The 47,858-nt window shown below is 73.4% G+C and carries 45 protein-coding genes and 1 rRNA gene; 24 read left to right on the forward strand and 22 right to left on the reverse strand.

Going from position 1 to position 47,858, the window contains the following annotated elements:
* Positions 1 to 476 (reverse strand): oxygenase MpaB family protein (locus LWC35_RS30530; RefSeq protein WP_232873749.1); only part of this gene is annotated, 476 nt, incomplete at its 3' end.
* A gap of 336 nt (positions 477 to 812) precedes the next feature.
* On the reverse strand, positions 813 to 1,424 hold the full coding sequence (locus tag LWC35_RS30535) for a TetR/AcrR family transcriptional regulator (protein WP_232873750.1): 612 nt from the start codon (positions 1,422 to 1,424) through the stop codon (positions 813 to 815).
* A gap of 60 nt (positions 1,425 to 1,484) precedes the next feature.
* On the opposite strand from LWC35_RS30535, the gene LWC35_RS30540 reads away from it, so the two are divergent.
* The 7 genes from LWC35_RS30540 to LWC35_RS30570 all read left to right on the forward strand — a co-directional run bounded on the left by LWC35_RS30540 (position 1,485) and on the right by LWC35_RS30570 (position 8,516).
* Positions 1,485 to 3,071, forward strand: coding sequence for an anthranilate synthase component I (locus LWC35_RS30540; RefSeq protein WP_232873751.1), 1,587 nt, complete (start codon positions 1,485 to 1,487; stop codon positions 3,069 to 3,071).
* Positions 3,064 to 3,741, forward strand: coding sequence for a Trp biosynthesis-associated membrane protein (locus LWC35_RS30545; protein ID WP_232873752.1), 678 nt, complete (start codon positions 3,064 to 3,066; stop codon positions 3,739 to 3,741). Before LWC35_RS30540 ends, LWC35_RS30545 begins: the two co-directional genes overlap by 8 nt.
* Before the next feature lie 67 nt (positions 3,742 to 3,808).
* Positions 3,809 to 4,636, forward strand: coding sequence for an indole-3-glycerol phosphate synthase TrpC (gene trpC / locus LWC35_RS30550; protein WP_232873753.1), 828 nt, complete (start codon positions 3,809 to 3,811; stop codon positions 4,634 to 4,636).
* Between the two features lie 50 nt (positions 4,637 to 4,686).
* Positions 4,687 to 6,003: a tryptophan synthase subunit beta gene (gene trpB, locus LWC35_RS30555; RefSeq protein ID WP_232873791.1), complete on the forward strand. Its 1,317-nt coding sequence runs from the start codon at positions 4,687 to 4,689 to the stop codon at positions 6,001 to 6,003.
* The gene (gene trpA / locus LWC35_RS30560; protein WP_232873754.1) at positions 6,000 to 6,827 is read left to right on the forward strand and encodes a tryptophan synthase subunit alpha; all 828 of its coding nucleotides are present in this window, start codon (positions 6,000 to 6,002) and stop codon (positions 6,825 to 6,827) included. Before trpB ends, trpA begins: the two co-directional genes overlap by 4 nt.
* Before the next feature lie 67 nt (positions 6,828 to 6,894).
* Positions 6,895 to 7,869, forward strand: a complete 975-nt coding sequence (gene lgt, locus LWC35_RS30565; protein WP_232873755.1) for a prolipoprotein diacylglyceryl transferase — start codon at positions 6,895 to 6,897, stop codon at positions 7,867 to 7,869.
* Entirely contained in the window at positions 7,866 to 8,516 is a 651-nt protein-coding gene (locus LWC35_RS30570; protein WP_232873756.1) for a DUF2461 domain-containing protein, read from the forward strand. The genes lgt and LWC35_RS30570 overlap by 4 nt, the downstream gene beginning before the upstream one ends.
* A 154-nt stretch (positions 8,517 to 8,670) precedes the next feature.
* On the opposite strand, the gene LWC35_RS30575 is transcribed toward LWC35_RS30570, so the two are convergent.
* Entirely contained in the window at positions 8,671 to 9,000 is a 330-nt protein-coding gene (locus tag LWC35_RS30575) for a VanZ family protein (protein ID WP_232873757.1), read from the reverse strand.
* 53 nt (positions 9,001 to 9,053) lie between these two features.
* On the opposite strand from LWC35_RS30575, the gene pyk reads away from it, so the two are divergent.
* From pyk to LWC35_RS30595, 4 genes are read left to right on the forward strand one after another with little or no spacing between them, the layout of a single operon-like run.
* A complete protein-coding gene (gene pyk / locus LWC35_RS30580; protein WP_232873758.1) occupies positions 9,054 to 10,475 on the forward strand; it encodes a pyruvate kinase in 1,422 nt (473 codons plus the stop codon).
* 25 nt (positions 10,476 to 10,500) lie between these two features.
* Positions 10,501 to 11,403, forward strand: coding sequence for an acyl-CoA thioesterase (locus LWC35_RS30585; RefSeq protein ID WP_232873759.1), 903 nt, complete (start codon positions 10,501 to 10,503; stop codon positions 11,401 to 11,403).
* 54 nt (positions 11,404 to 11,457) lie between these two features.
* Positions 11,458 to 12,792, forward strand: coding sequence for an O-acetylhomoserine aminocarboxypropyltransferase/cysteine synthase family protein (locus LWC35_RS30590; RefSeq protein WP_232873760.1), 1,335 nt, complete (start codon positions 11,458 to 11,460; stop codon positions 12,790 to 12,792).
* Positions 12,789 to 13,277, forward strand: coding sequence for a CoA-binding protein (locus tag LWC35_RS30595; RefSeq protein ID WP_232873761.1), 489 nt, complete (start codon positions 12,789 to 12,791; stop codon positions 13,275 to 13,277). Before LWC35_RS30590 ends, LWC35_RS30595 begins: the two co-directional genes overlap by 4 nt.
* A 76-nt stretch (positions 13,278 to 13,353) precedes the next feature.
* Here the strand turns inward: LWC35_RS30595 and LWC35_RS30600 are convergent, their stop codons facing one another.
* From LWC35_RS30600 to LWC35_RS40565, 6 genes are all read right to left on the reverse strand, one after another.
* Entirely contained in the window at positions 13,354 to 14,400 is a 1,047-nt protein-coding gene (locus LWC35_RS30600) for an ABC transporter substrate-binding protein (protein ID WP_232873762.1), read from the reverse strand.
* Positions 14,401 to 14,424: 24 nt separating this feature from the next.
* On the reverse strand, positions 14,425 to 15,084 hold the full coding sequence (locus tag LWC35_RS30605; RefSeq protein ID WP_232873763.1) for an ABC transporter permease: 660 nt from the start codon (positions 15,082 to 15,084) through the stop codon (positions 14,425 to 14,427).
* Positions 15,085 to 15,801 carry an ABC transporter permease gene (locus LWC35_RS30610; protein WP_232873764.1) on the reverse strand — a complete coding sequence of 239 codons (717 nt, stop codon included), beginning with the start codon at positions 15,799 to 15,801 and terminating at the stop codon, positions 15,085 to 15,087.
* Entirely contained in the window at positions 15,798 to 16,799 is a 1,002-nt protein-coding gene (locus LWC35_RS30615; RefSeq protein ID WP_232873765.1) for an ABC transporter ATP-binding protein, read from the reverse strand. Before LWC35_RS30615 ends, LWC35_RS30610 begins: the two co-directional genes overlap by 4 nt.
* Positions 16,800 to 17,021: 222 nt before the next feature.
* Positions 17,022 to 17,351 carry a hypothetical protein gene (locus tag LWC35_RS30620; RefSeq protein ID WP_232873766.1) on the reverse strand — a complete coding sequence of 110 codons (330 nt, stop codon included), beginning with the start codon at positions 17,349 to 17,351 and terminating at the stop codon, positions 17,022 to 17,024.
* Positions 17,352 to 17,417: 66 nt separating this feature from the next.
* Entirely contained in the window at positions 17,418 to 18,551 is a 1,134-nt protein-coding gene (locus LWC35_RS40565; RefSeq protein ID WP_232873767.1) for a DUF418 domain-containing protein, read from the reverse strand.
* 149 nt (positions 18,552 to 18,700) lie between these two features.
* Between LWC35_RS40565 and LWC35_RS30630 the strand changes: the two genes are divergently transcribed.
* Positions 18,701 to 19,684, forward strand: coding sequence for a malate dehydrogenase (locus LWC35_RS30630; protein WP_232873768.1), 984 nt, complete (start codon positions 18,701 to 18,703; stop codon positions 19,682 to 19,684).
* A 79-nt stretch (positions 19,685 to 19,763) separates the two neighbouring features.
* Here LWC35_RS30630 and treZ read toward each other — a convergent pair whose 3' ends face one another.
* The 5 genes from treZ to LWC35_RS30655 form a co-directional block, all read right to left on the reverse strand.
* Entirely contained in the window at positions 19,764 to 21,506 is a 1,743-nt protein-coding gene (treZ, locus tag LWC35_RS30635) for a malto-oligosyltrehalose trehalohydrolase (protein ID WP_232873769.1), read from the reverse strand.
* A gap of 326 nt (positions 21,507 to 21,832) precedes the next feature.
* Positions 21,833 to 22,300, reverse strand: a complete 468-nt coding sequence (locus LWC35_RS30640) for a MarR family winged helix-turn-helix transcriptional regulator (protein WP_232873770.1) — start codon at positions 22,298 to 22,300, stop codon at positions 21,833 to 21,835.
* Positions 22,301 to 22,480: 180 nt separating this feature from the next.
* Positions 22,481 to 24,835 carry a malto-oligosyltrehalose synthase gene (gene treY, locus LWC35_RS30645; protein WP_232873771.1) on the reverse strand — a complete coding sequence of 785 codons (2,355 nt, stop codon included), beginning with the start codon at positions 24,833 to 24,835 and terminating at the stop codon, positions 22,481 to 22,483.
* Entirely contained in the window at positions 24,835 to 26,985 is a 2,151-nt protein-coding gene (gene glgX / locus LWC35_RS30650; RefSeq protein WP_232873772.1) for a glycogen debranching protein GlgX, read from the reverse strand. The genes treY and glgX overlap by 1 nt, the downstream gene beginning before the upstream one ends.
* An 80-nt stretch (positions 26,986 to 27,065) precedes the next feature.
* Positions 27,066 to 27,533 (reverse strand): PPOX class F420-dependent oxidoreductase, encoded by a 468-nt coding sequence (locus LWC35_RS30655; RefSeq protein ID WP_232873773.1) that lies wholly within the window; start codon positions 27,531 to 27,533, stop codon positions 27,066 to 27,068.
* 69 nt (positions 27,534 to 27,602) lie between these two features.
* On the opposite strand from LWC35_RS30655, the gene LWC35_RS30660 reads away from it, so the two are divergent.
* The 5 genes from LWC35_RS30660 (at position 27,603) to LWC35_RS30680 (ending at position 32,535) form a co-directional block, all read left to right on the forward strand.
* Positions 27,603 to 28,040: an HIT family protein gene (locus LWC35_RS30660; protein ID WP_232873774.1), complete on the forward strand. Its 438-nt coding sequence runs from the start codon at positions 27,603 to 27,605 to the stop codon at positions 28,038 to 28,040.
* Positions 28,041 to 28,043: 3 nt separating this feature from the next.
* Entirely contained in the window at positions 28,044 to 28,664 is a 621-nt protein-coding gene (locus LWC35_RS30665) for a histidine phosphatase family protein (protein WP_232873775.1), read from the forward strand.
* A 69-nt stretch (positions 28,665 to 28,733) separates the two neighbouring features.
* Positions 28,734 to 30,710, forward strand: coding sequence for a 1-deoxy-D-xylulose-5-phosphate synthase (dxs, locus tag LWC35_RS30670; protein ID WP_232873792.1), 1,977 nt, complete (start codon positions 28,734 to 28,736; stop codon positions 30,708 to 30,710).
* On the forward strand, positions 30,710 to 31,375 hold the full coding sequence (locus LWC35_RS30675) for a response regulator transcription factor (protein ID WP_232873776.1): 666 nt from the start codon (positions 30,710 to 30,712) through the stop codon (positions 31,373 to 31,375). The genes dxs and LWC35_RS30675 overlap by 1 nt, the downstream gene beginning before the upstream one ends.
* 23 nt (positions 31,376 to 31,398) lie before the next feature.
* On the forward strand, positions 31,399 to 32,535 hold the full coding sequence (locus LWC35_RS30680; RefSeq protein WP_232873777.1) for a sensor histidine kinase: 1,137 nt from the start codon (positions 31,399 to 31,401) through the stop codon (positions 32,533 to 32,535).
* 14 nt (positions 32,536 to 32,549) lie between these two features.
* Here LWC35_RS30680 and LWC35_RS30685 read toward each other — a convergent pair whose 3' ends face one another.
* Complete coding sequence (locus tag LWC35_RS30685) at positions 32,550 to 33,530, reverse strand: glycosyltransferase family 2 protein (protein ID WP_232873778.1); 981 nt, start codon at positions 33,528 to 33,530, stop codon at positions 32,550 to 32,552.
* 157 nt (positions 33,531 to 33,687) lie between these two features.
* Here LWC35_RS30685 and LWC35_RS30690 point away from each other — a divergent pair, with 157 nt between their 5' ends.
* Positions 33,688 to 34,581: an ATP-grasp fold amidoligase family protein gene (locus LWC35_RS30690; RefSeq protein ID WP_232873779.1), complete on the forward strand. Its 894-nt coding sequence runs from the start codon at positions 33,688 to 33,690 to the stop codon at positions 34,579 to 34,581.
* A 9-nt stretch (positions 34,582 to 34,590) separates the two neighbouring features.
* Here the strand turns inward: LWC35_RS30690 and LWC35_RS30695 are convergent, their stop codons facing one another.
* Together LWC35_RS30695 and LWC35_RS30700 are read right to left on the reverse strand one after the other, a co-directional pair.
* Positions 34,591 to 35,949 carry a lipopolysaccharide biosynthesis protein gene (locus LWC35_RS30695; RefSeq protein WP_232873780.1) on the reverse strand — a complete coding sequence of 453 codons (1,359 nt, stop codon included), beginning with the start codon at positions 35,947 to 35,949 and terminating at the stop codon, positions 34,591 to 34,593.
* A complete protein-coding gene (locus tag LWC35_RS30700) occupies positions 35,946 to 37,319 on the reverse strand; it encodes a UDP-glucose dehydrogenase family protein (protein WP_232873781.1) in 1,374 nt (457 codons plus the stop codon). The genes LWC35_RS30695 and LWC35_RS30700 overlap by 4 nt, the downstream gene beginning before the upstream one ends.
* 242 nt (positions 37,320 to 37,561) lie before the next feature.
* Here LWC35_RS30700 and LWC35_RS30705 point away from each other — a divergent pair, with 242 nt between their 5' ends.
* Positions 37,562 to 38,788, forward strand: coding sequence for an FAD-dependent monooxygenase (locus LWC35_RS30705; protein WP_232873782.1), 1,227 nt, complete (start codon positions 37,562 to 37,564; stop codon positions 38,786 to 38,788).
* Positions 38,789 to 38,838: 50 nt separating this feature from the next.
* Here LWC35_RS30705 and LWC35_RS30710 read toward each other — a convergent pair whose 3' ends face one another.
* The 3 genes from LWC35_RS30710 to LWC35_RS30720 all read right to left on the reverse strand — a co-directional run bounded on the left by LWC35_RS30710 (position 38,839) and on the right by LWC35_RS30720 (position 41,737).
* Positions 38,839 to 40,086, reverse strand: a complete 1,248-nt coding sequence (locus tag LWC35_RS30710) for a ribonuclease D (RefSeq protein ID WP_232873783.1) — start codon at positions 40,084 to 40,086, stop codon at positions 38,839 to 38,841.
* Positions 40,087 to 40,180: 94 nt separating this feature from the next.
* On the reverse strand, positions 40,181 to 40,834 hold the full coding sequence (locus tag LWC35_RS30715) for a response regulator (protein WP_156067259.1): 654 nt from the start codon (positions 40,832 to 40,834) through the stop codon (positions 40,181 to 40,183).
* Between the two features lie 306 nt (positions 40,835 to 41,140).
* Positions 41,141 to 41,737, reverse strand: coding sequence for a DUF3000 domain-containing protein (locus tag LWC35_RS30720; protein ID WP_232873784.1), 597 nt, complete (start codon positions 41,735 to 41,737; stop codon positions 41,141 to 41,143).
* Between the two features lie 105 nt (positions 41,738 to 41,842).
* On the opposite strand from LWC35_RS30720, the gene hemE reads away from it, so the two are divergent.
* Genes hemE through hemQ form a run of 3 tightly spaced genes read left to right on the forward strand, consistent with a single transcriptional unit; the run spans position 41,843 to position 45,068 of the window.
* Positions 41,843 to 42,895, forward strand: a complete 1,053-nt coding sequence (hemE, locus tag LWC35_RS30725; RefSeq protein WP_232873785.1) for a uroporphyrinogen decarboxylase — start codon at positions 41,843 to 41,845, stop codon at positions 42,893 to 42,895.
* Positions 42,895 to 44,400 carry a protoporphyrinogen oxidase gene (gene hemG, locus LWC35_RS30730; protein WP_232873786.1) on the forward strand — a complete coding sequence of 502 codons (1,506 nt, stop codon included), beginning with the start codon at positions 42,895 to 42,897 and terminating at the stop codon, positions 44,398 to 44,400. The genes hemE and hemG overlap by 1 nt, the downstream gene beginning before the upstream one ends.
* Positions 44,373 to 45,068: a hydrogen peroxide-dependent heme synthase gene (hemQ, locus tag LWC35_RS30735; protein WP_232873787.1), complete on the forward strand. Its 696-nt coding sequence runs from the start codon at positions 44,373 to 44,375 to the stop codon at positions 45,066 to 45,068. The genes hemG and hemQ overlap by 28 nt, the downstream gene beginning before the upstream one ends.
* A gap of 87 nt (positions 45,069 to 45,155) precedes the next feature.
* Here hemQ and msrB read toward each other — a convergent pair whose 3' ends face one another.
* Positions 45,156 to 45,617 carry a peptide-methionine (R)-S-oxide reductase MsrB gene (gene msrB / locus LWC35_RS30740; protein ID WP_232873788.1) on the reverse strand — a complete coding sequence of 154 codons (462 nt, stop codon included), beginning with the start codon at positions 45,615 to 45,617 and terminating at the stop codon, positions 45,156 to 45,158.
* A 73-nt stretch (positions 45,618 to 45,690) separates the two neighbouring features.
* Positions 45,691 to 46,029 carry a hypothetical protein gene (locus LWC35_RS30745; protein ID WP_232873789.1) on the reverse strand — a complete coding sequence of 113 codons (339 nt, stop codon included), beginning with the start codon at positions 46,027 to 46,029 and terminating at the stop codon, positions 45,691 to 45,693.
* Between the two features lie 180 nt (positions 46,030 to 46,209).
* Between LWC35_RS30745 and ligD the strand changes: the two genes are divergently transcribed.
* A complete protein-coding gene (gene ligD, locus LWC35_RS30750; RefSeq protein WP_232873790.1) occupies positions 46,210 to 47,226 on the forward strand; it encodes a non-homologous end-joining DNA ligase in 1,017 nt (338 codons plus the stop codon).
* A 515-nt stretch (positions 47,227 to 47,741) separates the two neighbouring features.
* Positions 47,742 to 47,858 (forward strand): 16S ribosomal RNA (locus LWC35_RS30755); the annotation flags it as partial.

The following is a 47,858-nucleotide window of genomic DNA, read 5'->3' on the forward strand; positions in this document are numbered from 1 at the left end:
ACCCACTCCAGCAGGTGCGGGTCGCCGGCGGAGTAGGGCCGGCCGACGGGTGCGACCCCGCGGACCCGGGCGTGCACCGCCTTGATCCGTTCGATCGTGGCGCGGGCCTCGGCGTCGGGCCCGAAGGTCGTGGCGGCGAGGAAGTAGCTGGTGCGGGCGAGGCGGCCCCACGGGTCGCCGCGGTAGCCCGAGTGCCCCGCGACCCCGGCCATCGCCAAGGGGTGCAACGACTGCAGCAGCAGCGCCCGCAGCCCGCCGACGAACATCGAGGCGTCGCCGTGCACCCGCCGGATCGGCCGGTCGGCCGCGAACCAGCGGGGGCCCGGCGCGGCGTGGATCCGCGCCCGCCGGTCGGGCCCTTCGGTGCCGGCGACCTTCTGGAAGACGTCTGCGCCGAGCCGCGCCCGCAGGCCCGCGACCCGGTCCGCGAGGGCGCCGGACACGTCCCTGAACCCCGGAACCTGCAGATCCACCACGCGATCCATCATGCGGCCCCGGTGCGGACCCGGCCACCCGATCGCGGCGTGAGCGGCGTGAGCGACACGCCGGAGCGCCGGGTCACGCCGGCGTGGGGCCCGAGCACCGTCCCGAGCCGCACCGCTGCGCCGCTCGCCGATCCGAATGCGGGCGGGGCCTTCCGCCGTGCTCTTCATGATCGCCGTCCGTGGCTCTCGGCGGCCGGAAATCGACCTTCCCGCTCCGCGATCGATGATCATCGTTTCCGCCTGCCGGCGGCGTGGCCTCACGCTCGTGGGTCGGCGAGCCGCCCACCACCGGCTCCCCGACCGACGAGCCGCCCACCCCCGACCCGCTCACCCCGCACCGTCGGGCAGCGGTCCGGTGAGGTAGCGCTGCACCGTCGGCCCGATCGCGGCGACCACCGCGGCGTGGTCGGCCGAGGCCAACGGCTCGAGCTGCACGACGTAGCGGATCATCCCGAGCCCGATGATCTGCGTGGCGACCAGCGCCGCCCGTTCCTCGACCCGGTCCGGCGCCACCCGCCCGACGAGCGGTCCGATGACGACCCGGACGATGAACTCGCGCATCATCCGCGCCGCCGCCGGGTGCCCGGCCACGCTGCGGACCAGGGTCACCAGCGTGCCGCCCGACGCCGAGTCCCACACCTGCAGGAACGTCGCGACGATCCGCTCGCCGACCCGCTCGGGGTCCCCGGGCACGACCGTCTCGACGAGCGCGGTCGGGTCCACCGGCACGTCGAGCGACGCCGTGAAGAGCTGGGCCTTGCCGCCGAACCAGTGGTTGACCATGGCCGCGTCGACACCGGCCCGTTCCGCGATGCGCCGGACGGTGGCGCCGTCGTAGCCGCGTTCGGCGAACTCGACGCGCGCGGCCGTCAGCAGGGCGGCGCGGGTGTCCTCGCCGGACGTGCGGCGGCCGCGGCGGCGCGGTTCGCGGGTGGTCACGGGCCCATCTTCACCCGCCCCGTCTTCATCCCTCCCACCCGGCGCGGGAGAATGAGCCCCGTGACCGCAGCCACCACGCGCCCCACCGCACCTCCCGCCGCGCTGGGAGCGGTCAGCCCCACGCGTGAGGAGTTCCGCGCGCTGGCCGAGAACCACCGGGTGATCCCGGTGACCCGCCGGCTGCTGGCCGACGACGAGTCGCCGGTCGGGGTCTACCGCAAGCTCGCCGCGCCGGAGGGCCGGGTCCGCCCCGGCACCTTCCTCTTCGAGTCCGCGGAGAACGGGCGGTCCTGGTCGCGCTGGTCCTTCGTCGGCGCCCGCTCCGCCGCCTCGCTGACCACGGTCGACGGGCGGATCCGCTGGACCGGCGAGGTCCCCGACCACCTGCCGACCGAGGGCGACGTGCTGGCGGCGGTGCGCGGCGTCGTCGAGGAGCTGCACAGCGAGCCCCTGCCGGGCATGCCGCCGCTCACCGGCGGGCTCGTCGGGTACATGGGCTACGACATCGTCCGCCGGATCGAGCGGATCGGCAGCGAGGAGAACCCGCCGGTCGACGACCTGCGGCTGCCCGAGCTGGTCCTGCTGCTGGCCACCGACCTCGCCGCCGTGGACCACCACGAGGGCACCATCACGCTGATCGCCAACGCGATCAACTGGGACGACTCGGACGAGCGCGTCGACGAGGCCTACGACGACGCGGTGGCCCGGCTCGACCGGATGACCGGCGAGCTCACGGCGCCCGCACCGTCGACCGTCGCGGTGTTCGAGGCGGTGCCCCCGCAGTTCGAGCGCAAGCGCACCCAGGCCGAGCACTTCGCCGCCGTCGAGGTGGCGAAGGAGCAGATCCGCGCGGGGGAGTGCTTCCAGATCGTGGTCTCCCAGCGCTTCGAGATGGACTGCGCGGCCGACCCGCTCGACGTCTACCGGGTGCTGCGCACCACCAACCCCAGCCCGTACATGTACCTGCTGAACCTCGAGGACGCGTCGGGCGGCAGCCCGTTCACGATCGTCGGCTCGAGCCCGGAGGCGCTGGTCACGGTGGCCGACCGGCAGGCCACCACGCACCCGATCGCCGGGACGCGCTGGCGCGGCGCCACCGAGGAGGAGGACGAGCTGCTGGAGAAGGACCTCCGGCACGACGAGAAGGAGCGCTCCGAGCACGTCATGCTCGTCGACCTGGGCCGCAACGACCTCGGTCGGGTCTGCGAGCCGGGCACGGTGAAGGTGCGCAACTTCTTCTCCGTGGAGCGCTACAGCCACGTCATGCACCTGGTCTCGACGGTCACCGGCACGCTGCGGGAGGACCGCAACGCCGTCGACGCGGTGCTGTCCTGCTTCCCGGCCGGCACCCTGTCCGGTGCGCCGAAGGTCCGGGCCATGCAGGTGATCGACGAGCTGGAGCCCACCCGCCGCGGGCTGTACGGCGGGATCGTCGGCTACCTCGACTTCGCCGGCAACGCCGACACCGCGATCGCGATCCGGACCGCGCTGATCCGCGACGGCCGGGCGTACGTGCAGGCGGGCGGCGGGATCGTCGCCGACTCGGACCCGCAGGCCGAGGACACCGAGAGCCTCAACAAGGCCCGGGCGGTGCTCTCCGCGGTCGCGACCGCGGCGACCCTCGGCCGTCCGGCAGGGCATGCCTGACCCGGCCCCGCCCGCCCGTAGCGCCCGGCTGTTCCTCCTGACGGCCACGCTGCTGCTGCTCGGCGCGCTCGGCCTGTGGGGGACCACCCGGCTCGCCTGGGCGTCCACGCAGGTCGAGGTGGCCGGGCACGGCGCGACGGGGGCCGTTCCGATCGCCGCGACCGGTGCGCAGATCGCGCCGGCGCTGATCGGGCTGGCCGCCCTCGCGGTCGCGGCGGTGGCCGCGGCGATCGCGGTGTCGGGCGTCGTGCGGCGGATCCTGGGGGGCATCGTGGTGCTGGCCGGCGGGTACGGCGCCGCTGCGGCCGCGTCCGGCTGGCTGCGCCCGCCGACCGCGGCGGAGCTGCCCGCACTGGTGGGCAGCGCGGCGGCGGGGACCACGACGGCACCCGGCGCCGCCGTGGCGACCACGGCCGCGCCGGTGCTCGGGGTGCTCGGTGGGCTGCTGGTCGTCGCCGGGGGAGTGGTGCTGGTGGCGGCCGACCGGCGGCTCCCGCGCATGGGGGCGCGGTACGACGCCCCGGGTGCGCCGCGCCGCCCGGCCGACCCCGAGCGGGCGGCCTGGGACGAGCTCGACTCGGGTGTCGACCCGACCACCGAGGGGGCGTTCGCGCGGGAGCGTGGGCCGGACGGCGGCCCCCGCCCCGGTCGTCCGGACGGTACGGAATAGCATGGTCGGAACGCCTGGTAGGCCCGAACCCGGAAGGGGAGTGCGCCCCGTGGGCGAGCACGGTGAGGTGAGTGCCGGAGTCCGGCCCAGCGTCCTGGACTCCATCGTGGAGGGTGTCCGGGAGGACCTCGCGGCCCGGGAGGCCGCGGTGGACTTCGCGGAGATCAAACGGCGGGCCGCCGCGGCGGCGCCGCCGAAGGACGTCATGGCCGCGCTGAACGAGCCCGGTGTCGGCGTCATCGCCGAGGTGAAGCGGCGCAGCCCGTCGAAGGGCGCGCTGGCGACGATCCCGGACCCGGCCGTCCTGGCCGAGTCCTACGCCGAGAACGGCGCGCGGGTGATCAGCGTGCTCACCGAGCAGCGCCGGTTCGGTGGCAGCCTCGACGACCTGGCCGCCGTGCGTGCCGCCGTCGACGTGTGCGTGCTGCGCAAGGACTTCGTCGTCACCCCGTACCAGGTGCACGAGGCGCGGGCCTACGGCGCGGACCTGGTGCTGCTGATCGTGGCGGCGCTGGAGCAGCCGGTCCTGGAGTCGCTGCTCGACCGGGTGGAGTCCCTCGGGATGACCGCGCTGGTCGAGGTGCACACCGAGGAGGAGGCCGACCGCGCGCTCGAGGCCGGCGCGAAGGTCATCGGTGTCAACGCGCGGGACCTCAAGACCCTCGAGGTCGACCTGAGCATCTTCGGGCGGCTGGCTCCCGGGCTGCCCAACGACGTGCTGCGCGTGGCCGAGTCCGGCGTGCGCGGCCCCGGGGACCTGCTCACCTACGCGGGCTGGGGCGCCGACGCCGTGCTCGTCGGCGAGGGCCTCGTGACCAGCGGGGATCCGGGCGCGGCCGTGCGGGCCCTGGTGGCTGCGGGCTTCCACCCGTCGTGCAGCAGAATGGTGCGGTGAGTTCCTCCACCAGCGTCCGGGCGAGCAGCCAGGTCACGGCCAGTCAGGGCATCGAGACCCCGTCGGGCCACGAGCCCGACGAGCGCGGCCACTTCGGCCGCTTCGGCGGCCGATGGGTGCCGGAGGCGCTGGTCGCCGCGCTCGACGAGCTGGAGACGGCCTACGAGAAGGCCCGGCACGACCCGGAGTTCCTCGCCGAGCTGGACCGGCTGCACCGTGACTACACCGGGCGGCCGTCCCCGCTGACGGACGTGCCGAAGCTGTCGCAGCACGCCGGCGGCGCCCGGATCCTGCTCAAGCGCGAGGACCTGAACCACACCGGGTCCCACAAGATCAACAACGTGCTGGGTCAGGCGCTGCTCACCAAGCGGATGGGCAAGAAGCGGGTCATCGCGGAGACCGGGGCGGGCCAGCACGGCGTCGCCACGGCCACCGCGTGCGCCCTGCTCGACCTCGAGTGCGTCGTCTACATGGGCGAGGTCGACACCCGGCGGCAGGCGCTCAACGTCGCCCGGATGCGGTTGCTCGGCGCCACCGTGATCCCGGTGAAGACCGGCTCGCGCACCCTGAAGGACGCGATCAACGAGGCGCTGCGGGACTGGGTCACCAACGTCGACAGCACCCACTACCTGCTCGGCACGGTCGCCGGCCCGCACCCGTTCCCGCAGATGGTGCGGGACTTCCACCGGGTGATCGGGCTCGAGGCGCGGGCCCAGGTGCTCGAGCGCACCGGCCGGCTGCCCACGGCGATCGCCGCCTGCGTCGGCGGCGGGTCGAACGCGATCGGCATCTTCCACGCCTTCCTCGACGACCCGGGCGTCCGGCTCGTCGGGTTCGAACCCGGTGGCGACGGCGTCGAGACCGGCCGGCACGGGGCCACCCTGTCCGAGGGCTCGCCGGGCGCGCTGCACGGCGCCTTCTCGTACCTGCTGCAGGACGAGGACGGGCAGACCGCCGAGTCGTACTCGATCTCCGCGGGGCTGGACTACCCGGGCGTCGGGCCGGAGCACGCGCTGCTCAAGGACCTCGGCCGCGCCGAGTACCAGCCGGTCACCGACGCCGAGGCCATGGACGCGTTCGCGCTGCTCTGTCGCACCGAGGGGATCATCCCGGCCATCGAGTCGGCGCACGCCGTGGCGGGTGCGCTGCGGCTGGGCAAGGAGCTGGGACCCGACGCGGTGATCCTGGTGAACCTCTCGGGCCGGGGCGACAAGGACGTCGACACCGCCGCCAAGTGGTTCGGGATGATCGGGCAGGACGAGAGCGCCGAGGCGGCCGACGGCACGGCCATCGCCGAGGGCGCCACGCAGCAGCGGTCGGGGTCGTTCGCCGACCCGGGCAGCGAGACCGAGGGGATCCAGGCGTGAGCGAGCGTGCGAGCGGACCGTCCACGCGGAGCGTCGCGGACGTGTTCGCACGGTGCCGGGCCGAGGGCCGCGGCGCCCTGGTCGGCTACCTGCCCGCCGGCTACCCGACCGTCGACGGGGCCGTCGAGCTGCTGACCGCGATGAGCGAGGGCGGGTGCGACCTGCTCGAAGTCGGCGTGCCGTACTCGGACCCGGTCATGGACGGGCCCACCATCCAGGCCGCCGCGGACACGGCGCTGCGCAACGGGTTCCGGCTGCGGGACGTGTTCGGCACGATCGAGCGCGTCTCCGCCGCGGGCGGCAACTGCTTGGTGATGACCTACTTCAACCCGGTGCTGCGCTACGGGGTGGACCGCTTCGCCGCGGACCTCGCGGCCGCGGGCGGCCTCGGGCTGATCACGCCGGACCTGATCCCGGACGAGGCCGACGACTGGTTCGCCGCCTCGGACAAGTACGGGCTGTCGCGGACCTTCCTGGTGTCGCCCTCGTCCACGGACGAACGGATCGCCTCGACGACCGCCGCCTCCAGCGGCTTCGTGTACGCCACCTCGATCATGGGCGTGACGGGTGCGCGGGACTCGGTGAACGCCGCCGCCGGCGAGATCGTCGGCCGGACCCGGCCGCACACCTCGCTGCCGATCGGCGTCGGGCTCGGGGTGCGCAGCGGCGACCAGGCCGCGGAGATCGCCGGGTTCGCCGACGGGGTCATCGTCGGTTCGGCGTTCGTGAGCGCCGCGGAGCAGGGCGGGCCCGACGCGGTCCGCGCCCTGGCCAGGGAGCTCGCCGCCGGGGTGGCCCGGGCGGGCCTGCCGCAGCCGGCCTGACCCGGACGGGTCACGACCGGGGAGGTGGGGCGGCCGGGGCCGAGCCCGCCCGCGCTACGGTGGCGGCGTGAGCGCCTTCGCGAGCAGCACCGTGCTGGCCTACCTCCCCAGCCCGGACCGCGGCGTCTGGCATCTCGGGCCGATCCCCATCCGGGCGTACGCGCTCTGCATCATCGCCGGGATCGTCGTCGCGATCTGGTGGGGCGAGAAGCGGTTCGTCGCCCGCGGCGGCCCGGCCGGCACGGTCGTCGACGTCGCCGTGTGGGCGGTGCCGTTCGGGCTGGTCGGGGGCCGGCTCTACCACGTCGCGACCGACTGGCGGACCTACTTCGGCCCCGGTGGCGTGCCGCTCAACGCGCTCAAGATCTGGGAGGGCGGCCTCGGCATCTGGGGCGCGATCGCGCTCGGCGCGGTCGGCGCGTGGATCGGCTGCCGGCGGCGCGGCATCCCGCTGCCCTTCTTCGCCGACGCCGTGGCGCCGGGCATCGTCGTCGCGCAGGCGATCGGCCGGCTCGGCAACTACTTCAACCAGGAGCTCTACGGCGCTCCGACGACGCTGCCCTGGGGCCTGGAGATCTACGAGCGCGTCGACCCGGCCACCGGCGCGTCGGACCCGCTGGGCGGCGTGGCCGTCGACACCGCGAACCCGATCGCGATCGTCCAGCCCACGTTCCTCTACGAGCTGATCTGGAACCTGGTCGTCGCGGCGGTGATCGTCGGGGCGGACCGGCGCTTCCGGCTCGGCCACGGCCGCGTCTTCGCGCTCTACGTCGCCGGCTACACGCTCGGCCGGTTCTTCATCGAGCTCATGCGCACGGACCCGGCCACCCGCGTCTTCGGCGACATCCGGATCAACGTCGTCGTCTCCGCCCTGGTGTTCGTGCTCGCGGTGCTCTACGTCGCGCTGGTCCGCAAGCCGCGCGAGGTGCTGCCCCCCGAGGTCGTGCACCCCGACGGCGTGCCGGAGGACCCTGCCGGGGACCGAGACGGTGCGCGCGACCCGGAGGTGGGTTCCGGCCGGGCGGGCGACCGCACGCCATGACCACGTCGGTGACGCGGTTCGAGGGGTTCGGCGACGGCGCCGTCGAGTTCTACGACGGCCTGCTGGCCGACAACAGCAAGGCGTACTGGACCGACCAGCGCGAGGTGTACGAGACGCACGTCCGCGCGCCGATGACGGCCCTGCTCGGCGAGCTGGAGGGGGAGTTCGGGCCGGGCAAGATCTTCCGCCCGTACCGCGACGTCCGGTTCGCGAAGGACAAGTCGCCCTACAAGACCCACTGCGGCGGGTTCGCCCCGCCCTTCTACGTCCAGGTCGGGCCGGACGGGCTGCTCGCGGCCGCGGGCTACTACGGCATGGCGCCCGACCAGGTCGCCCGGTACCGCACCGCGGTCGACGACGAGCGTCGCGGCGAGGAGCTGCGCCGCATCCTGGCGGCCGCGGAGAAGGCCGGGCTGACGGTGGGCGGGGAGCAGCTGCGCACGCGGCCGAAGGGCACCGACCCGGACCACCCGCGGCTGGACCTGCTGCGGCACAAGGGCCTGATGGTCGCCCGCCGGTGGTCGCCGGACGACGCCCTGCACGAGCGGACCTGCCTCGACCGCGTCCGCCGCACGTGGCGGGCCGGGCGGCCGCTCGCGGAGTGGCTGGCCGACCACGTGGGCCCGAGCGAGCAACCCCGCCGCTAGCGAAGGGGCTCCCCGACGCGCTCGGGGCGGCTCCAGCGCCGCGTTGTGGATCCATGACGCTGGTGAGCGGCCTGAGAAACCGCGTCATGGTTCCACACCGCGCTTCGGGTGGCGTCAGGATCGCGTTGTGGCTCCATGACGCGGTTGCGCCGCGCTAGCGCTTCCCCCGGCGCGCCAGCACCGCGTGCAGGGCGACGCCGAGCGACACGCCCACGCAGTCCACCACCGCGTCGAGCAGCTCGGCGTCCCGCCCGATCGGCAGGACGCCCTGCAGGACCTCCGACAGCCCGGCGTACCCCGCGAGCCCCAGGACCAGCGGCAGCGGCGGGACGCCCGCCCACCGCCCGGTGAGGCCCAGCAGGGCGAACACACCCAGATGGACGAGTTTGTCCACCCCCGGCGGGGCACTCGGGACACCGGACGCCGGCATGAACAGCACCACCAGGCTGACCAGCGCCGCGAGGCCGAAACTCAGCCGTCGCACTGTTCGACTTCCTCCTACCTGATCGTTACAGAGAGCGCGCTAGGCTTGACATCGTGACCCGTCGCACCAAGATCGTCTGCACCATCGGGCCGGCCACCGCCACGCCCGACCGTATCCGTGAGCTGGTCGCGGCCGGCATGGACGTCGCGCGGCTCAACTTCAGCCACGGCACCCGTGACGACCACAAGCGCGTGTACCAGATGGTGCGCGACGCCGCCGACGCCGAGGGCCGCGCCGTCGGCATCCTCGCGGACCTGCAGGGGCCGAAGATCCGGCTCGGCACGTTCGCCGACGGTCCCACCGAGTGGCAGACCGGCGAGGAGGTGCGGATCACGGTCCAGGACTGTGCCGGCACCCACGACCGGGTCTCCACCACCTACAAGGGCCTGGCCCGGGACGCCCGTGCCGGGGACCGGCTGCTGGTCGACGACGGCAAGGTCGGCCTGCGCGTGGTCGAGGTCGAGGGCGACGACGTGGTGTGCCGGGTCACCGAGGGCGGCCCCGTGTCCAACAACAAGGGCATCTCGCTGCCGGGCATGAACGTCTCGGTGCCGGCACTGAGCGAGAAGGACCTCGCGGACCTGGAGTTCGCGCTCAAGCTGTCCGTCGACGTGATCGCGCTGAGCTTCGTGCGCAGCCCCGCGGACATCGACGGCGTGCACCGGGTGATGGAGAAGGTCGGCGTCAAGCTGCCGGTCGTCGCCAAGCTGGAGAAGCCCGAGGCGGTCGACAACCTCGAGGCCATCGTGCTGGCGTTCGACGGCGTGATGGTCGCCCGCGGCGACCTGGGCGTGGAGCTGCCGCTGGAGAACGTGCCGCTGGTGCAGAAGCGCGCGATCCAGATCGCGCGGGAGAACGCCAAGCCGGTCATCGTGGCCACCCAGATGCTGGACTCGATGATCACGAACTCGCGGCCGACCCGCGCGGAGGCCTCCGACGTGGCCAACGCGGTGCTCGACGGCGCGGACGCGCTGATGCTCTCCGGCGAGACCGGCGTCGGCCGCTACCCGATCAAGACGGTCCGCACGATGAGCACGATCATCGAGGCCGTCGAGGCGGGGCCGGCCAACGTGCCGCCGCTGAACCACGTGCCGCGCACCAAGCGCGGCGTGCTCTCCTACGCCGCGCGCGACATCGGCGAGCGCCTCTCGGCCCGCGCGCTGGTCGCCTTCTCGCAGTCCGGCGACACGGTCCGGCGCCTCGCCCGGCTGCACACCCGGCTGCCGCTGCTGGCCTTCACCCCGGCCCCCGAGGTGCGCAGCCAGCTGGCGATGACCTGGGGCGTCGAGACCTTCCTGGTCGAGGCCGTCGACTCGACGGACGCCATGGTCCGCCAGGTCGACCACGCGATGCTCTCGATCGGCCGGTTCCAGCCGGGCGACCTCGTGGTGATCGTGGCGGGTTCCCCGCCCTCGACCGTCGGCTCCACCAACCTCATCCGGGTCCACCGGCTGGGCGAGGAGGACCACGCCTGAGTCCGGGGTCTGGAAGGATCCGGGCGTGACCGAACGGCCCGATCCCGGGATCCTGCTCGACGTCGACGGCGTCCCGCGCGGGCAGGGTGTGCTCGACGGGCTGATGCACCTGCTCGAGCTCGAGCAGCTCGAGGTGGACCTGTTCCGCGGCACCAGCCCGGCGACCTCGCCCGTGCGCGTGTTCGGCGGCCAGGTCGCGGCGCAGGCGCTGGTCGCGGCGGGCCGCACCGTCGAGGCGGACCGGGGCGTGCACTCGTTGCACGCCTACTTCATCCGGGGCGGCGACCCGAGCCGGCCGATCGTGTTCCGCACCGAGCGGATCCGCGACGGCCGCTCCTTCAGCACCCGCCGGGTGCTCGCGATCCAGGGTGGTGAGGCGATCTTCGCGCTCTCGGCCTCCTTCCAGCTCGCGCAGGAGGGGCTCGAGCACTCCGTGCCGATGGGCACCGGGGTGCCGGCGCCCGAGGACCTGCCCAGCATCGGCGACCGGGTGGTGTCCGGGGCAGGGGCCGCCTGGATCGAGCGGGTGCCCCGCTCGCTGGACATCCGCTTCGTCGACGAGCCGGTGTGGACCGAGGACCGGGTCGCGACCGACGAGCCGCTGCGGGCCTGGATGAAGGCCGACGGGCGGCTGCCCGACGACCCGCTGCGGCACGTCTGCCTGCTCACCTACATCTCCGACCTCACCCTGCTCGGCTCGGTGGTGGGGCGCCACGATCTCAGCAGCACCGCCGTGCAGATGGCGAGCCTCGACCACGCCATGTGGTTCCACCAGGCGTTCCGCGCCGACGAGTGGCTGCTCTACGAGTGCTGGAGCCCCGCGGCGTCGGGCGGGCGCGGGCTGGCGCAGGGCCGCTTCTTCACCCGTGACGGCCTGCTGGTCGCCAGCACCATGCAGGAGGGTCTGGTCCGCCTCCCGCGCCGCTGACCGACCGCGTTCCCGGGCGACCGGTGGCGACGGCCGCCGATCCGGCGAGGCAGGATGGGGCGCATGAGCGACGAGAGCGGGGACGGCAGGGAGCGCCGGGACCGCGCCTGGGGCTTCAACACCCGGGCCGTGCACGCCGGGGCGGTGCCGGACTCGGCGGTGGGCGCGCGGGCGGTCCCGATCTACCAGTCGACGAGCTTCGTCTTCGAGGACACCCAGGACGCGGCGAGCCTGTTCGCGCTGCAGAAGTACGGCCTGATCTACAGCCGCATCGGCAACCCGACGGTCGCGGTGCTGGAGGAGCGGCTCGCCAGCCTCGACGGCGGCATCGGCGCGGTGGCCACCGCCAGCGGCCAGGCCGCCGAGTTCCTCACCTTCGCCTGCCTGGCCGGCGCCGGCGACCACGCGGTGGCCGCGTCGGGCCTGTACGGCGGCACGATCACCCAGCTCGACGTCACGCTGCGCCGCTTCGGCGTCGACACGACCTTCGTCCCCGGCGGCGACCCGGCCGACTACGCCGCGGCGATCACCGAGAAGACGAAGTTCCTGTTCACCGAGGTCGTCTCCAACCCCGGCGGCGAGGTGGCGGACCTGGCCGGGCTGGCCGACGTCGCGCACGCGGCCGGCGTGCCGCTGATCGTCGACGCCACCGTGGCCACGCCGTACCTGTGCCGGCCGATCGAGCACGGCGCCGACGTCGTGATCCACTCCGCGACCAAGTTCCTCGGCGGGCACGGCACCACGCTCGGCGGCATCGTCGTCGAGTCCGGGCGGTTCGACTGGGGCAACGGCCGGTTCCCGTCGATGACCGAGCCCGTGCCCAGCTACGGCGGGCTCACCTGGTGGGGCAACTTCCAGGAGCTCGGCTTCCTCACCAAGCTGCGCGCCGAGCAGCTGCGCGACGTCGGGCCGACCCTGGCCCCGCACTCGGCGTTCCTGCTGCTCCAGGGCGTGGAGACGCTGCCGTTCCGGATGCAGGCGCACGTCGCCAACGCCCGGCGGGTCGCGGAGTGGCTGCACGCCGATCCCCGCGTGGAGTACGTGCGGTACGCGGGCCTGCCCGACCACCCGCACCACGAGCGGGCGCGCCGGTACCTCCCGGAGGGACCGGGCGCGGTGTTCAGCTTCGGCGTGAAGGGCGGCCGGGCGGCGGGGGCACGGTTCATCGAGTCCGTGCGGCTGTGCAGCCACCTGGCCAACATCGGCGACGCCCGCACCCTCGTCCTGCATCCGGGCTCCACCACCCACCAGCAGCTCACCGCCGAGCAGCTCGCGGCGGCCGGGGTGCCCGAGGACCTCATCCGGATCAGCGTGGGGCTCGAGGACGTCGACGACATCATCTGGGACCTCGACCAGGCACTGGCCGAGGCCGCGAAGGAGAGCGCATGAGCTGGCAGAACCCGTCGGCGCTGGAGCGGCAGCGGATCCTGCGCGACACCCGCACGGTCGCGATGGTGGGCGCCTCGCCCAATCCCGCGCGGGCGTCGAACTTCGTGGCGACCTACCTGCTGTCGAGCACGGACTACGAGGTGTGGTTCGTGAACCCCAACGCGACCGAGGTCCTGGGCCGGCCCGTGTACCCGTCGCTGGCGGACTGCCCGGGCGTGCCCGATCTCGTCGACACCTTCCGTCGCCCGCAGGACCTGCCCGCCGTGCTCGACGAGGTGCTCGCGCTCGGGTCGGACGCGCAGGGCGTGCGCACCTGGTGGCTGCAGTTCGGCCTCTGGGACGAGGACCTGGCGGCGAAGGCCGAGGCCGCGGGCCTGGCGGTCGTGATGGACCGGTGCCTGAAGGTGGAGCACGCGCGCTTCGCCGGCGGCCTGCACCTGGCCGGTTTCGACACCGGCGTGATCAGCTCCCGGCGCCGCGACTAGGCGGTCCCGGCAGGGTCACGGGGCACGGGGCCACGGGGCACGGGCGCCCCGGACCGGTCCGGGGCGCCCGCGACGGTCAGCTCGTGACCTTGTTCTGGGTCAGGAAGGCCTTGGCGACGTCGGCGGGGTCGCCGCCGTTGATCTGGACCTCCTGGTTGAGGGCCTGCATGACCTTGGTGGTGAGCAGGCTCGACACGCAGTCGAGGGTCTGCTCGAACTCCGGGCCCTGCGCGTCGGCCACGGACTGTTTCACCACCGGCGCCACGTACTGGAAGCCGAAGATGTGCTTCGGGTCCTCGAGCGCGGTGTAGTTGCCGGTGGCCAGCTGGCCGTCGGTGGAGAAGGCGTCGGCCGCGTTCGCCTGGCCCTGGTCGAGGACCTGGTAGACGAGGCCGGGGTCGACCCCGGTGAACTTGATGCCGGTCAGCCCGTAGTCGTTCTTCATGCCGACCAGACCGTTCTGTCGGGTCTCGAACGGCGGCTGGGCGGCGAGGGTGATGCCGTCGCCCGCGTTGCCCACCTTGGCGAGGTCCGGCACGGCGACGAGGCCGTTCTGCTTGGCGAAGTCCGACTTCACGATGATGACGTCGGTGTCCTCGAACGGCGTCTGCTTGAAGATCGTGGCCTGGCGGTTCTGTGCCTCGAAGTCCTTGACCGTGTTGTAGGTGTCCTCGGGGGTGGCGCCCACCGGCTTGCCGGCGATGCTGCTCTCGATCTCCCCGAGGTACTCGGCGTAGGCGTCGATCTGGCCGGCCTGGAACGCGCGGTCGATGACCTCGGAGCCGCCGATGTTCGACTGGTAGGCCACGTCGTAGCCCCGTGACTTCAGCGCCTGGGTGTAGAGCTCGCCGAGGACGAACTGCTCGGAGAAGTTCTTGCTGCCGAACTTGACCGGGGGCTTGCCCTGGCCGGGGGTGCCCGAGGGACAGCTGACGTTCTGGGCCGTCACCGGGGTGATGACGTCCGCGCCCGCGGGCTGTGCGCCGGCGCTCGGCGCCGCCGACCCGGAGGACCCGGAGGAGCTGCTGCCGCCGCCGCACGCCGCGACGACGAGGGCCAGCGCCGCGACGCCCGCGGCGAGCGCGGCAACCCTGCCGCGCCGGCCGATGATGCTCTCGGACATGGGGATCCTTCCTGTGGTGGGAACTCAGGCCGCCGTACTGGGGACGATCTTCATCCCGGCCGGGGTGACGGCGCGTTGCACGATGAGCAGCAGGCCGTCGACCGCGAAGGCGAGCACGACCGCCAGCACCGTGTAGGCCAGAAGCTGCGAGACCGGCAGCGTCGGGTTGGTGATGACCGAGCCGAGCGTGTGCGGGTAGCCCGCGGTGCCGGCCAGGTAGGCCGTCGCGATCACGAAGACCGTGCCGGTCCGGATGCCCGCCATGATCAGCGGGATCGCGTGCGGCAGCTCGACCTGGGTGAGGATCTGCCAGCCGGTCATGCCCATGCCGCGCGCGGCCTCGACCGTGCCCGGCTCGACCTCGGCGACCCCGACGTAGGTGTTCGTGAGGATCAGGGGCAGCGCGAGGATCACCAGCGCGACCATGATGTTGACGAAGCCCACGCCGTAGAGGCCGATGCCGATGGCGATGATCGCCAAGGTCGGCAGGGCGCGGAGCACGTTGGCCCCGTTCACGGCGAGCAACGCGAACCGCCGGGTGTGGCCGATCGCGGCACCGAGCGGCACGGCGATCGCGATCGCGATCGCCACCGACACCACGGACAGCAACAGCTGACCGGCGACGTCGCCCAGCACACGGCCAGGGTTGTCGGCGAGGAAGCGCCACGCGTCGACGACGATCATCTACGCACCTCCCCGCCGGGCGCGCGCCCACGGTGTGACGAGCTTCGTGAGGCCGACGATGAGCGCGTCGGCCACGAGGGCGAGCAGGATCGCCAGCACGCCCGCCGAGATCAGTCCGGAGATGAACGTGTTCCCGATGTAGAAGAGGATCGACTGGCCCAGCCCGTAGGGCGCGATGTACGCCGCGAGCGTGGCCAGCGAGATCGTGGTGACCGTGACGACGCGCAGGCCCGCCATCACCGCCGGCAGGGCCAGCGGGAAGGTGATCCGCACGAGGATCTGCCCCGGCGTGAGGCCCATCCCGAGCGCCGCGGCCCGGACCTCCGGCGGTACCGAGCGCAGGCCCGTGACGGTGTTCCGGAACAGCAACAGCAACGTGTAGCCGACGAGCGCGATCTCGATGGTGAGCAGGCCGATGCCGGTCACCGGGATCATCAGCAGGAAGAACCCGAGCACCGGGACCGTGTAGAGGATCGTCGAGAAGACCACGGCGGGCGTCTCGAAGCGCGGCAGGCGGTAGGCCAGCAACGCTGCCGGCAGTGCGATGGCCAGCCCGATCACGATCGCGATGGCGCTGACCCACACGTGCTGCACCAGCTCGGCCGCGAACCTGTCCCAGTGGTCGGCGAACCAGTCCCAGCAGAAGGTCTCGTTGGCCTTGCACCCGGAGGTGTTGCCGAAGTCCGGGATGACGGGGCCCTGCGCGGGGAGGTTCACGATCCCGCCGCCTCACGGATCTCCGCCAGGGTGACGGCGCCGGCGGGCCGGCCCTCCTTCGTCACCCCCAGGACCTCGGCGCCCTGGGCCAGCAGCACCGAGAGCCCGACGCGCAGGGAGGTTCCCGCCACCACCGACGGCGCGCCCGGCGGCGCCTCGCGCCCGGGATCGGCGAGCTCACCGACACTGCGCAGGGAGAGTCGCTTGAGTCCGCGGTCGGCACCCACGAAGTCCGCGACGAAGTCGTCGACCGGGTCGCCGAGCAGCTCGTCCGCGCTGCCGTACTGGGCGAGCTTCCCGCCGGGCCGCAGCACGGCGATCTTGTCGCCCATCTTGATGGCCTCGTCGATGTCGTGCGTCACGAAGATGACCGTCTTGCGGATCTCGTTCTCCAGCGACAGGAACTCGTCCTGGATCTCCGCGCGGGTGATCGGGTCGAGGGCGCCGAAGGGCTCGTCCATCAACATCACCGGGGGGTCCGCGGCCAGCGCGCGGGCGAGGCCGATGCGCTGCTGTTGGCCGCCCGAGAGCTGAGCGGGGTAGCGCTTCGCGTAGCTGCGATCGAGGCGGACCAGATCGAGCAGGCGCCCGGTGCGCTCGGCGATGCGCTCCTTGTCCCAGCCGAGCAGCCGGGGGATCGTGCCGATGTTCGCGCCGATCGTCATGTGCGGGAACAGCCCGACCTGCTGGATGACGTAGCCGATGTCGCGGCGCAGGGTGGTCACGTCGTAGGTCAGGACGCTGTGCCCGCCGATGAGGATGTCGCCGGAGGTCGGCTCGATGAGCCGGTTCACCAGCTTCATCGCCGTGGTCTTGCCGCCTCCCGACGGTCCGACCAGGCAGCAGGTCTCGCCGGGCGGCACGGTCAGGGACAGGTCGTCGATCGCGGGGGCGTCCTGTCCCGGGTATCGCTTGGTGACGTGGCGGAACTCGATCGCGAGCGCCTCGCCCCGGTACGTGGCGCCGGCGGGGCCCTCCCGAGTGGCCGAATCCGTCATCCGTCGAACCTCCCGTGCCCGTCGCGGCGGCGACGCGAGTCCGCTGGGCGGAGGCGGCCGCAGTGACGGCGCTCATCGATACACGCGTCGTGATGCGCAACGCACCCTAGCCACGACCGGGTGAGGCGGTGGAGACGCGAAACGCGATCGTGACCCTGATGCCGAAACTATCCGGAAAGCCGGGATTGCGAAGTATTCCGCCGGTGAGCGATCGTGACCGATTCAGGAGAAGAGGAGCCGGTCGAGGATCAGGGTGACCGCCCGCAGCACCCAGAAGGCCGGGGTGGCGAGGAGGAAGAGCTTCCACAGCTCCGGCCAACCGCGCCGGCGGGCGGCGTACCAGGTGGGCCACGCCGCCAGCACCACCGCGATGAGGATCCAGCCGGTCTGGATCAGCAGGGCGGTGCTCCCGCCGTTCTCGCCGAGCACCACCTGCAGGGCGAACGCGATCACGCCCCAGCCGAACGCGCCGAACAGGGCCCGGTGGTAGGGGACCTCGGCCGGCGGGGCCGGCTCACTCGCCTGCGTCGCCCTGCTGTCCCGCTTCGTCACGGGTCCGAGCCTATCCCGCCTGGTCAGGACGGGCCGCCGGGACCGGCGCCGGGATCAGCGCCGGGATCAGCGCCGGGACCGAGGCCTGGGCGCGCCGCCGTAGGTCAGCCGCCGCAGCAGGACCTCGGCGGGCCCGCGGCCGCCGGCGCGCTCCAGCAGCGTGCAGGCCAGCACCGTCGCGAGCCAGGCCGCGACGGCGAGCAGCGCCGCGCCGGGCACGCCGATCCGCGCGCCCAGGCCCAGGGCCCAGGCCGGCAGCAGCGCACAGAACACCACGGACTGGGCGAGGTAGCAGGTCAGGGACCGGCGGCCCGTCGCGACCAGGGCCCGCCCGGGGCGGCCCGCGGGCCGGGTGGCGAGCAGGCCGAACAGGGCGGCGTACCCGATGCCGCCGGCGAGACCGCCGACCGAGTGCAGCAGGCCGAGCAGGGCCGACGGTCCGGCCGACGGCCGCCACCAGCCCGCCGCGGCGAGCGCGAGCGGGAGTCCGCCGGCCACCGCCACGGCCAGCCCGCCCGCGGCCGCCCGGGCGAGGAGCCGGCGGTGCCGCTCCGGTTCGTCGAGCAGCGCGCGGCGGGCGGCCAGCACGCCCACGGCCAGCATCCCGGCGGTGAACAGTGCCGACGAGACCGTGCCGGCGAGCCACTCGCCGACGTGCAGCCGCACCGCCGTGCCATAGCCGGACGCGGCGACCGACGGCAGGGTGAGCGCGCCGGTCCGCAGCCCGGTGCCGGCGCCGAGCAGGATCGTGACCGCGGCGCCGACGGCCGCGATCGTGCGCAGCGTGACCTCGGTGCCGCGGACCAGGAACCCGGCCAGCAGGACCAGCAGCAGCCCGTACGCGCCCACGATGTCGCCGGGGAACAGCAGGATCCCGTGCACGGCGCCGACCGCGACCATCCACGCGCCCCGCCGGCGCAGCAGCCGGACGGCCGCCGCCTCGTCGTGCCGGCGGGCCAGCTGGACCGCCCCGTACCCGACGAGCAGCGCGAACAGCGGGTAGGCACGCCCGTCGACCAGCAGCATCTGCAGGAAGGTGAGCACGCCGCCCACCGGGCCCGGGTCGTCCGGATACCCCCGCACGCCGGGTGCGTCCAGCAGGAACAGGTGCGCGTTGGCCAGCGCGATCAGCAGCAGCATCGCGCCCCGCGCCAGGTCGGGGGCGACCGCCCGGGCGGTCAGCGGCAGGGGAGCGGTCACGCCCGGATCATCCCGCGGCGTCCGGTCCGGCGGCAGCGGGGTGTCCGGCAGGGTGTCGGCCCGGACGGGTCGGACGTCACACCGGAACCGCCGCCACCAGGGTGATCCCCGTCGCGGCGCCCCCGCGGAGGGAGGGCTAGCCTCACGGCGTGTCCACTCCTGTCACCGTCACTGTCACCGGAGCCGCTGGCCAGATCGGTTACGCGCTGCTCTTCCGGATCGCCTCCGGGCAGCTCCTGGGGTCCGACACCCCGGTCAAGCTGAACCTGCTGGAGATCCCGCAGGCCGTCAAGGCCGCCGAGGGCACCGCCATGGAGCTGAGCGACGGCGCCTTCCCGCTGCTGGCCGGCGTCGACATCTTCGACGACGCCACCAAGGCCTTCGACGGGGCCAACGTCGCCCTGCTCGTCGGCGCGCGCCCGCGCACCAAGGGCATGGAGCGCGGCGACCTGCTCGAGGCCAACGGCGGCATCTTCGCCCCGCAGGGCAAGGCGATCAACGCCGGCGCGGCCGACGACATCAAGGTGCTGGTCGTGGGCAACCCGGCCAACACCAACGCCCTGATCGCGCAGTCCGCCGCGCCGGACGTCCCGGCCGAGCGCTTCACCGCGATGACCCGCCTGGACCACAACCGCGCCCTCGCGCAGCTCTCGCAGAAGCTGAACGTGCCGGTGTCCGAGATCAAGAAGATGACGATCTGGGGCAACCACTCGGCCACCCAGTACCCGGACCTCTACCACGCCGAGGTCGGCGGCAAGATCGCCGCCGAGCAGGTCGAGGAGTCCTGGCTGAAGAACGAGTTCATCCCGACCGTGGCCAAGCGTGGCGCCGCGATCATCGAGGCCCGGGGCGCGTCCTCGGCCGCCTCCGCCGCCTCGGCCGCGATCGACCACGTCTACACCTGGGTGAACGGCACCGCCGAGGGCGACTGGACCTCCATGGCGATCCCGTCGGACGGCTCGTACGGCGTGGCCGAGGGCATCATCTCGTCCTTCCCGGTCACCACGAGGAACGGGAAGTACGAGATCGTCCAGGGCCTGGAGATCGACGCCTTCTCCCGCGAGAAGATCGACGCGTCGGTCGCCGAGCTGGTCGAGGAGCGCGAGGCCGTGAAGGGTCTCGGCCTCCTCTGACAACCGGCACTATGGAACCATAATGCGCTCTGACCAGGACTTTCAGCGCATTATGGTTCCATAGTGCGTTCTTGTGCGGTCAATTCTCGAGGACCGCGATCGCGAAGGACTCCCCGGGCAGCGTGATGTCCGACTGCTCGCTGGCCGTGGGCTCGCTGGCCAGCAGGATGCGGGTGATGGTGGCGCCGAGGTCGAGCGCCACCTCCTCGGTCCCGAGGTTCACCAGCACCCGCAGCCGACCGCGGTGGATGACCAGCGTGCGGGCCTCGGGATGGACGTCGACCGCCACCTCGTCGAGCCAGGGGTCGGAGAGCTCCGGCCACGCCTTGCGGATGGCGATGAGCTCCTTGTGCATCGCGAGCAGGGTCGCGTGCGGCTCCTGCTCGTGCTCGGTCCAGTCCAGCTTCGAGTCGAGGAACGTGGACTCGGCGTTGGGGTCCGGGACCTCGACGTCGCCCCAGCCGTGCTCGGCGAACTCCGCGGTGCGGCCCTTGCGGACGGCCTCGCGGAGCCCTTCGTCCGGGAAGTAGGAGAAGAACTGCCAGGGCGTGCGGGCGCCCCACTCCTCGCCCATGAACAGCATCGGGGTGAACGGCGAGGTGAACAGGATCGCCGCGCCGCAGGCCAGGATGCCGGGGGAGAGCAGCTGGGTGAGCCGGTCGCCGGTGGCCCGGTTGCCGATCTGGTCGTGGTTCTGCAGGTAGGCGACGAAGCGGTGGCCCGGGATCCGGGCGGTGTCGACGGGCGCCCCGTGCGTCCGCTTGCGGAAGCTCGACCAGGTGCCCTCGTGCAGGAACCCGCGGGTCAGCACGTGGGCCAGGCCCGCGAGGTCGGCCTCGGCGAAGTCGGCGTAGTAGCCCTGGCCCTCGCCGGTGAGCACGCTGTGCAGGCAGTGGTGGATGTCGTCCGTCCACTGCGCCGTCATCCCGAGGCCGCCGCCCTCGCGCGCGGTGATCATCTTCGGGTCGTTGAGGTCCGACTCGGCGATCAGCGAGAGCGGGCGGCCGACGTGCGCCTCGAGGGCCGCCACCTCCACCGCGAGCTGCTCGAGGACGTGCTGGGCGCGGGTGTCGCGCAAGGCGTGCACGGCGTCGATCCGCAGCCCGTCGACGTGGAAGTCCCGCAGCCACATCAGGGCGTTGTCGATGGCGAACCGGCGCACCTCGTCGGACCACGGGCCGTCGAGGTTGAGCGACGGGCCCCAGATGTTGCTGCCGGCGAAGTACGGCCCGAACCTGTCGAGGTAGGCGCCGGACGGGCCGAGGTGGTTGTAGACGACGTCGAGGACCACCCCGAGCCCGCGGGCGTGCGCGGCGTCGACGAACCGCTTGAAGCCGTCCGGGCCGCCGTAGTTCTCGGTGACGGCGTACCAGCCGACGCCGTCGTAGCCCCAGTTCCGCGGCCCGTCGACGGCGTTGACCGGCAGGACCTCGACCATGTCGACCCCGAGCGCGACAAGGTGGTCGAGCTTCTCGATCGCCGAGTCGAAGGTGCCCTCGTCGGTGAACGTGCCGATGTGGCACTCGTAGAGCACGCTGCCGGCCAGCGTGCGCCCGGTCCACGCCTGGTCGGTCCACCAGAAGGACGCCTGGTCGTAGCGGCGCGACGCCGAGTGGACCCCGTTGGGTTGCCACGTCGACCGCGGGTCGGGCAGCGGGGTCGGGTCGTCGTCGACCAGGAAGGCATAGGCCGAGCCCGGACCGTTGTCCTCGACGTCGGCGCGCCACCAGCCGCCCGGTTCCCGCCGCATCGCGTACGTCTCGCCGTCCACCAGGACCCGGACCCTGTCCTTCTCCGGCGCCCACACCGCGTACTCAGCCACGGGGGAATCCTGCCGAATGAGCGGCCGCGGCGCCCGCGCGGGCCCCGTGACACGCGGCTCAGCCCGGCGGGTCGGTTCCCGCCGCCACCGCACGGCGGGACCCGGGGTCGGGACCGCCGGCCGGTCGGGGGGCACGGAGTCGGCCGGCGATCCCGGCAACGAGGTACCGGTGGGATGGGGGAATCGGACCCGGACCTTGTGTTGCCCGGTCGAGGGTAGGAACGGCACGGCGTGCCGGAATCGGCCGTTCAGCCGCACTTTCCCGCAGAATATCCCGATGCCGAGAAGTACGGCTGTCGAACCATTTCAGCCGGTTCGTCCCGCGATCACCGGCGGCCGGATTCCTCCAGGTCGGCGGCGATGGCGTGGGTGTCGCGGGCGCGCTCGTCGAGCCGCCGCGAGAGGTGTTCGAGAATGCGGCCCAGCTCCGCGGTGGTGGCCGGATCGGCGTCGCCGACGCCGGTCGCCACGTCGCGGTCGAAAAGGGCGAACAACCGCCCGGCCAGGTCGCGCCCCTGGTCGGTCAGGTCCACGAGCACGCTGCGGCGGTCGCGCGGGTTGGAGCGGCGGACGACGTGCCCGGCCAGCTCGAGGCGGTCCAGCTGCGCGGTCACGCTGGCCGGCGTGACGCCCACGCGACGCGCCAACGTCGACGGCCTCCGCGGACCCGCGTGCAGCAGGTGCACCAGGATCGTGGTCTCCGGGACGCCCAGGCCCACGAGCCGGGCCACGGTCTGCCGGTAGGCGTCCGAGGCGGCCAGGACGTCCTTCAGTCGTACTGCGATCTCACTCACCGAACTCCTTGTCCTGTGTCGTCCGCTCCGGCCGATCTTTACTTCGATCGCCGAGATATCAGGTGGACAACGTCAGGACGGCCGGACGGAGTTCCGGAACGTGAGCCGCGTCATGCGCAACAGGGTGCGCTGCGCGAGACGTGCACCCGGCCGGCCCGGTCCGGGCCGGCCGGGCCCGGGTCAGGCCGGGCGGACGAGCAGGGCGACGGGGTAGCGGGCGAGCAGCGTCGCCAGCCGCGGGGCGCTCCCGTCGACCGGGGTGTCGGTGATCATGTCGTGCCAGTCCGCGGCGCCGTCGGGCAGCGGGAGGACGGTGTCACCCCAGCCGCCCTTGGCCCCGAGCCCCACGGGCAGCCGGGTGGCGACGGCGACGAGCCTGGGGCTGCGCGTGAACGCCACCGCGTGCTCGGCCGCGTTCCCCTGCGCCGGCACGGCCCGATAGCCGTGGAACAGCTCGGGGCGGTACCGCCGCAGCCGCGCCGCCGTGGCGGTGACCAGCAGCTTCGCCGCGCCCTCGGTGGTCGTGTCGTCGATCCCGGGCAGCCAGCCCTCGTCGAGCCGCGCCAGCAGCCGCTGCCGTGCCGCGAAGTCGACCGGGCGCCGGTTGTCCGGGTCGACCAGGGAGTACTCGAACAGCTCGGTGCCCTGGTAGACGTCCGGCACACCCGGCCCGGCGAGCTGCAGGATCTTCTGGCCCAGCGAGTTCGACCAGCCGGGCGCGGAGATCCGCTCGACGAACGCGGTGATCTCGGCGACCAGCTCGGCGTCGCCCAGGACCTGCTCGGGCCAGGCCGCGACCGCCTCGTCGACCTCCGGGACGGGCTCGACGTGGCTGGTCGCGAGCTTGGCCTCCTTCGACGCCTTCCCGAGGTAGGCGGCGAGCCGGTCCGCAGGGATCGGCCAGGCGCCGACCACGCTCTGCCAGGCCAGCAGCTCCAGCGACCGCTCGGGCAGCGGGTGCCGCGCCGACCAGCGGCGGACCCGTTCGACCCACTCGCCGGGGATCTCGGCGAGCACGGCCAGCCGCGCCCGGACGTCCTCGGACCGCTTGGTGTCGTGCGTGGAGAGCGTGGTCATCGTGCGCGGCCAGCCCGACTCACGGGCGGACAGCGCGGCGTGGAAGCCCGCGGGGGACAGGCCGAAGCGGCCGGGGTCGCCGCCGACCTCGTTGAGCGCGACGAGCCGGTTGTACCGGTAGAAGGCGGTGTCCTCGACGCCCTTGGCCATCACCATCCCGGAGGTCTGCTGCACGCGCGTGGCGAGCAGGCCCTCCGGGTCGGCGAGCATCGCGGCGTGGATCGCCTCGAGGACCGGCGCCAGGTCCGGCCGGTTGGCCCGGGCCACCGCCACCGCGGTGTCGAGCGCCTCCCGACCCTCCGGCAGGTAGCTGCGGTAGACCGGGAACCCGCAGAGGAACTCGGCCACCGCGTCCCGGACCCGGTCGGCGGCCGGCCCCGGGTCCTCCTCGGTCGACGGCGCGGCCTCCGGCACCGGCACGAGTGCGGCGATCCGCCGCACCTCGGCCGCCAGGATCGTGTCGGCCACCTCGCGGCGGCCCCGGTGCTCGGCCGCGTGCGCCGAGACCTTGGCGCCGATGTGCTCGGCCGTGAACTGGGTGAGCAGCCCGGCCCCGGCGGGGTCGACGAACACGCCCTGGACGTCGGCCAGCGCCTCGTACCCCGAGGTCCCGTCGACCGGCCAGGAGACCGGCAGCTCCTCACCGAGGTGCAGGATCTTCTCCACCAGCAGCCAGCGGTCCGGGCCGATGGCCTCGCGCAGCCGGCGCACGTAGCCGCCGGGGTCGGAGAGCCCGTCCGGGTGGTCGACGCGCAGCCCGATGATCGTGGGGCCCTCGTCGAGCCACCGCAGGATCTCGCGGTGCGTGTCGGCGAAGACCTCGGGCAGCTCGACGCGCACCGCGGCCAGCGTGGAGACGTCGAAGAACCGCCGGTAGGTCAGCTCCGCCGCGCCCCGCTTCCAGGACACGAGCCGGTAGTGCTGCCGCTCGTGGATCTCGGCGACCGACCCGTGCTCGGTGCCCGCCGCCAGCGGGAAGGCGTGCTCGTAGTAGCGCAGCTCGCCGTCCTGGACCGACAGCTCCGACAGGGCCTTCGGCTCGTCGGCGTCGAGGATCGGCAGCAGCAGCGGGCCGGCCGCCCAGTCGATGTCGAAGTGGCCCGCCCAGCGCGAGCCCTGCCCGTGCCGCAGGACGTCCCACCACCACGGGTTGGCCTTCGGCACCTCGACGCCGACGTGGTTGGGCACCACGTCGAGCAGCATCGTCAGGTTCGCCTCGCGCAGCCGGGTCAGGAGGGCGCGCAACCCCTCCGGCCCGCCGCGCTCGGCGGAGATCCGGGTGGGGTCGACGACGTCGTACCCGTGGTTGGACCCGGCCCCGGACTCGAGCAGCGGCGACGCGTAGAGCGCCCCGATCCCGAGCCGCTCCAGGTAGTCGACCAGGCCCTGCGCGTCGGCGAAGGTCTGCTCCGCGGAGAACTGCAGCCGGTAGGTCGAGGAGGGGATCGGACGAGGCATCACACGGTCCGCTGGAGGACGAGGAGGGAACGCGCCGGCACGGTGTGCGTGGCGCCGGCCCGGGTCATCGGCGGCTCGGCCGCGATCACGCCCGGCGCCGTGGACAGGGTGATCACCTCGCCCGCCGCGGTGTCGACGACGATCGCCCACTCCTTGCCGTACTCGGCGGTGGGCAGCGTGACCTCGATGTCCTCCCAGTGCGCGTTGAACGCCAGCAGGAACGAGTCGTCCGTGACGCGCTCGCCGCGCGGGTCGAGGTCGGAGATGCCCTCGCCGTTGAGGAACGCGATCACGCACTTGCCGAAGCCGGAGTCCCAGTCGCCCTCGGTCATCTCGGTGCCGTCCGGGGTGAACCAGGCGATGTCGGCCAGCGAGTCCCGCCGGCGCGGCGCGATCGGCCTGCCCTGGAAGAAGCGGCGGCGCCGGAACACCGGGTGCGCGTGCCGCAGGGCCGCGACGCCGGCGGTGAACCCGACCAGCCCGGCGTTCTTGCCGGCCAGCGACCAGTCCACCCAGGAGATGTCGTTGTCCTGGCAGTAGACGTTGTTGTTGCCGCCCTGCGTGCGGCCGAGCTCGTCGCCGTGCAGCAGCATCGGCACGCCCTGGCTCAGCATCAGCGTGGTGAGGAAGTTGCGCTGCTGGCGGGCGCGCAGCTCCAGCACCCCCGGGTCGTCCGTGGGGCCCTCGACCCCGCAGTTCCAGGAGCGGTTGTGGCTCTCGCCGTCGTTGCCGCCCTCGCCGTTGGCGTCGTTGTGCTTGTCGTTGTACGACACCAGGTCGGCGAGGGTGAACCCGTCGTGCGCGGTGACGAAGTTGATCGACGCGTACGGCCGCCGCCCGTCCTCCTGGTAGAGGTCGCTCGAGCCGGTCAGCCGGGACGCGAACTCGCCCAGGGTGCCGGGCTCGCCGCGCCAGAAGTCCCGCACGGTGTCGCGGTACTTGCCGTTCCACTCCGTCCACAGCGGCGGGAAGTTGCCGACCTGGTACCCGCCGGGCCCGACGTCCCACGGCTCGGCGATCAGCTTGACCTGCGAGATCACCGGGTCCTGCTGCACCAGGTCGAAGAACACCGACAGCCGGTCGACGTCGTAGAACTCGCGGGCGAGGGTGGAGGCGAGGTCGAAGCGGAAGCCGTCGACGTGCATCTCGGTGACCCAGTAGCGCAGCGAGTCCATGATCAGCTGCAGGGTGTGCGGGTTGCGGACGTTGAGCGAGTTGCCCGTGCCCGTGTAGTCCATGTAGTACCGCGGGTCGTCCTCGACCAGCCGGTAGTAGGCGTGGTTGTCGATCCCGCGCAGGGACAGCGTCGGGCCCATGTCCGAGCCCTCGGCGGTGTGGTTGTAGACGACGTCGAGGATCACCTCGATGCCCGCCTCGTGCAGGTCGCGCACCATGGCCTTGAACTCGTGCACCTGGCTGCCGGGACGGCTGTTGCGCATGGTGTACGCGTGGTGCGGGGCGAGGAAGGCCAGCGTGTTGTAGCCCCAGTAGTTGGAGAGGCCCTTCTCCTGCAGGTGGTGGTCGTTGAGGAACTCGTGCACCGGCATGAGCTCCACGGCCGTGACCCCGAGCCGCTGCAGGTGCTCGATCATCACCGGGTGCGCCAGGCCGGCGTAGGTGCCGCGCAGCTCCTCCGGGATGTCCGGGTGCGCGATCGTGAGGCCGCGGACGTGCGCCTCGTAGATGACGGACTCGTGGTAGGGGATCTTCGGCGGCCGGTCCGAGCCCCAGTCGAAGTACGGGTTGACCACCACGGACTTGGGCACGAACGGTGCCGAGTCCCGGTCGTTGCGGGAGAGCGGGTCGCCGAAGTTGTAGCCGAAGACCGCCTCGTCCCACTTCACCGGGCCGTCGAGGGCCTTGGCGTAGGGGTCGACGAGCAGCTTCTTCGGGTTGCACCGCAGCCCCTGTGCCGGGTCGTACGGCCCGTGCACCCGGTAGCCGTAGCGCTGCCCGGGCTCGACGGTCGGCAGGTAGGCGTGCCACACGAAGCCGTCGACCTCGGTGAGCGCGACCCGGGTCTCCTTGCCGCGCGGGCTGAACAGGCAGAGCTCGACCTTCTCGGCGGCTTCGGAGAACAAGGCGAAGTTCGTCCCGGCCCCGTCGTAGCTCGCACCCAGCGGGTACGGGTTGCCCGGCCACGGACGCATGCGATCCCTACTTCCCGGCGGCTGCCCGCCGAACCGTCTCGATTACAGGAGGAACCCGGCAACGCTACCGGGGGCGGTGCTCAGGAGTCGGCGAGCCGCGCGGGGAAGCCGCCCGTGGCGACGGGGCTCCACCGGGTGGGTGTGATGCGGATCAACGCCTTGCCCTGGTCGCGCATCGCCTGCCGGTACCCGTCCCAGTCCGGGTGCTCGCCGGAGACCGCGCGGAAGTAGTCGACCAGCGGTTCGACCGCCTCCGGCAGGGTGATCAGTTCGGCGTCCCCGTCGACCTGGACCCACGGGCCGTCGAACTCGTCCGACAGGACGACCACGGAGGCGGTGCCGGTGCGGGCGACGTTGCGCGCCTTGGCCCGCTCCGGGTAGGTCGACACCACGACCCGGCCCTCCGCGTCGACCCCCGCGGTGACCGGGGATCCCTGGACCCCGCCGTCGGACCGGGTGGTGAGCAGGACGACCTTGTGCCGCGGCCGGAGGAACTCCAGGAGCTCCTCCTGCTCGACGGGCGTGTTCGTGGCGATCGTGCGGGGCATGGCCGGAACTCTAGGAGAGGGGACCGACGACCGCCCCCGGGACGACCGCGGACGGTAGGGTCCGCCGTGATGAGCACCGTCTTCACGAAGATCATCGACGGCGAGCTGCCCGGCCGGTTCGTCTGGTCGGACGAGCGCTGCGTCGGGTTCCTGTCGATCAACCCGCTCGGCCCGGGGCACACCCTGGTCGTACCGCGCGAGGAGGTCGACCACTGGGTCGACGCCGACCCGGACCTGATCGCGCACCTCACCGCCGTCTCGCACACGATCGCCAGGGCGGTCGAGGCGCTGTGGCAGCCCCCGCGCGTCGGCTTCCTGGTGGCCGGGTTCGAGGTCCCGCACCTGCACCTGCACGTGTTCCCCGCGTGGGACATGGCCGCGTTCGACTTCGCCAACGCGGCGAAGTCGGTCGACGACGCCGAGCAGGACGGGATCGCCGAGCGGCTGCGCACCGCCCTGCGCGAGGCCGGCCACGGCGAGCACGTGGCCACCAGCGGGAAGCGCTAGCCGATGCGGCTGGTCCTGGTCCGGCACGGGCTGCCGGACCGGGTCGACGGTGCGCCCGACCTGCCGGTCCGGGCGGACCCCGGCCTCACCGAGCTGGGCCTGCGGCAGGCCGAGCGGGTGGTCGACGCCCTGGCCGGCGAGCCGGTCGACGCGGTCTACGCGAGCACCATGACCCGCGCCCGGCAGACCGCCGAGCCGCTCGCCCGCGCCCGCGGCCTCGCGGTCCGCACCGTGCACGACCTGCGCGAGTACGACGCCGACCAGCAGCAGTACCTGCCGGTGCACCTGCTGGCCCGGGAGAACCCCGACCAGTGGCGGCGGATGGTCGAGGGCCACCTGCCCGAGCACGTCGACGTCCCGGCCTTCCGCGCGCGGGTCGTCACGGCGCTGGAGGAGATCGTCGCGGCGCACCCGGGCCGGGGGACCGCGGTGGTCTTCGCGCACGCCGGCGTGATCAACGTCTACCTCGGGCACCTGCTCGGGATCGAGCGGGCGCTGCCCTTCCCGCTCGACTACGCGGGCCTGACCAGGGTCGTCGCCCGTCGCGACGGGGTCCGCAGGCCGCGGACGGTCAACGAGCTCGCGCACGTCGCCGACCTGCTGGAGCCCGCCGCCCGCGCGTGATCGTGGCGTCACGGTCCGGTGTCGCCGGGCCCGGCGCTGGCCACCGCTCGTAGAGTGACGGGCGTGAGCGTGCAGCCATCCTCCGTTCTGTCGTCGATCAGGGGCCCGGCGGACCTCAAGCGGCTCGGCCCCGACGCGCTGGCCGGGCTGGCGTCGGAGATCCGGGACTTCCTGGTCAGCGCGGTGTCCCGGACCGGCGGGCACCTCGGCCCGAACCTCGGCGTGATCGAGCTGACGATCGCGCTGCACCGGGTGTTCGACTCCCCGCGGGACACCCTGATCTGGGACACCGGGCACCAGGCGTACGTCCACAAGCTGCTCACCGGCCGCCAGGACGGCTGGGACCGGCTGAAGAAGACGGGCGGGCTCTCCGGCTACCCGAGCCGCTCCGAGAGCGTGCACGACCACGTGGAGTCCAGCCACGCGTCGTCGTCGCTGTCCTGGGCGGACGGGCTGGCCAGGGCCTACTCGCTCACCGGCCAGCAGCGGCACGTCGTGGCCGTGATCGGCGACGGGGCGCTGACCGGCGGCATGGCCTGGGAGGCGCTGAACAACATCGCCGCGGCCAGGGACCGCAACGTCGTCGTCGTGGTCAACGACAACGGCCGCTCCTACGCGCCCACCATCGGCGGGCTGGCCGACCGGCTCGCCACGCTCCGCCTGCAGCCGGGCTACGAGAAGCTGCTCGAGGCGGGCAAGCACACGCTGCGCGGCACCCCGGTCGTCGGGCCGGCCGTCTACGCCGGGCTGCACGCGCTCAAGGCCGGGCTCAAGGACGCGATCAGCCCCCAGGAGCTGTTCGCCGACCTCGGGCTCAAGTACTTCGGCCCGGTCGACGGGCACGACGTGGCCGCCATGGAGTCCGCGCTGCGCCGGGCCCGGCACTTCGGCGGCCCGGTCGTGGTGCACGCCGTGACCCGCAAGGGCAACGGCTACGCCCCGGCCGAGAACGACGAGGCCGAGCAGATGCACAGCCCGTCGGCGTTCGACCCGCAGACCGGCCTGCCGACCGGCCCGAAGACCACCGGCTGGACCAGCGTGTTCGCCGAGGAGCTCGTCCGCCTCGGCGCCGAGCGGCCCGATCTCGTCGCGATCACCGCGGCGATGCTCGGCCCGACCGGGCTGGCGAAGTTCGGCAAGGAGTTCCCGGAGCGCTGCGTCGACGTCGGGATCGCCGAGCAGCACGCGCTCACCTCGGCCGCCGGCCTCGCACGCGGCGGGATGCACCCGGTGGTCGCGGTCTACTCGACCTTCCTCAACCGCGCCTTCGACCAGCTGATGATGGACGTGGCGCTGCACCGGGAGGCCGTCACGCTCGTGCTCGACCGGGCGGGCGTGACCGGCAACGACGGGCCCTCGCACAACGGCATGTGGGACCTGTCGATCCTCGGCGTCGTCCCGGGCATCCGGGTCGCCGCCCCGCGCGACGCCGCGACGCTCCGGGAGGAGCTGGGCGAGGCCGTCGCCGTGGCGGACGGGCCCACCGCGCTGCGGTTCCCCAAGGGCCCGGTCATCGAGTCGGTCCCGGCGGTGCGCCGGGCCGGCACCGTCGACGTCCTGCGCGAGGACCGGACCAACGGCACCGCCCCGGCCGTGCTGATGGTGTGCGTGGGCGCGTTCGGGGAGCTGGGCGTGGAGGCCGCCGAGCGGCTGGCCCGGCAGGGCGTGTCCGTCACGGTCGTCGACCCGCGGTGGGTGCTGCCGGTGCCCCCGGAGCTGGTGGAGATGGCGCGGGCTCACCAGCTCGTCGTGACCGTGGCCGACGCCGGCCGGCACGGCGGGTTCGGCTCCGCCCTGGCCGACGCGCTGCGCACCGCCGAGGTCGACGTCCCGCAGCGCGACGTGGCCCTGCCGCAGGAGTTCCTCGAGCACGGGGCCCGGTCGGACGTCCTGACCGCCGTGGGGCTCACCGCGCAGGACGTCGCCCGCCGGGTGACCGAGTGGGCGGTGAAGGTGCCGGGCTGCCTGCCCGCCGGGCCGGTGGTGGAGTCCGCCGGCGCGGGCGTGCCGGAGCCCGGCGAGGTGTCGGGCGAGCAGGCGGGCTGATGCGCATCCTGGTCGTCGAGGACGAGGCCCCGCTGGCCGAGGCCGTCGCGCGCGGCCTGCGGCGCGAGGGCATGGCGGTCGACGTCGCGCTCGACGGCGACACCGGGCACGAGAAGTCCTCGATCACCCGCTACGACGTGGTCGTGCTGGACCGGGACCTGCCCGGGATGCCCGGCGACGACCTGTGCGCGGCCATCGTGGGCGGGGGCGGCACCACCCGTGTCCTCATGCTCACCGCCAGCGGAACGCTCGAGGACAAGGTCGACGGCCTGTCCCGCGGCGCGGACGACTACCTCGCCAAGCCCTTCGACTTCCCGGAGCTGGTGGCCCGGGTGCGGGCGCTCGGCCGCCGGTCCGCCCCCGCGGTCCCGCCGGTGCTGGTGGCGGGGGACGTGGCCCTGGACCCCGCCCGGCGCACGGTGACCCGCGCGGCCTCGCCGGTCGAGCTGACCCGCAAGGAGTTCGGGGTCCTCGAGGTGCTGATGGGTGCGGGCGGCGCGGTCGTGTCCAGCGAGGAGCTGCTCGAGCGGGTCTGGGACGAGAACGCCGACCCCTTCACCACCACGGTCCGGGTCACGGTCATGACCCTGCGCAAGAAGCTCGGTGAGCCGGGCGTGATCGAGACCGTGGTCGGCGCCGGGTACCGGGTGCCCTCCGCCGGCTGACGGGCGGCCGGAGGGGAGGGCGGGTGCGCACGCGGCTCACGCTGCGCTGGCAGCTCACGCTCCTCGGCACCGGCCTGGTCGCGCTGGTCAGCGCCCTGCTGCTGTGGCTGGGCTGGCTGCTCGTGGGCGGCGTCGCCGCGTCCGTGCCGTCCTTGCCGCCGGGCACCCCGGTCCGTGTCGGTTCCGTCGAGGTCCCGGCCGAGCAGGTCACGAACGCCGTCCGGGACGCGGCCCGCGGGCAGGTGCTCCACGCGGGCCTGATCGCCTTCCCGCTGGTCGTGCTGGCCGCGGGGCTGACGTCGTGGGTGCTGGTCGGGCGGGTGCTCGCGCCGCTGCACCAGGTCACCTCGACCGCCCGGCGGTTCTCGGCGGAGGACCTCGACGCCCGCCTGGACCTGCGCGCGGCCCGGGGTGAGGTGGCCGAGCTCGCCACGACCTTCGACGCGATGCTCGACCGGCTGCAGGGCGCCTTCGAGGTGCAGCGCCGCTTCGTCGCCAACGCCAGCCACGAGCTGCGCACCCCGCTCTCCGTGCTGCGCACCGAGGTCGACGTGACGCTGGCCGACCCCGCAGCCGACGTCGCCGAGCTGCGGCGGATGGGCGAGGTGGTCCGCGACGCCACCCGCCGCGCGGACGACCTCGTGTCCGGGCTGCTGCTGCTGGCCCGCACCGAGGCGCTGGGGGAGATCGCCGAACCGGCGCGGCGCCCGGTGGACCTGCGCGACGCCGGGGCGCACGCCGTGCGGGTCACGGCGACCGAGGCGGCGCGCCGCGGGCTGCACGTGCGGACCACCGGCGGCCCGGCGCCGGTCTCGGGCGATCCCGCGCTGCTCGAGCGGGTGGCGGGCAACCTCGTGGAGAACGCCGTGCGGCACAACGTCGACGGCGGCTGGGTGGAGGTGTGCACCGCGCCGCTCGACGACGGGGCCGAGCTGCGGGTCTCCTCCAGCGGGCCGGAGATCGACCCGGGCCGGGTGGGGGAGCTGTTCGAGCCGTTCCGCCGGGGCCCGGTGCCGCGCACCGGCGGGACCGCCGGGTCCGGGCTGGGGCTGTCGATCGTGCGCGCCGTGGTGGCGGCGCACGGGGGCGCGGTGCGGGCCGAGCCCGTGCCGGGCGGCGGCCTGACCGTGGTGGTCCGGCTGCCCGTTCGGCCGGCCTGAGTCCGGCGGGCCGGTCAGCCGACCGACTGCACGACCTTGGAGATGCCGCCGTAGATGCTCGCGCGGGCGCTGTCGCGGGCGGCGCGCATCTTCACGCGGCCGGCCGGCCCGGCGCCGTGCCAGCCCAGGAGCGACTGGCCCCAGCGGCTGCGGGCGAGCCGGGCGGGACCCGCGGCGATGGCCTGCTTGGCCCAGCGCTCGGCGATCTCGTCGTGCCCGTCCCGGTAGGCGAACACCGCAGGCTGCACGTAGGCCAGGCCGGGGTGCAGCCGGGTCATCATCGGCGCGTACTCGGTGAGCATCTTGTCCAGCGCCTCGTACCGCGCGGTGCGGTTGGAGCTGATGCTGCCGGTGCGCATGAGCCGCATGTCGACCAGGTAGCGGCGGATGCCGTAGAAGAGCGGGGTCGACGACCAGGCCCCGATCCGCAGCCACATCTCCAGGTCGACGGCGCTGGCGATGCTGGTGTCGAACACGCCGACCTCGTCGAAGCAGCTGCGGCGCACCAGCAGCGAGCTGCCGTTGTGCGTCGGGTTGTTCTCGGCGAGGAACCGGTCCATGTCGCAGGCGCCGGCGGGCTGCCAGCGCGGGCCGACGACCCGGCCGCTCTCCAGCATGACGCGGGTGTGGCAGAACGTCGCGCCGATCGGGCCCGGGGCGGTGTTCAGGGTGTGCAGCTGGCGGCGGAGGAACTCCGGGTGCCAGCGGTCGTCGCCGTCGAGGAAGGCCACGAACGGCGCCGTGGTCTCGGCGATGCCGAGGTTGCGGGCGGCGCCGGAGCCCGCGTTGGTGGTCGAGATGAGCCGGATCCGGGCGTCGAGGGCCGCCCGCTCGCGGACGACGTCCGCCGTGTCGTCCGTGGAGCCGTCGTCCACGACGACGTATTCGAAGCGGCCCTCGCTCTGCCGCCTCACCGAGTCGATGGCCTCCCCGATCCACCGTCCGACGTTGTACGCCGGCGTGATCACCGAGACCACCGCTGCATTCTTCGGCACGAATCGGACCTTAGCAATGGTGCCGGGTGGTCGCTCCCGCGGCCCCATTCACTCTTTCGGTCCGTGTGCAGCAGAGTGATTACGGGTGGTCCGTCACGCTTTGTGTTTCCCGGACGTGACGGCGGGGCGTCCACCGCGCTCCGCTATCGTCTCGCAGATGACGTTCGATGCGCGGGTTCTCCTCGCCCGCCGGCTGCGTTTCCTCCCCGACCGGCCCTTCGCCATCGCCAAGCACGCCCTCTTCCAGGGCGAACTGACCACGCTGCGCAACCCCGTGACGTGGTCGCAGCTGCTCGCCGCGAAGAACCTGCGCGAGCAGGACCCGGTGGTCCGGCAGACCTCGGACAAATACGCGGTGCGCGAGTACGTCGCGGAGAAGGTAGGTGAGGATTACCTGATTCCGCTGTACCAGGTCGTCGACAATGCGGCCGACCTCGACTTCGACGCGATCCCCGGTCCGTGCGTGATCAAGGGGACGCACGGTTGCGACATGACCGTGCTGGTCCCGGACCTGGCCGCGGTCGACCGGGCGGCCATCCGCGAGACGGTCCGGCGCTGGCTGGCCACCGACTTCTACAAGGCGGGCTGGAAGGAGTCGCCCTACCGCGGGCTGAAGCCGCGCGCGGTCGTCGAACGGTTCATCGGCACCCCGACCGGTGCCGCGCCCACCGACTACAAGTTCTTCATGTTCAGCGGCGTCCCCGGCATGGTCGTGGTCGACCAGGACCGCTTCACCGGGCACACCTCGACGATGCTGACGCCCGAGTGGCAGCAATACGACATCAGCGGCCGGTTCGCTTTCGCCGACGAGCTCCCGGAGCGGCCGGCGAACTACGCCGAGATGCTCGAGGTCGCCAAGGCGCTGAGTGCCGAATTCGCATTCGCCCGGATCGATCTCTACAACGTCGAGGGCAAGATCTATTTCGGGGAGATCACCCACAACCCGGGCGGCGGGCTGGTGCGCCTGCAGCCGCGGGAATTCGACCGTGCGCTCGGGGACATGTGGCGCCACGGCACCCCGGTCCCCGAGCGGTTCGTCGCGAAGGCCTGAGCACTCGGCTCAGGACCGGACGGTGTCCGGCAGGCTGCGCGCGGTCCGCTGCCCGCGCAGCCACCGGAGCACCACCGGGGTCACGGCGAGGGCGAGCGCGATCTCGATCGCGAGCGTCGCCCAGCCCACCGCGTCGAGCCCGAGCGGGCCGTGGAGCACGGCAACGCCGGCGATGAGCAGCGCCGACTGCACGAGCTGGATCCAGGCGAGCGGTGCCGTGCGGTTCTCCAGACGCGACATGGTCATGTACAGCGACACCACCACGCGCGGGAACACCGAGACCATCAGCAGCTGCAGCAGGACCGTGGCGTTCTCGCGGTACTGGGTGCCGTAGAGCTGCAGCAGCCAGGGAGCGGCCAGCGCGATCACCACCGAGGCGGGGAGCACGGTGAGCGCGATGCGGCGCAGCACGGCCCGGGCGTAGCGGTGCGCGTGCACGGGGTCCCGGGCCGCCTCGGCGACCAGCGACGACGTGATGCCCATCGTCAGCAAATTCATCGCCGTGAACACCGTCTGCGCCGGCAGGAAGTAGGCACCCTCCTCGGGCCCCATCAGCCCGACGATGAGGACCGGCAGAAAGGTCGACGACATCTGGTTGAAGACCTGGCCGGCGTAGTCGCCCGCCATGTACCGGGCGAGCGTGCGACGGCCCACCGGTTCCTGGTCGGCGCGGGTGGCCGCGACGTGCCGGGGCAGCAGCCGCCGGAAGAGCAGCAGCGTGACCGGGACGATCAAGGCGACCACGGGCAGCGTCCACGAGGTGAACACGCCGTCGCTCACCGCGGTCTGTGCCACGACGACGAGCAGGACCAGCTTCACGATCCCGTAGAGCCCGTTCTCCAGCGGGATCCACAGCGACTCGCGCAGCCCGGTCAACGCCGCGTCCTGCAGGTTGAACAGCGACCAGATGACGACCGAGGCGACGAACCACAGCCCGAACGACCAGCTCATGTGGAGCGGGTCGCCCTCCGGGCGGAACAGGTGGCAGTACACCGCCACCCCGCCCGCACCGAGGATCCCCAGCCCGGACGACAGCACGTAGGACAGCAGGATCAGCCGCGCCGACGCCGTGCCGGCCCTGGGCAGGAACCTGATCAGCGCCTGCCCGAAGTTCAGCTGGGTCAGCACCGACACCAGCAGCATCAGCGAGGTCAGCGCGTTGCCGCGGCCGACCTCGGAGTCCGGGTAGGTGCGGGCCGCGACGACCCAGTACAGCAGCCCGAAGGCGGAGTTCACCGCCGTGTTGAGCATCAGGGCGTAGGTGTTGCGGTACAGCGGGACGGCGAGCTCCCGGCGGATCCCGTGGATCCGGCCGCGGAGCCCCGTCGGCGTTCTCGGGGCCGGTTTCGTGGTGGCCGGCCGGGTCACCGGCGGCCCAGGCGGGCGTTCGGGCTCTCCCGCGCCTGCCGGCCGATGCCGGACCACGCGAAGCCCGCACGGCGCACCACGGCCGGGTCGAGCAGGTTGCGGGTGTCGACGACGGTCCGCCCGGCTACCGCCTCGGCCAGTCGGGTCCAGTCCAGCGACCGGAACTCGGGCCACTCGGTCAGCACCACGACCGCCTCCGCGCCCGCGGCGGCCTCGTACGGGTCGTCGACGAGGGTGAGCATGCGGGGGTCGAGGGCGCCGGCCGCGGCCGAGCCCACCGGGACGCCCGGGTCGTAGGCGACGAGCTCGGCGCCGGCCTGCCGCAGCAGCGCGGCCACGCCGAGGGCGGGGGAGTCCCGCAGGTCGTCCGTGCCCGCCTTGAAGGTGAGCCCGAACAGCGCCAGCCGGGTCTTGGTCAGCGGCCCGCCGCGGCGGCCGGTGACGGCCACCCGGACCTTGTCGACCATCCGCTGGAACTGCCGGGTGTTCGTGTCGATGCTCGCCCGCAGCAGCCGGAACTCGAAGTCCACCGAGTCGGCGACCTGGAGCAGGGCATGGGTGTCCTTGGGCAGGCAGGAGCCGCCCCAGCCCGGGCCCGGCGAGAGGAAGGCCTGGCCGATCCGGCGGTCGTAGCCCATGCCCTCGGTCACGTCGGCGACGTCGGCGTCGACCCGCTCGCACAGCTCCGCCAGCGCGTTGACGTAGGAGAGCTTCATGGCGAGGAAGCAGTTCGCCGCGTACTTGATCATCTCGGCGCTGGCCGCGTCCGTGAGCACGGTGGGCGCGCCGAGGCGGGCGTAGAGCGCCGCGACGCGCTCGGCGGCGTCCTGCGACGAGTTCGAGCCGACCACGATGCGGTCCGGGTGCAGGAAGTCGTGCACCGCGGAGCCCTCGCGGAGGAACTCGGGGTTGCTGGCGACCTCGACGTCGTCCCGCGCGAGCAGCTCGCTCGTCCGGTCGGCGGTGCCCACCGGCACGGTCGACTTGTTGACGACCACGCAGCCCGGCGGCATGGCCTCCCGGACCTCCTCGACGACGGCCTCGACCGCCGCCAGGTCCGCCACCCCGCCGACGCCCATCGGCGTGGGGACGCACAGGAACATGACCTCGACCGGGCGGCCCTCGGACTCCAGCTCCTTGAGGGCCTCGGCCGCACCGACGACGAACGAGAGCCGGCCCGCGGCCAGGCCCTCGGCGACGAGCTCCGCCAGCCCGGGCTCGCGGATCGCGATCTCCCCGCGCGAGAGGGCCTCGACCTTGCGCTCGTCGATGTCGGCGCACACCACGCGGTGGCCGAGCGAGGCGAGGCAGGCTCCGGTGGTCAGGCCGACGTATCCGGTGCCGACCACGGCGACCGTTCGTGCGAACAAGCTGGCTCCCCCTGAGGTGTGTCCGACGGCGACACTGTGTCCAACGACCAGGAGGCCGCGGGCGACACGATCGACCGTAGCCCAGCCTCCTCGTCGCGGAACGCACAGGTCCGACCCGCCCCCGCCCGTCGAGGAGGTCCCGCGCAATCGTCCGAACGAGTGCCTTGCTAGGTTCGCGCCCCGGACGCCGGGCGTTAACCCGCGACGTGTTGGACTCCGGTGGACGAGGGGGAGGGCACGGAATGAAGGTGCTGTGCGTCGGCGGGGGTCCCGCCGGCCTGTACTCGGCGATCCTGGCCAAGCTGGCCGATCCGTCCGCCGAGGTCGAGGTGCTGGAGCGCAACGCGCCCGGCGCGACCCACGGCTGGGGCATCACGTTCGGCGAGGACCTGCTCGACGACCTCTACCGGCACGACGCCGAGAGCGGCCGCGCCATCCGGGACGCGGCGATCCTGTGGGGCGACCAGGTCGTCCGGATCGGCGGGCGGCCGCCCGTGCACATCGGCGGCAAGTACGGCTTCTCGATGGGCCGCGCCGCGCTGCTGGAGATCCTCGCTGCACGCGCCACGGAGCTCGGCGTCACGATCCGGTGGGAGACCGAGCTGCCCGAGGACCGGGTGGCCGACCTCGGCTCCGAGGCCCACGTCGTGATCGCCGCGGACGGCGCGGGCAGCCGGGTGCGCGCGGCGCACGACTTCGGCACCTCGGTGACCACCGGCCGCAACCGGTACATCTGGCTCGGCACCTCGCGCTACCTCGAGCGGTTCACCTTCGCCTTCGAGCGCACGGACGCGGGCTGGCTGTGGTTCTACGCCTACCCGTCGACGGGCGGGACCAGCACCTGCATCGTCGAGTGCTCCCCCGAGACGTGGACCGGGCTCGGCCTGGACACCGCCGACGTCGACGAGGGGCTCGCGCGCGTCGCGGAGATCTTCGCCGAACCGCTCGGCGGCGAGCCGCTGGTGCGCCCGCCGGGCCGGGTCGGCAGCTCCGGCACGGCCGCGCCCTGGCTGACCTTCCGGCACCTGCGCAACGCCACCTGGCGCCGCGACAACGTGGTGCTGATGGGCGACGCCGCGCACACCACGCACTTCGGCATCGGCTCGGGCACCGTGCTCGCGGTCCAGGACGCGGTCCGGCTCGCCGAGTCCCTGAAGCTCTTCGCCGACGACCTGCCGGGCGCGCTCGCCGGCTACGACGCGCTGCGCCGTGCCGAGGTCGGCCGGGTGCAGGAGCAGGCCCTGCGCAACATGCACTGGTTCGAGGAGGTCGGTCGGTACCTGGACACCCAGGACCCGGTCCGCTTCGCCTACACGCTCCTCGACCGCCGCGGCGACCACCCCGAGGCGTGGCGCTACCAGCTGCACAAGGCCACCCAGGTCGACGGGCTGCGCAAGGTCCGCAAGGGGGTCACGACGGTCCGCCGCACGGTCCGCGCCGTGAAGCGGGGCGAGCGGGTGGGGCTGTAGGACCAGGAGGACCGAGCGGCCCGGGAGCCACCGGGAGGCCCGGGAGGCTCCTAGGGTTCCTGCCGGGGGGAGAGCGCCTTCTCGAGCATCGGCGCGGTCAGCGCGATCTGCCAGTTCCGCGCGCCGCCCCGTTCGAGGAAGGCGGGGATGTCGCCGTCGTCGGGCGGGGCCCAGCACAGCCGGCGCAGCAGGTCCGGCTGCAGCAGGTTCTCCACCGGTACCGACCAGCGCTCCGACAGGTCCGCCAGCCCGCTGCGGGCGGCGGAGAGCCGGGCCGCGGCGGCCGGGTCGCGGTCGGCCCACCGGGAGACCGGGGGCGGCCCGTCGGTCGCCGCGGCGGGCCGGGGCAGCTCGCCGTCGGGCAGGGTCTGTGCGGATCGCAGGGCCGCGAACCAGTACGACTCGAGCCGGCGCTGCGCCCGCCCGCGGAAGACGGGCAGCTGCGAGAGCGCCTTCGGGCTGGTGGGGGAGACGACGGCCGCCTCGACGATCGCCGAGTCCGGCAGCACCCGGCCGGGCGCGACGTCCCGCTCGGCGGCCAGCCGGTCCCGGGCCTCCCACAACGCCCGCACGGCGGCGAGGGCCCGCGGCTTGCGCACCTTGTGGATCCCGGAGGTGCGCCGCCACGGGTCGGCCCGCGGCGGTGGCGGCCCGGCGGTGCGGACCGCCTCGAACTCCTCCAGCGCCCACTCGAGCTTGCCCTGCTCCTCCAGCAGCGCGGCGAGGGCGTCCCGGAGCTCGACGAGCACCTCGACGTCGAGCGCGGCGTAGACCAGCCAGTCCTCGGGCAGCGGGCGGCGGGACCAGTCCGCGGCCCCGTGGCCTTTCTCCAGGGTCAGCCCGAGCATCCGCTCGGTGAGCGGGCCCAGGCCGACCCGGGGCAACCCGGCCAGCCGGCCGGCGAGCTCGGTGTCGAACAGTCGCGCCGGGCGCAGCCCCGCCTCGGCGAGGCAGGGCAGGTCCTGCGAGGCCGCGTGGAGCACCCACTCGGGCCCGTCCAGGGCCGGCGCGAGGCCGGTCAGGTCACCGCCGAGCGGGATGGGGTCGACGAGGGCGGTGCCGGAGCCCGCCCGGCGCAGCTGCACGAGATAGGCGCGCTGCGAGTACCGGAAACCGGACGCCCGCTCCGCGTCGACGGCGATCGGGCCGCTGCCGGCCGCCAGCGCGGCGGCGGCATCGGCGAGCGCCGCCGCATCCCGCACGACCTCGGGGAGCCCGTCGGCGGGGCGCAGCAGGGGGACGGGGGTGTTCCCCTCGGCGTCACCGTCCGAGACGGGACCCGAGGTGCCCCCGGGCACGGCGGAGGGGCCGGCCGCCGCATCGTCGCGCGACGCCGACCCGCCCCCCGAGCCGTGCGGAGTCAACGGTCGACTCCGCGAGCTTCGTCTCCGATCAGCGGATGACCCCGGCTCTCATCGCCAGCGCGACCATCTGGGCCCGGTCCCCGGTGCCGAGCTTGCGCCCGATCCGCGAGAGGTGGCTCTTCACGGTCAGCGCGGACAGGCTCAGCGCCTCACCGATCTCCTTGTTCGACTGCCCGTCCGCCACCAGCTGGAGCACCTCGACCTCGCGGGCCGACAGCTCCCGCGGGGTGTTGTCGGTGCCCGGCACGCGGGTGCCCGTGGCCAGCAGCGGCGCCACGGTCGGGTCGGCGTAGACCCCGCCGTCGAGCACCCGCTTGACCCCGTCGGTGACGACGGCGGGCGAGGCGGACTTCAGCAGGTACGCCTGGGCCCCGGCCTGGAAGGCCGAGCGGACGGCGTACGGGTCGTCCGAGGAGGCCAGCACCACCAGCCGGTTCCACCCGAGCTGGCGGAGCTCGGTGACGAGGTCGAGGCCGCTGCCGTCCGGCAGGCCGAGGTCGAGGATCGCGAGGTCGCACGGCCCGTTGGCCTGCGCCCGCGCACGTGCCTCGGCGACCGAGGCCGCCTCGTGCACCGTGCCGGCGCCCATGGACCGCAGGCGGGCCGCGATGGCCTCCCGCAGCAGCGGGTGGTCGTCGACCACCAGCACGGTGAACTGCTCTTCCCGCGGATGGGGAACCATCGCGGGCTGGAGCACGGCACCAGGAGTGCCGCGCAAGGGTGTGCCCTGGCCTACTACGGCCACGTCACTACCTCCCTGGAGTCGGTCGTTGCCCCCCGACCAACACCGGGACCCCGGTGGGACGGAGAGTTGCGCCCGACCGCCCGAGGAGGTGTCGTGGAGGAACTGTAGCCCCCCAAGCGGTCTAACGTCGTGTATCCGATCGAACTTCTCCGGGTGAAAGTTACAGCGTTGTCGGCCGTGATGCGCCCAATCAGGTGATCAACGCTCCGTACCCGGGCCGTGACCAGCACCTTCGCCCCCGATTCACACACTTCGCCGCGCAAGCGTCCGAACTCCCACCGGCGGAAGTCCCGCTGCGGTGGCCACCAGTGTGCAGAACGCCTCCGCGTGTGCCGCAAGGTCCCCATCGGGTTCGAGCGGCGTCCAGGAGGCCCGCAGCTCCACGTCGTCGTCCCGCTTGGGGCCGGCGATGTCGCCGAAGCGCACCGAGGAGGTCTGCGTCACCGTCCCGCCGAGCGCGGTGTGTCGGCCGCCGAGGTCGGCGAGCGACTCGGTCAGCCAGGACCAGGCGACGACGGGGAGCATCTCGTCGCCCAGCTGCTCGCGCTCCAGCCGCGCCTGCACGAAACAGACGAGCCGGAACTCGCCCTCCCAGGCGTCCTGGCCGGCCGGGTCGTGCAGCAGGATGAGCCGCCCGGACGTGTCGGGCTCGTCCAGGTCGTCCGTGCCGTCGCCGCGGTGGACGATGTCGGCCTCGACGCTCGTCGCCCAGGCGTACGGGGCCAGCCGCGGCGGCGCCTCGAGGGAGCGGACCACCAGCTCGGGCCGGGGTCGGACGGCCGCGAGGGACTCGACCGCGCGGCGGAACAGCGGCGGTGGCGGGGCGGCGGGATCGGGCACGGGGCGGGACTGTAGGTCGGCGGCGGGACCGGCGGAAACAGGCGCGCCGCGCTCCGATCGGGTCGATCTGCGTCCGCCCAGGTGGGCGTGGGACGATGGGGCGTGATGAACCCGCTCACCACCGCGCCCACCCGGCGGTCGCTGCCCGGTTCCGCGTTCCTCGCCGCGGCGCGCGGCGAGCGGCCGGAGCGGCTGCCCGTCTGGTTCATGCGCCAGGCCGGGCGCTCGTTGCCGGAGTACCGGGCGCTGCGCGCGGACACGGGGATGCTGCAGGCCTGCCTGACCCCGGACCTCACCTGCGAGATCACGATGCAGCCGGTCCGCCGGCACGGGGTGGACGCGGCGATCCTGTTCTCCGACATCGTCGTGCCGCTGTACGCGGCCGGGATCGCGGTCGACATCGTGCCCGGCACCGGGCCCGTCGTCGCGTACCCGGTGCGCACCGCCGCGGACGTCGCCGGGCTGCCCACGCTGCACCCCGGCCAGGTCGAGCCGGTCACCGACGCGGTGGGCCTGCTCCTGCGCGAGCTGGGGGAGACCCCGCTGATCGGCTTCGCCGGCGCCCCCTTCACGCTCGCGTCGTACCTCGTGGAGGGCGGGCCGAGCCGCAACCACGAGCGCACCAAGGCGCTGATGCGTTCCGCGCCCGAGGTGTGGCACGCGCTGATGGCGCACCTCGCCGAGATCACCGCCACCTTCCTCGAGGCGCAGATCGCCGCGGGGGTCGACGCCGTGCAGCTGTTCGACTCCTGGGCGGGCGCGCTGTCCGAGCGGGACTACCGGCGCTACGTGCTGCCGCACTCGGCGGCCGTGCTCTCCCGGGTCGCGGGGGCCGGGATCCCGCGCTTCCACTTCGGCGTCGGCACGGCGGAGCTGCTCGGCGCGATGACCGAGGCGGGCGCCGACGTGATCGGCGTCGACTGGCGCACCCCGCTCGACGTCGCCGCCCGCCGCGCCGGCGGCCGGGTGCCGGTGCAGGGCAACCTCGACCCCGCGGTGCTGTTCGCCGACTTCGCCTCCGTCGCGGAGGAGGTCCGGCGGATCGCCGCCGAGGGCGCCCGCGCGCCCGGGCACGTGTTCAACCTGGGCCACGGGGTGCTTCCGGGCACCGACCCGGAGATGATCACGCGCGCCGTCGAGCTGGTCCACTCGCTCTGATGGCCCCCGCGGTCCCTCCGTCGATCGCCGTCGTCGGGGCCGGGATCTCGGGGCTCGCCGCGGCCCACCGGCTGCGCGTCCTGCTCGGTCCCGCGGCCCGGATCGTGGTGGTCGAGCGGGCGGACCGGGTCGGCGGGGTACTGCGGACCGTGGACCTCGCGGGGCGCCCCTTCGACGTCGGCGCAGAGGCCTTCCTCGCCCGGCGCCCCGAGGTGCCGGCGCTGCTGGCCGAGCTGGGCCTCGAGAACGAGATCGTCCACCCCACCGGCGCCCGTCCCACCATCCGGGCGGGCGGCGGCACGGCCGCGATGCCGGGCGGCACGCTCATGGGTGTCCCGACGGCCGGGGCGCAGCTGGCCGGCGTGCTCTCCGAGGCCGGGCTGGCCGCGGCCGCCGCCGAGCCGCACCGTCCGCTGCGGTGGGAGCCGGGCCAGGACGCCGCCCTCGGGGTCCTGCTGCGGGAGCGGTTCGGTCCCGAGGTCCCGGCCCGGCTGACCGACCCGCTGCTCGGCGGGGTCTACGCCGGCCGGGTCGACGCGCTCGGCCTGCGCGCCACCGTCCCGGCACTCGCCGCCGCGCTCGATGCCGGTGCCCCCTCGCTCACCGAGGCCGCCACGCGGGCGGCCCCGCCGCCGGCGCCCCCGGCCGCGGGCGGGTCGGACGGGTCGGGCGGCCCCCGGGTGTCCGGCCAGGCGGCCGGGCCCGTGTTCGGCGCCGTCCGCGGGGGCTACGGCCTCCTGCTCGGCGCCCTGTGTGCCGCCTCGGGCGCCGAGCTGCGGCTGGGCACCACCGTCCGCGGGCTGGAGCGCCGCGGCCGCGGCTGGCGGCTCGTGCTCGGCCCCACGACCGCCCCCGAGGCCCTCGACGTCGACGCGGTGGTCCTCGCCGTCCCGGCCCCGGCGGTGCACCGGCTGCTCGCCGGCCCCGTCCCGGCCGCGGCGGGCGCGGCCGGGGGGATCGAGCTCGCGTCGTCCGTCGTGATCGCCTTCGCGTTCCACGGCATCCCGGGGCCGGAGACCTCCGGGATCCTGGTGGCGGCGGACGAGCCGCTGGCGATCAAGGCCGCCACGCACTCGTCGGCCAAGTGGGCGCACGTCTCGCCCGACGGCCTGGTCCGGCTCCGGGTCTCGCTCGGCCGCTACGGCGAGGCCGCCGCGCTCCAGGTCGACGACGCCGAACTCGTCGCCCGCGCCCGGGCGGACCTCGCGACGCTGCACGGCATCACGGCGGAGCCGCTCGCGGTGCACGTCCAACGCTGGGGCGGCGGGCTGCCGCAGTACGCGCCGGGGCACCTGGACCGGGTCGCCGCGCTCGAGGCCGCCGTGGCCGCCGTGCCGGGCCTCGAGGTCGTCGGCGCGGCGCTGCACGGGGTCGGCGTGGCGGCCTGCGTCGGCACCGCCCGCGCGGCCGCGGAACGCCTGGCCGCCGTGACGGGGACCGCGGCCGGGAGCGCCGCGCCGCGTGGCAGCATGGAGCCATGGCCCGCCTCGACTACACCGAGCTGAACGCGACGATCCGCTACACCATGTGGTCGGTCTTCCGGGTGGAACCCGGGAAGCTGGGCGACGACCGCACTTCCGCGGCCACCCAGGCCGCCGAGTTCGTCGAGGCCCTCGAGGGCAAGGGTGTCGTGGTGCGTGGGGTCTACGACCTCGCCGGCCTGCGGGCCGACGCCGACTACATGATCTGGTGGCACGCGGACACCGTCGAGGCCCTGCAGGCGGCCTACGCCGACCTCCGCCGCGAGACCTCGCTGGGGCGCGCCTCGGTCCCGGTCTGGAGCCAGACCGCGCTGCACCGCCCGGCCGAGTTCAACAAGAGCCACATCCCGGCCTTCCTCGCGGGCGAGGACCCGAAGCGCTACGTCTGCGTGTACCCGTTCGTCCGCAGCTACGAGTGGTACCTGCTGCCCGACGACGAGCGCCGGAAGATGCTCGCCGACCACGGCAAGGAGGCCCGGGACTACCCGGACGTCCGCGCCAACACCGTGCCCGCCTTCGCCCTGGGCGACTACGAGTGGATCCTCGCCTTCGAGGCCGACGAGCTGCACCGGATCGTCGACCTGATGCGTCACCTGCGTGCCACCGAGGCCCGCCGGCACGTCCGGGTCGAGATCCCCTTCTACACCGGCCCGCGCGTGCAGGTCGGCGACCTGGTCACCAGCCTGCCCTGAGCACGCGCCCGAGAACGGCGGAGGCCCCGCACCTCGAGGGCGCGAGGCCTCCGGGTGTCCGTGCGGCGTGCGTCGGCCCCGGGGCGCCTACTCGGCGGGCTCCAGGGTCATCGAGATCGAGTTGATGCAGTAGCGCAGGTCCGTGGGCGTGGGGTACCCCTCGCCCTCGAACACGTGGCCCAGGTGGCTGTGGCAGGCCGCGCACAGCACCTCGACCCGGCGCATGCCGAGCGAGTTGTCCACCCGCTCGATCACCGCCGCGTCCTCCGGCTTGAAGAACGACGGCCACCCGCAGTGCGACTCGAACTTGGTCTCGCTGCGGAACAGCTCGGCGCCGCAGGCGCGGCAGTGGTACGTGCCGACGGTCTTGGTGTCGGTGTACTCGCCCACGAAGGGCCGCTCGGTGCCCGCCTGCCGCAGGACCTGGTACTCCGCGGGGCTGAGCTCGGCCCGCCACTCCTCGTCGGACTTCACGACGGTCGGAGCCGGCTCCTCGACAGCCCTCTCCGCCGCCTCCCGCGATCCGGACTCCTTGCTGAACAGACCCATGGCGTCACGCTAACCCTTCCCGGCACGGGGTGCCGCACCGTCCAACGCGCGCCGGGCCCGGGATGTTTCAGGGCTACCACCAGGTGCCGAGGACGAAGACCAGCGCGTTGCCGACCACCCACAGCACACCCGCCAGCAGCAGCACCACGACGAGGACCGCCGCCCAGTACCGACCGCCCTGCGCCCGGTTCGCCGAGTCGGCGAAGTCCCGCACCCCGTCCAGGTAGCCCTCGACCGTGAACGACGGCCGGTCGCGCTGCATCCGGTCCAGGTGCTGGGCGAAGGCCCGCGCCTCGGGGTCCGCCGGGTCGAGCCCGACCAGCTCGTCGTCGAACCGGCGCGTCCACGGGCGCGCGGCGTCGGCGTCGGAGTCGGAGTCGGAGTCGGAGTGGCGCGGCTCCGGCGAGGTCATGGTGCGAGGGTAGCGCCGGGAGACCGCTCGTCGTCCCGATCTCCGCTCGCCGCGGCCCTGCCCCACGCCGAGCGGATCGTGGGGGAGGGCAGTCGCACTTCGCCGTCGCCGCGGGTCCGGCGCCGGTGGCGGGCGGCGCGATCCGGGATTTCGTCGGCCGGCACCGGTAGGTTGCGCGCCATGGCGTCGAAGGCGGTCGAGCTGGTGCCGGTCCCGGGTCCGGAGGGCACCCGCGAGGTGCGCCTGACCAGCCCGGACAAAGTGATCTTCCCGGCGCTCGGGATCACCAAGCGCGAGGTGATGGAGTACTACGTCGCCGTCTCCGGGCCGATGATCGAGGTCCTCCGGGACCGGCCGACCAACCTCAAGCGCTATCCCGACGGGGTGGAGGGCGAGCCGTTCTTCGCCAAGCGGCTGCCGAAGGGGGCGCCGGACTGGGTACGCACCGCCCGGGTCACGTTCCCGAGCGGGCGCACCGCGGACACGTTCGCCCCCTCGGAACCGGCCGCGATCGCCTGGGCCGCGAACATGGGCACCCTCGACTTCCACCCCTGGCCGGTCCGGGCGCCGGACACCGACCATCCCGACGAGCTGCGCATCGACCTCGACCCCCAGCCGGGCACGAGCTTCGCCGACGCGGTGGCCGTCGCCGCCGTCGTGCGCGAGGTGCTCGCCGAGGCCGGCCTGACGGGGTGGCCCAAGACGTCGGGCGGGCGGGGCGTCCACGTGGCGGCGCCCATCCGCCCCGAGTGGGACTTCATCCAGGTCCGCCGCGCGGTCATCTCGATCGCCCGCCGGGTCGCCGACCGGATCCCGGACAAGGCGACGGTGGCGTGGTGGAAGGAGGAGCGCGGCGAACGGGTGTTCCTCGACTTCAACCAGGCGGCCCGGGACCGGACCATCGCGTCGGCCTGGTCGGTGCGCGGCCTGCCCGGGGCCACGGTCTCGATGCCGCTCGCGTGGGAGTCGCTGCCGGACGTCGCACCCGAGGACTTCACCCTGCGCACGGTCCCGGGGCTGCTCGCCGAGCACGGCGACCCGCATGCGGACATGCACCGCCAGCCGGGGAGCTGCGAGCAGGCCCTCGAGTGGTACGAGCAGGACGGGTTGGGGGAGATGCCGTACCCGCCGGAGTATCCGAAGATGCCCGACGAGCCGATGCGGGTGCAGCCGTCGCGGGCGCGGCGACCGGGATGAGCGGGCGTTCCGGCTGGTCAGCACCCTCGTGCACCCTCCTGCACCCTCGTCCACACGGGATCGAAGGGATCGCCGCCAGTCTGTCGCCGAAAGTGTGAGCGCCGTCATGAAGGACGAAATCTGCCGTTAACTTGGCCCAAGGCCCTGGTCGCGGGCCGCTGACCTGCGCATTCGAGTCGGATCCTTGGTGGGGACCCCCGTTTTGCCCTCGCCGATCCGGGCGTGTAACTTTCTCTTCGTCAGCGAGACGCCGGACAGAACGAGCCCCTGAGGTTCGGCCAACAGGCCCGCTGGCCGCCCCCCGAGCCGGACCCCCTGGATCCTTGTGGATTCGTGTGGGTGTACGGTGGGGAAAGCCCCGGAAGTTCACCGTTGGGTGAGCCATGGTGTGCGGGTGTCTTTTGAGAACTCAACAGTGTGTCGAGCTTTTGTGTTCTGGTGGTTTTTGTGCCAGTTCATGTTTGGTCTGCTGCCGGGTCCCGTCCCGGTGGGTGGGCTGTTTTGAGAGCCAGTTTTTGTTGGAGAGTTTGATCCTGGCTCAGGACGAACGCTGGCGGCGTGCTTAACACATGCAAGTCGAGCGGTAAGGCCCTTCGGGGTACACGAGCGGCGAACGGGTGAGTAACACGTGG

Source organism: Pseudonocardia kujensis (assembly GCF_021283305.1).
In the GTDB taxonomy this organism is placed as follows: domain Bacteria; phylum Actinomycetota; class Actinomycetes; order Mycobacteriales; family Pseudonocardiaceae; genus Pseudonocardia; species Pseudonocardia kujensis.

Bases quoted from the DNA above. Each gene is read 5' to 3' on its own strand.
- LWC35_RS30545 (WP_232873752.1), top strand. From the start codon at position 3,064: ATGCCTGACCCGGCCCCGCCCGCCCGTAGCGCCCGGCTGTTCCTCCTG.
- LWC35_RS30570 (WP_232873756.1), top strand. From the start codon at position 7,866: ATGACCACGTCGGTGACGCGGTTCGAGGGGTTCGGCGACGGCGCCGTC.
- LWC35_RS30590 (WP_232873760.1), top strand. From the start codon at position 11,458: ATGGGGCGCATGAGCGACGAGAGCGGGGACGGCAGGGAGCGCCGGGAC.
- LWC35_RS30595 (WP_232873761.1), top strand. From the start codon at position 12,789: ATGAGCTGGCAGAACCCGTCGGCGCTGGAGCGGCAGCGGATCCTGCGC.
- LWC35_RS30600 (WP_232873762.1), bottom strand. From the start codon at position 14,400: ATGTCCGAGAGCATCATCGGCCGGCGCGGCAGGGTTGCCGCGCTCGCC.
- LWC35_RS30605 (WP_232873763.1), bottom strand. From the start codon at position 15,084: ATGATCGTCGTCGACGCGTGGCGCTTCCTCGCCGACAACCCTGGCCGT.
- LWC35_RS30615 (WP_232873765.1), bottom strand. From the start codon at position 16,799: ATGACGGATTCGGCCACTCGGGAGGGCCCCGCCGGCGCCACGTACCGG.
- treY (WP_232873771.1), bottom strand. From the start codon at position 24,835: ATGCCTCGTCCGATCCCCTCCTCGACCTACCGGCTGCAGTTCTCCGCG.
- glgX (WP_232873772.1), bottom strand. From the start codon at position 26,985: ATGCGTCCGTGGCCGGGCAACCCGTACCCGCTGGGTGCGAGCTACGAC.
- LWC35_RS30655 (WP_232873773.1), bottom strand. From the start codon at position 27,533: ATGCCCCGCACGATCGCCACGAACACGCCCGTCGAGCAGGAGGAGCTC.
- LWC35_RS30660 (WP_232873774.1), top strand. From the start codon at position 27,603: ATGAGCACCGTCTTCACGAAGATCATCGACGGCGAGCTGCCCGGCCGG.
- LWC35_RS30665 (WP_232873775.1), top strand. From the start codon at position 28,044: ATGCGGCTGGTCCTGGTCCGGCACGGGCTGCCGGACCGGGTCGACGGT.
- LWC35_RS30675 (WP_232873776.1), top strand. From the start codon at position 30,710: ATGCGCATCCTGGTCGTCGAGGACGAGGCCCCGCTGGCCGAGGCCGTC.
- LWC35_RS30690 (WP_232873779.1), top strand. From the start codon at position 33,688: ATGACGTTCGATGCGCGGGTTCTCCTCGCCCGCCGGCTGCGTTTCCTC.
- LWC35_RS30705 (WP_232873782.1), top strand. From the start codon at position 37,562: ATGAAGGTGCTGTGCGTCGGCGGGGGTCCCGCCGGCCTGTACTCGGCG.
- LWC35_RS30715 (WP_156067259.1), bottom strand. From the start codon at position 40,834: ATGGTTCCCCATCCGCGGGAAGAGCAGTTCACCGTGCTGGTGGTCGAC.
- hemE (WP_232873785.1), top strand. From the start codon at position 41,843: ATGAACCCGCTCACCACCGCGCCCACCCGGCGGTCGCTGCCCGGTTCC.
- hemG (WP_232873786.1), top strand. From the start codon at position 42,895: ATGGCCCCCGCGGTCCCTCCGTCGATCGCCGTCGTCGGGGCCGGGATC.
- hemQ (WP_232873787.1), top strand. From the start codon at position 44,373: ATGGCCCGCCTCGACTACACCGAGCTGAACGCGACGATCCGCTACACC.
- msrB (WP_232873788.1), bottom strand. From the start codon at position 45,617: ATGGGTCTGTTCAGCAAGGAGTCCGGATCGCGGGAGGCGGCGGAGAGG.
- LWC35_RS30745 (WP_232873789.1), bottom strand. From the start codon at position 46,029: ATGACCTCGCCGGAGCCGCGCCACTCCGACTCCGACTCCGACTCCGAC.
- ligD (WP_232873790.1), top strand. From the start codon at position 46,210: ATGGCGTCGAAGGCGGTCGAGCTGGTGCCGGTCCCGGGTCCGGAGGGC.